Raw genomic sequence first — 55,354 nt, 5'->3', positions numbered from 1 at the left:
AGAACGGCCGGGTGGTGATGCAGGGTACTGGGGAAGCACTGCTGACCGACCCGAAGGTGCGCGACGCGTACCTGGGGGGTTGACCTGGAAAAGGGCCATCTACTGGCCCTTTTTTCTACCTGTCAGAAATGTATTGCCTGTACTGGCCCTATCGCCGGCAAGCCAGCTCCCACAGATACCCCGCAGTTCCTGAAAGTTGTGGGGGCCTGTGGGAGCTGGCTTGCCGGCGATAGGGCCAGCACAGGCAACCATTAACTTGTGATCCAGCGCCAGCCTGAGTAACGTGGCCGGCTTTCATGGCAAAGATTTCCCCGGAGCCCGCCCCATGCGCCTCACCCCCACCCTGCTGCTCACCGCCCTGCTGCCCTTGTTCGCAGGCTGCCAGCTCATGGCTGACACCCCCAGCGACCCGAACATCGGCACTACGCGCATGCAGGGCGAGCTGCGTGCCGGCGGTGGCCAGCTGCTGTTCAAGCCGTGCAGCGAAAACCGTACTTTCGTGATCAACGACGTCGCCGCAACCGGCATCCTGCAGGAAGCCGCCAACCTCGCCAAGGACGCCAACGACAAACTGTTCGCCGACGTCCGTGGCCACCTCACCGGCAGCAGGCAGGCCAACAACGACGGCCAGCTGGAAGTTCGCCGCCTGTACCGCCTGGAACCTTCCACCCGCGCCTGTGAAGACCCTAACTTCAAGCAGCTGACCCTGCGCGCCAACGGCCATGAGCCGGAATGGGACATCAAGGCCAGCGGCAAAGGCATGGTGCTCAACCGCGTCGGCCAGGATCCCCTGCCCCTGCCCTTTCTGGAAGAAGAAGTGCCCGGCGGCGGCCTGACCCTGACCAGCGAAGCCAACGGCCAGCACGTGGAGCTGTGGGTCGCGCCACAACGCTGTGTAGACACCGCCACCGGCGCCATCCGCCACTTGCGTGCCGAACTGCGCATCGACGGCAAGAGCCTGCTGGGCTGCGGTTACTATGGCGGTGCACGCGACAACTGATCGCCGGGTGCTTTTATCCTGCCAGTCGGGGCGGCGAACAGCTTATACTTGGCGGTTTGTGTAAAGCCGCCGGCCGCCCATGGCCGGGATACTGGACCCTGCCATGCTACGAATCACCGAACTGAAGCTGCCCCTGGACCATCCCGACGAAGCCCTGCGTGAAGCGATCGTCCAGCGCCTGGGCATCCGCGACGAGCAACTGCTCAGCTTCAACCTGTTCAAGCGCAGCTACGATGCGCGCAAGAAGAACAGCGAACTGCTGTTCATCTACACCATCGACCTGGAAGCCAGCAACGAAGCCGAGCTGCTCAGCAAGTTCGCCGACGATCGCAATATCGGCCCGGCGCCAGACGTAACCTACAAGTTCGTCGGCAAGGCCCCTGCCGATCTGCAGGAGCGCCCGATCGTGGTCGGCTTCGGCCCGTGCGGCATCTTCGCCGGCCTGTTGCTGGCACAGATGGGCTTCAAGCCGATCATCCTCGAGCGCGGCAAGGAAGTACGTCAGCGCACCAAGGACACCTGGGGCCTGTGGCGCAAGAGCGTGCTCAACCCCGAGTCCAACGTGCAGTTCGGCGAAGGCGGTGCCGGTACCTTCTCCGACGGCAAGCTGTACAGCCAGATCAAGGACCCGCAGCACCACGGCCGCAAGGTGCTGGAGGAGTTCGTCAAGGCCGGTGCGCCGGACGAGATCCTGTACATCAACAAGCCGCACATCGGTACCTTCCGCCTCACCGGCATGGTCGAGCAGATGCGTCAGGACATGATCGCCCTCGGCGCCGAAGTGCGCTTCCAGCAGAAGGTCACCGACCTGCTGATCGAGGATGGGCAACTGACCGGCGTGGTGCTGGAGAGCGGCGAACAGCTGCACTCGCGCCATGTGGTGCTAGCGCTGGGCCACAGTGCCCGCGACACCTTCCGCATGCTGCACGCCAAAGGCGTGTACATGGAAGCCAAACCGTTCTCGGTGGGCTTCCGTATCGAGCACCCGCAAACGCTGATCGACAAGGCGCGCCTGGGCAAGTACGCCGGTCACCCGAAACTCGGTGCCGCCGACTACAAACTGGTGTACCACGCCAAGAATGGCCGCTCGGTGTACAGCTTCTGCATGTGCCCAGGCGGCACCGTGGTCGCAGCAACCAGCGAGCCAGGCCGGGTGGTTACCAACGGCATGAGCCAGTACTCGCGTAACGAGCGCAACGCCAACTCCGGCATCGTCGTCGGCATCGACCCCGAGCGCGATTACCCGGGCGGCCCGCTGGCCGGCATCGAGCTGCAGGAACGCCTGGAAGCCCACGCCTACGTGATGGGCGGCAGCAACTACCAGGCCCCGGCACAGCTGGTGGGTGACTTCGTCGCTGGCCGGCCGTCGACTGCACTGGGCAGTGTCGAGCCGTCCTACAAACCGGGCGTGACCTTGGGCGACCTGGCGCCGAGCCTGCCGGACTTCGCCATCGAAGCCATTCGCGAGGCGCTGCCAGCGTTCGACCGGCAGATCAAGGGCTACAACCTGCATGATGCAGTGCTGACCGGGATCGAGACCCGCACCTCCTCGCCGCTGCGCATTACCCGCGGTGAGGACTTCCAGAGCCTGAACCTCAAGGGGCTGTTCCCGGCGGGTGAAGGGGCCGGGTATGCGGGCGGGATCCTGTCGGCGGGTGTCGATGGGATTCGCATCGCTGAGGCGGTGGCGCGGGATATGCTCGGCCTCTGAGTCTTTTACATGCCAGGGCCTCTTCGCGGGTAAACCCGCGAAAGGGCCACTGCAGACATCAGAAAAATCCACAACAAACATCAGACTTCCCCTCCCCACTCCTTCCCCATCTGCGTCTAGGCTTTCCCGCAGCCCAGCCGGCAATACCATATAACAAAAACGAATATGGTTTTTGTTTGAAAGCATATCGTCACAGGCTAGGGTGTACGCCCGTTCCATTGTCAACTGCTCATGGAGAGCCTATAGCCCGTGCGTAGCCTGTTCACCCGCTTCTTCCAGCTCGAAGCCGCCAGTGGCCTGTTGCTGATCGCTGCGGCCATCCTGGCCCTGGTCATCAATAACTCGCCGCTGTCCTACCTTTACAGCGGCCTGCTCGACGTTCCCGTCGCCGTTCAGGTCGGTGCGCTGCACATCGCCAAACCGCTGTTGCTTTGGATCAACGACGGCCTGATGGCCCTGTTCTTCCTGCTGATCGGCCTGGAGGTCAAGCGCGAGGTGGTCGACGGCCACCTGTCCAAGCCCTCCCAAGTGATCCTGCCAGCCACCGCCGCCGTGGGCGGCATGGTGATACCGGCACTGATCTACTGGTTCATCAACCGTGACAACCCTGCCGCCATAGCCGGCTGGGCTATCCCCACAGCCACCGACATCGCCTTCGCCCTCGGCGTACTGGCCCTGCTGGGCAAGCGCGTGCCGGTGTCGCTGAAACTGTTCCTGATGACCCTGGCGATCATCGACGACCTGGGTGCGATCATCGTCATTGCCCTGTTCTACTCGGGCACCCTGTCGAGCATGTCGCTGCTGCTGGCTGCCGCCTGCCTGGTATTGCTGGTGTCGATGAATCGGCTTGGCGTGGTCAAGCTTGGGCCCTACATGGTCGTTGGCCTGATCCTGTGGGTCTGCGTGCTCAAGAGCGGCGTGCATGCCACCCTGGCCGGCGTCGCCCTGGCCCTGTGCATCCCGCTGCGCACGCGCCATGCCGAACGCTCACCACTGCTCGCCCTGGAACACGCCCTGCATCCTTGGGTTGCCTACGCCATCCTGCCGCTGTTCGCTTTCGCCAACGCCGGTGTATCGCTGGCAGGCATGACCGTAGAAAGCTTCACCCACCCGGTGCCACTGGGCATCGCCGTGGGGCTGCTGCTGGGCAAGACCGTGGGTGTCTTCGGCCTGACATGGGTCGCGGTAAAGCTGCGCCTGGCCGCGCTGCCTGCAGGCGCCAGTTGGGGGCAATTGCTGGGTGTGGCGATACTTTGCGGTATCGGCTTCACCATGAGCCTGTTCGTCGGCTCGCTCGCCTTTGTGCCTGGCAGCAGTGATTACGCCGGGATGGACCGCATGGGTATTCTCACCGGCTCGTTCTTCGCCGCCGTGATCGGCTATGCAGTAACCGCCATGGCCAGCCGCAAGTCGAACGTCGGCTGACCTGGCCGCAGCATGAAAAAACCCCGACTGGCGAGCGCCATGTCGGGGTTTTGTCTTGTTGGGCTACGGTCAGTGCGTGACGCGGCTGGTGCCATCGACGGTCATGATGCGCACGCGGTCGCCAACGCGGAAGATCTCGTTCTGCTGCACGGCCTGCACATAGGCACGCATGCTGCCATCGTCCTCACGCACGGTGATTTCGACACCCTGGGTACGGGTCAGGCCCTCTTCGGCGGCGGAACCCGCCAGGCCACCGGCAACGGCACCGATCACGGCGGCGACGATGCTACCACGGCCACCACCCACGGCGCTCCCGGCCACGCCACCGACGATGGCGCCAGCACCGCCACCGATCGGGGTCTTGGTGCCTTCGATCTTGACCGGACGCAGGGACTCGATAGTGCCCATGCGCACGGTTTGCACGCGGCGGGCCTCATCACGGGAGTAGCTGTCACCGGTCAGGCTCGAGGCACAGCCACCCAGCAACAGCGACATGGTGGTAAAGGTCGCCACCAGCAAAGCGGATTTACGCATGGGTAAGGTCTCCATAAGTCAGGTGCTCATTAGACGCTGCACGTTGACGGCTGTCACGGTACAAACGTAATAAAATTGTTTTCATTCAGCCAAGGGACAGCCTGCACGGCTGTGTCGAGGCCTTTCAAGTGAGACCAAGGATAGCCATGGATTACTTCATCGTCGTGGTCACCACCGTTGCGGGGCTGTATTTCCACTGGTGGCTGTATGTGCGCATGCGCCGCTGGATGGACCGTGACCTGGCGTTGTCGCTGGCTGGGGCGGACCCCGGAAAACGCGCTTATATGGTGCAAAGGCTGGAGCAGGCGCGGGTGGAGAAGGTGGGGCGCAAGCAGTTGGCGGGGTGGCTGGAGCGGGAAGCTGCGGGGTATCCTGGGTAGCCTGATGGAGTGCCGGGGCTGCTGCGCAGCCCTTTCGCGACACAAGGCCGCTCCTACAGGGGGCCGCGTCAGTTGCCGGGATCGCGATCTCCTGTAGGAGCGGCCTCGTGTCGCGAAAGGGCCACAAAGCGGCCCCAACAATCTCAGGGCGCCAACCGCTCCCGCAGCCATTGCCCATCTACCAGCCGGTAGTTCAGTCGGTCATGCAGACGGCTGGCCCGCCCCTGCCAGAACTCGATGCGTTCAGGCAGCAAACGATACCCACCCCAATGTTCCGGGCAATGCGGCTGGGTGTCGGAAAAGCGCGCCTCGGTGGCCTTGACCAGCCCCTCCAGCTCCTCACGACCGGCAATCACCTGGCTCTGTGGCGAAGCCCAAGCCCCCAGGCGGCTACCCAGCGGGCGCACCTGGTAGTAGGCGTCAGACTCCTGGGGGGTGACCTTTTCCACCCGCCCTTCGATGCGCACCTGGCGCTCCAGCGCCGGCCAGAAGAAGGTCATGGCGGCGAAAGGGTTGACCAGCAGTTGCTGGCCCTTGGCACTATCGTAGTTGGTGAAGAAAGTGAAGCCACGCTCATCGAGCCCCTTCAGCAACAAGATACGGCAGTGCGGGCGGCCTTCACCGTCGACAGTGGCCAAGGTCATGGCGTTGGCTTCCACCGGCACCTGCTCGGTTTTCACCGCTTCGGCGAACCACTGGTGGAACAGGGCGAACGGCTCCCCCGGGGCCTGGGATTCGGCCAGGCCATCACGGGTGTAGTCGCGGCGCATATCGGCCAGGGATTGGGTCATTGCTGCGTTCCTTGACGATCAGTTGGTCTTCGCAGGGCTGTTGGCAGCTACTTTCTTTTCAGTGGTAGCTTTCTTGGCAACCGGCTTGGCCGGCGCAGCTTTTTTCTTGGCCGTGGTCTTGGCTGGCGCCTTGGCCTTGGCTTTGGTCACAGGCTTCTTCGCCGCAGCCTTGATGGCCGGCTTGCTGTCGGCAGGCTTGGCAGCAGGCGCCTTGACGTCCTGCACCGCCACCATCGGGGCGCGGGCCGGGGCGGCTTGCTGGTACTTGGCCAGCAGGGCGACCATGGTGTTCTGCGGGGTCAACAGCATTTCCACACGGCGGTTCAGGGCACGGCCCTCGGCGCTGTCGTTGGCGGCGCGCGGCATTTCCGAGCCCATGCCCTTGAGGTTCAGACGGTCACGCTGCAGGCCGCTGAGGCGGAAGATGGCCGACACCGAAGCGGCGCGCTCCAGGCTGAGCTTCTGGTTGGCGGCAGCGACCCCGCTGCTGTCGGCATGGCCGAGCACCAGCACGGCGGTCTTGGCATCGCCTTCGACAGTCTTGGCCACACGAGTAATCGGGCCCAGGGTCATCGGCAGCAGCATGTTCGGACGATCGGGGTTGTACGAACTGTCCACCGGGATGGTTACGGCCAGCACGTTGTCACGACGCTCCAGCTCCAGCTTGCTGCCCTTGATCGCCTCACGCAGCTTTGGCTCGTACTCGTCCAGCCAGGCCTGGGTGGCCTTCTGGTCTACCTTCGGCACCACCGGCCCCTTGGCCTGCTTCTCTTCACCGCCGAACGGCCACCACCAACGGCTGGCGTTGTCGGACTTGGCGTCGGCCTTGGCCACATTTTCCGTGACGGCTTGCTTCACTTCCTGCTCGGCAACCTTGTCCGAACCGAAGGGCCACCAGCTCGAGGCGCTGTCCTTCGAGCCGTCCTGGGGGTGACTGGCGCAGCCGGTAACGGCGGTCAGGCACAGGGCGAGTGCTAAGGTTTTGTGTGAAGACATCAGCGATACACCATGAAATAGAAAGAAATTTTGCTTACGCCCTTCAGGCGTTGGCATTGAGGATAGTCAAAGGGCTGGGGCAATACCCGCATTACCCGATCAAAGGCAACTGGCAAGGACGCGTACCAGTTTCTGGGCTCGCGGGTCCATGAGCACATAAGGGCCAAGGGTATTGACCACGAAACCGAAGGCCACATCGTGTTCCGGGTCAGCGAAACCAACCGAGCCGCCGGCACCTGGGTGGCCGAAGGCGCGGGCCCCGAGGCCGAACGTGGCATTGGCCACGTCTGGCTGGTCGAGCATGCAGCCCAGGCCAAAACGGGTCTGGGTGAGCAGAGTACGATCCTGGCCGAGGCTGTGCTCACGGGTGAGATCGTCGAGCAGCTCTGATTCGAGCAGGCTACCGTCCAGCAGCCCGGCATAGAAGCCCGCCAGGCTGCGAGCATTGCCATGGCCGTTGGCGGCTGGCTGCTGCATGCGCCGCCACTCCGGCTTGTTGGTACTGGTCAGGATCGCCGGCGGGTTGGTGAAGGCGCGGGTCGACAGGGCCTCGGGCTCGCGCATGGTCACCTGCAGCAGGCGCTGAGCTGCAGCGTCCCCGGCGTTGCCCTTGCCACGGGCGATATGCGCTACGCGATGAAACTCATCGTCCGCCAGGCCGATATGAAAATCCAGCCCCAACGGCCGAGCGGTACGGGCCACGATCGAGTCGCCGGGGCCACGGCCGTCGGCACGGCGGATCAGCTCGCCGATCAGCCAGCCGTAGGTAATGGCGGCATAGCCATGCTCGCTGCCGGGTGTCCACCAGGGCGTTTCGGCAGCCAGAGCATCGACCATGGCCTGCCAGTCATACAGTGCCTCGGCCGGCAGCAGCTCACGGATGGCCGGCAAGCCGGCGCGGTGGCTGAGCAGCTGGCGCAGGGTGATCGCCTGTTTGCCTGCCTGGGCGAACTCGGGCCAGTAGTTGGCCACCGGCGCATCAAGGGCCAGCTTGCCCTCGCCGACCAGTTGCAGGGCGGTGACAGCGGTGAAGGTCTTGGTGCAGGAGAACAGGTTGGCGATGGTATCGCTGTGCCAGGCCTGCTGGCCGTCCTTGTCGGCACTGCCGGCCCACAGGTCGACCACGGTTTCGCCACCAACCTGGATGCACAGCGCGGCGCCACGCTCCTGGGGATCATCGAACAGCGCGGCGAAGGCTTCGCGCACTGCTTCGAACTTCAGCTCATAGTGACCCTGGATCTGCACCCGCTGTTCTCCGTACGACCAATTCCGAAAATGGTGTGCATTGTTTCAGTAGTTGCGTGTTTTGCAAACTGGCTTGGGCCAAGTGGTCGCGACGAATGGCAGCCAGAACTAACGGTGCCCCTGTAGGAGCGGCCTTGTGTCGCGATGGGCTGCGCAGTAGTCCCGGCAATTTGTGCATTGCGACTGAGATCCTGGGGCTGCTGCGCAGCCCATCGCGACACAAGGCCGCTCCTACACCAGACCGCGTCGTCCTGGGCTAGGGCGCCGGTTGTTCCAGTTGGACGCGCAGCTGGCTCATTGCCTGGAAGTTGCTCTTGCGCACGGCATCGACAAACCCCGGGTATGGCATATCGGTGATCGCCACCAACCCTAGGTGACCGTTCTCGCCATCGAGCAGGCGGCCGCTGGCCGGCTGGTCGAGGTACTGGAACCAGTGCGCGCCAACGATCATCGGCTGCGCCAGGGCCGCCTTGAGGAAGTTGCCGTAGGCCGGGCCACGGTCTTCTTCCCGCGCCACTTCCAGCGGCCCCGGCCAGAACGGCCCGCGATCGCGCGAGCCGAACTGGAACTCGGACACCAACACCGGCTTGTCCAGCTCGGCCAGGCGGGTGAAGTCGTAGCCGTCCTGCGGCTTGAGGGTATAGAAGTTGAAGCTGAGCACATCGCAGAACTCGGCGCAGGCCTTGACCGCCTCCGGCGTGCTGACGGCATAGCGGCCACCCAGCAGCAAGTGATTGGGCGCATGCCACTTCAACGAGTCGGCAATGGTCCTGAAGTAGGTTTCGGCGAACACCTGCTGGAAGTGCTGGTAGTCACGCTCGATTTCCGGGTGCTCCGGGTTCGGCAACGGTGCCTCGAAGCCCGGGTCCTCCATCAGTTCCCAGGCGCTCAGCTCGATGCCCCAGGCCTTGGACAACCCTTCCTGATTGCGGTACTTGTCACGCAACTGCTTGAGGAAGGCGCGCTTGGCCGGTACATCGGTAGTCAGGCGCAAGGTTCCGTAGGCCAGGCCGTAACGCGCCTTCGGGTCGCTACCGGGGGCGGCCCAGGACAGTTCGTTGTCAGCGAAATAGCCGATCAGCCAGGGGTCGTCACGGTGATCGCGGGCGGCAATGGCAACGGCGCGCTCGGTGGCCATGGCAAAACGCGGGTCGAACGGGTCGGGCATGCGGCCCCACCAGTCCATGCCGGTGCTGATGCTGGCGTAATCCCCCACGATCGATAGCGGCAAGGTGTACGGTATGCGCCTGGCTTGGCCCAGTGCCGGTTCGCTCCAGTTGCCGACCGTGTTGAAACCCCAGGCCTGCAGGCGGTCGAGCGCATGCGCCTGCCAGCGGGCGGTATCCAGCGCCAATGGTGGGCAGCTTGCCGGCTGCCCCTCTACCGCGGGCGGGCAGGGTTTGCCATAGGTGCGCTGCAGGTTGGCGGCATAGAAATCGAACCAGCGCCCCTGCTTGAAGTTGCGACCTTGCGACGAGGGGTTGCCATCGTCGTTGTTGCCATCACCATAGAATGCGGCCAGTGCATCCCCCTCAACCGGCAACCCCTTGAACATCCCCTCACGCCCGGCGACGTAGGTACGCCCGCCATCCGCGGCGACGGCATTCACCCCCAGGGAATAGAACGGATGCCCCTCGGGCGTTACCAGGTACCAGCGGCCGTCACGCTTTTCGGTGCGGAAGAAGCCTTTGGCCTCGAACGCCGGCCCGGCCAGCAGGCCTCCGTAAGCGTCCAGCTGCTGCTTGCCACGCTCTGCCAGCCAGCCTTTGAGCTGTTGCTGCTCGCGTACATCGGCCGCCTTGAGCTGCTCGTCATTGGTAACCTTTTCTGGCCAATGGCCGCGGGTGGACTGGCCATAGGCATCGATCAGCTCCTGGTAGGCCGCCTTGTATGCCTGGTCGTCATCCTGAATGCCCACCCGCTCGATCAGCAGGTTCTGCGCCACCTTGGGGTTGGGGATACTCAGGCTGACCGACGTCACCTGCTTGAGGTCGACCGCACCGGCGCTGCTGGTCAGCAGCAGGCGCTGGCCGCCATGGTTCCAGGGCATGGGCGGGCCGGCGCGCATGCCTTGGCTCAACGGCGAACTGGCCGTCAGCGGTACCATCACGGTTTGTGCAGGACCGGCCGGAAGGTCGATGCGGCTGGTCAACGTGCGCCCATCACTGCCCTGCACCACCACATCCACGGTCAGCGCCCAATCCATCGCGCTTTGCAGGCGCAAGGTCAGGAACTGACCGCCGGACCAGTCCCACACACCGCTTTGCGGGCTCAGGCGCAGGGTCGGCCGCTCGGCCGGGTTGAACACCACGCGCCGCAACACTTCGCCTTCGGCCGTCTGCTCCGCGTTGTACTGCGGCATGCCGGCATCCTCGGTCGCCACATTGACCACCGAGGCCGGGCGCACGAAGCTGAAAAGCGTCTGCTGCCCAGCCAGCAACGGCGAGCTGAACAACAGGGCAAAAACGGCGGGCAGGGTACGGCGGACCATAAGGCTGGGGCTCTCCTTCAGGGCCCTCATGGCCCACGACTGAGTAATGGACAACGCACCGGAGCAAGTGTGCTCCGGCGGTCAGGAAATCTCCCGCCGGAACGGCGGCAGCGCATTGAGAATAGCCTTGCCGTAGCGCTGGGTGACCAGACGCCGGTCAAGCAAGGTGATAACACCGCGGTCCTGTTCGGTTCGTAGCAGGCGGCCGCAGGCCTGGATCAGCCGCAGCGAGGCATCGGGCACGGCAATTTCCATGAACGGGTTGCCACCGCGAGCCTCAATCCACTCGGCCAACGCCGCTTCGACCGGATCATCAGGCACGGCAAAAGGAATCTTGGCGATCACCACGTGCTCGCAGTAGGCACCCGGCAGGTCGACACCCTCGGCAAAGCTGGCCAGGCCGAACAGCACGCTGTGCTGGCCATCGTCGACCCGTGCCTTGTGCTTGTTCAGGGTTTCCTGCTTGGACAGGTTGCCTTGGATCAGCACTAGCTTGCGCCAGTCACGGTCCAGGCCATCGAACACGTCCTGCATCTGCTTGCGCGAGGAGAACAGCACCAGCGCGCCACGGGCATCTTCGACGATGTTCGGCAGTTCGCGGATGATCGCTGCGGTATGCGCCGCCGCATCCCGCGGGTCGGCCTTTAGGTCGGGGACCCGCAGCAGGCCGGCATCGCCATGCACGAACGGGCTGGGCACCACGCAAGTAACCGCGTCACGGGGCAACCCCGAGCGCATGCGGAAGCGGTCGAACTTGCCCAGCGCAGTCAGCGTCGCCGAGGTCACCAGTGCGCCATGTGCCACGCTCCACAGGCTGCGGCGAAGCATTTCGGCGGCCAGGATGGGGCTGGCATTGACTTCGATGTCGAACAGCGCACCGCTCTCGGCCAGGGTCAGCCAACGGGCCATGGGTGGGCTGTCTTCCGGGTCTTCGGCGGTAAAGGCCGTCCACAGTTCCCAGTTGCCCTGGGCACGGGTGACCAGGCTACCGAACAGCGGGTACCACTCCTCGGCCTGGTGGCTGGCGATGCCGATGTTGACCTCACCGTCCATGCCTTCCTTGAGCAGGTCGGCCAAGCGGGTGAACAGGTCGTTGAGGCGGGCAAAGCCTTTTTTCAGCTCGATGCCCACTTCGCGAATCTGCTCCGGCACCACGCCGCCTTCGAAGCGGTAGCGCGGGCGCTCACGGCCTTCGTTGTCCTCGCTGGGGCGGAAGTCGGCAACCTGCTCGCACAGGGTGAACATGAACTGCTGCTGGGTGCGCACTTCCCGCGCAAGCTCCGGCACCTGCTCGATGTACTTGCCCAGGTCACCGGGCAGCGGGTGCTGGGCCAGCAGCTTGGTCAGGTTCTTGGCGGTCTGCTCCAGCCAGTCGGCAGTAGAGCGCAGGCGCGAATAGTGGGCGAAATGGCCGATAGCCTTGTCCGGCAGGTGGTGGCCTTCGTCGAACACGTACATGGTGTCGCGCGGGTCGGGCAATACCGCGCCGCCGCCCAGGGCCAGGTCGGCCAGCACCATGTCGTGGTTGGTGACGATCACGTCGACCTTGCCCATGCCTTCGCGGGCCTTGTAGAACACGCACTGCTGGAAGTTCGGGCAATGACGGCCGGTACACTGGCTGTGGTCGGTGGTCAGGCGCGCCCAGTCCTGGTCTTCCAGGGCTTCTGGCCAGCTGTCGCGGTCACCGTCCCAGCGGTTGCCGGCAAGCTTCTCGATCATGCTGTTGAACAGCTTCTGGCTGCGCTCGTCGACTTCGATGTGGAAGCCTTCTTCCTCGAACAGCTGGGCGGTGGCCGACTGGGCGTGGCCCTCCTGCAGCAGGATGTCGAGCTTGGACAGGCACAGGTAGCGGCCACGGCCCTTGGCCAGGGCGAAGCTGAAGTTCAGCCCGCTGCTGCGCATCAGGTCGGGCAGGTCCTTGAAGACGATCTGCTCCTGCAGCGCCACGGTGGCGGTGGCGATCACCAAACGCTTGCCGGCGGCCTTGGCGGCCGGAATGGCAGCCAGGCTGTAGGCCACCGTCTTGCCGGTACCGGTGCCTGCCTCCACTGCCACCACGGCAGGCTCGCCGGCACGGCGGCCTTCTTCGTCGCAGGCGATGTCGCCGAGCACCTTGGCCACTTCGGCGATCATCAGGCGCTGGCCATAGCGCGGCTTGAGGCTCTTGGCTTCGAGAAAACGCGTATAGGCGCCCTGGATGGTGGCTTTGAGTTCGTTGCTGATCATGGTCTGCAGGCGCCCGGAGGGCTGGATATATTTTCAGTGTTTCGCATGGGGCGGCTATCATACCCCGCTATTGCCCTTTATGCCGCATGGAGATCCGGATGCTTGCCTTTGCCCTGCCCTACACACTGCATGTCCTGGCCGCCCTGGTGTGGGTCGGCGGCATGTTCTTCGCCTGGCTGGTGCTGCGCCCGGCAACGGTTGCAGCCCTTGAAGGGCCTGCCCGGCTGCGCTTGTGGGTGGAAGTTTTCCGACGCTTCTTCGGTTGGGTCTGGCTGGCCGTGGCGATTTTGGCGATAAGTGGTATCGGCATGTTGCACATGCGCTTCAGCGGCTTCGAGACCGCACCGAAGTATGTGCAGGTGATGATCGGTGGGGGCATCGCCATGTTTGCCCTGTTCATGCGCATCCAGGCGTTGCTGCTGCCGGAGCTGAGGGCGGCGGTGCAGGCCGAGGACTGGCCGGCAGGTGCGGTCGTGCTGGGGCGGATTCGGCGGATGGTGGGGATCAACCTGCTGCTGGGCCTGGCGGTGGTAGCCGTGGCCAGTTCGCGGCTGATGCTCTGACAGGATCTGCTCGGCCCCTGTAGGAGCGGCAAGGCTTCAGAGGCGCTGCAGAATCAGCTCACCTGCAGCGCCGGCCAACCCAGGCTGGCCCGGCTGCCCCGGCCGGCCATTGGCGCCGGCGTCTGTGCGGTACACCAGGCAACCCTTGCTAGCCCCGCCCTTGCCGGCCTTGCCTGCAGCCCCGGCCTTGCCCGGTGCGCCGCCGTCCAGGCGGACCACGATGCGTTCCTGCGGGAAGCCCTGCGGCACGCTCAGGCGGATGCGCCCACCCGGCGCGCCATCGTGCCCGTTGCCGCCGTCATCGCCGTTGGCACCGCGGCTGGCCTGGCCCCAGGTGCAGCCACCGGCCTGGCCGTTGGCGCCATCCAGCCCCACGTACCCCGGCGCACCGGCACCGCCACGGGCATCGATGGCCAGGCGCTCGGCATCCACTTCAGCCAGTTTCAGGTCCAGGCTGCGGCCTGACCGGGCTCCCCGCTGGTAAGTACCCGCCGCTCCCGGCGCACTGAATTCGCTACCCTCACCCAGCCGCGCACTGCGCGCCTCGATCAGCAACGGGCTATCGGACGGCGCAATGGCGATACGCGCATCGCGCCCCAGCTCCAGCTGGTCGACCTTCAATTCCGCGAGCGTGGCAGGCAGCAGCAGGGTTGCGGCATCGGCGACACGCAACTGTGCCAGGTGCACGCTGGCCGACTTGTCGGGCAGGCGCAGCATGGAATTGGCAGCAACCTCCAGGCTTTCGGCCTGGGCCAGGGGAGCGGCCAACATGGCCAGCAACATCAGATTACGCATTTCGCGGCGCCTCCTGCACACGGGGGATGGACATGACATGGAAGATACCCGTCAACAGGATCTGCAGACGATCGAACCAGCGGTGGCTGCGCCCGCGCAGGCTGCCATTGAAGAACAGCACTTCGAGCAGGTGCAGGCCCAGCAAGGTGATGCCGGCGGCGTTGATCAGCAGGTTGAAGGGCAAGGGTTGTGGCATCAACTGATTGAACAACGCCACACCCCAGAAAGCGACTGTCAGGACCTTGCCCAAGCCCAGGATGAACCTCATATCCCGCCCCCATGGATTGTTGTTATGTCGAGACGGCCCGTTCGAGCGGGCCGTGCGACCAACATTAACTGCAATGCCAGGACAGGCGCCAGCACCACTCAGTTGAGGTGCAGCTCCACCCGTCGGTTGCGGGCGCGGCCCTCCTCGCTTTCGTTGTCGGTGAGCGGTTCACTCTCGCCGCGCCCCTGGCTGGTGACCTTGCCCGCCTCCAGCCCCTGGCTGATCAGGTAAACGGACACGCTGCTGGCGCGGCGTTCGGAAAGTGCCTGGTTGTAGCTGTCGGAGCCGACGTTATCGGTATGCCCGATCACGCTTACTTTCGCCACCGTCGGTGAATCGAGTTTTGCCACCAGGCCTTGCAGGCGCTGCTGGGCCGCAGGGGTCAGCTCGGCGGAATCGAAGGCGAACATCACCGCGCCGTTGTCATCCAGGATGATCACCTCCGGCGAGGGTTCAGGTTCAGTGGCAGGCGGCGATGCGGGGTACACCTTCAACGGGCAACCCATGTGGTCGACCGCAGTGTTGGCGGGGGTATCGGGGCAACGATCGCGGCGGTCGAAAATGCCGTCGCCATCTTCGTCGCCATCCTGGGCGTAACAGATCAGGCCCCCGGCGATGGCGCCAAGGGCACCGCCGCCAGCCGCCCAACTCGAACTTTCGATGGCGCCAAGGCCACCACCGACCAGGCCGCCGAGCAGGCTGCAGATGGGCCAGGTCCTCTGGTTGAGCGGCGCGCTGCCATCGCTGTGGGTGGCGCAGCCCGCTAGCAGGCTGGCAGCCACCAACAGCGGCAGCGCCGCCTTCGACGTCACACTCATGCTGAATGCTCCTGTGTCATTGGCCACGGACGGCTGACCGCCGTGAAGACGCGCCCGTACCACTGCTCAAGGCACGGGCGCACGCCGATCTACCGCTGGATCTTGATCTCGGTACGGCGGTTCATGGCACGCCCCTCGGCCGTGGCGTTGTCTGCCACCGGCTGGGTTTCACCAGCACCGACCACCGACACGAAGCTGCTGCGCGGCACACCGCTCTCGACCAGGTAATCGGTCACCGAGTGGGCACGGCGCTCGGACAGTTTCTGGTTGTAGCTGTCGGAGCCGACGCTGTCGGTATGGCCGCTGACGCTCAGGCGGGCGGACGGCGCCTCCTGTTTCAGGCGCGTGGCGATGGTGTTGAGGCGCTCCTTGTCGCTGGCGGTCAGGCGCGCAGAGTCGAACTCGAAGTGCACATCGCGGATGACGATGACTTCTTCCTTCTGCACCACCACTTCCTCGACCACCGCGGCCGGCTCCGGCGGGCAGCCGTTGGCATCGACCTGCACACCGCGCGGGGTGCCTGGGCACTTGTCACGGCTGTCCGGCACGCCGTCGCCATCCTCGTCGCCATCGCCATGGGCCCAGCAATAGCCCGCCGCCAGGCCACCGCCCAGCAACGCGCCCCAACCAGCCCAGCTGGAGCTCTCGATGGCGCCCAGGGCAGCGCCGCTTACACCCCCGACGGCGGCACATTTCGGCCAGTCGGTCTTTTGCAAACCTGCACAACCAGTCAACACACTGGTGAGCAGAACCAGGGGTATCGCTGTGCGTACTATGCTCATTTCATTGCTTCTCCTAGGGGGAATCGGCATAAGGCCGATTTCAGGGAGTAAAGACCGAGCATCTGATCCCTGCCACCAATAAGCCACGACACAGTCACATGCCTCTTTGCCCGCACGCTGCGGCCCGCTAGTCTTGGACGACTTCAACGAGGATTGGCAATGACCGACGGTTTTTCCCAGCGCACCCCGCAGCAGGCCCTGGCGGCCCTGCTCGAGCGCTTCACCCCGCAACGCCTGCTGCTGGTGGGCACGCGCTTCCCGGCGCTGGACGCCTTCGCCCAGGCGCACCCACAGGTAACCATCGCCACGGCCGCCCCAGGCCCGCTGCCGGCCGAACTGGCAGCCCAGCGCTTTGACCTGGCGGTACTGGTGGACTGCCTGGAGCACCTGCCCAAGCGTACCGGCCTGGAATTGCTCGGTGGCATTCGCAACCTCAATGCCAGCCGGGTCGCGGTGCTGGCCGACCTGGCCGCCTGTGGCTGGCAGGACACCGATTTCTTTGCCCTTGCCCTGTCGGCCAGCGAGAAATTCCGCCGTGACCAGCAGGTATTGAGCCTGTTCACCTATGATCTACATGACTACAAGCAGGTACCGGACTGGCTGAATGCCAAGTTCTGGGCCAACCCTGAAAACTTCGGCAAGTACTGGTGGTAATGATGAGTCTCTCGGTCTGCCCTTGTGGCAGTGGCAACCTGCTCGACGCCTGCTGCGGGCACTACCATGCCGGCACCCCGGCACCGGATGCCCAGGCGCTGATGCGCTCACGCTACAGCGCCTACGTGCTTGGCCTGGTCGACTACCTGGTGGCCACCACCCTGCCCGCCCAGCAAGCCGGCCTGGACCGTGCCGCCATGGCCGCCTGGAGCGCCCAGAGCACCTGGCTGGGCCTGGAGGTGGAAAGCGCAGAGGTGCTGGGCGGCCAGCCAGAGCACGGTTTTGTCACCTTCACTGCTCGCTGGCACGACCAGGAGGGCGACCATCAGCACCGCGAGCGCTCGGCATTCGTCCAGCACGCCGGGCGCTGGTACTTCATCGACCCCACGGTCGGGCTCAAGGCCGGGCGCAACGACCCCTGCCCCTGCGCCAGCGGCCAGAAGTTCAAGAAATGCTGCGCCAGTTACGTGGGTAGCTGACCATGATCGCCCGCACCCGCCCGCTGCTGCTCGCCACCCTGATGGCATGGCTTGCACTGCTGGCGGGCTGCGCCAGCTGGGGCGGTGACGACTGGCGCGAACCCGAGGTGCACCTGGTCGAGGTGGAGACAGTCAAGGCAAGGTTGCTGGAGCAGGAGTTCGTGCTGCATCTGCGAATCGACAACCCCAATGACAGCCGCCTGTTCATCCGCAACCTGTCGTATGCCATACGCCTCAATGACCTGTTGCTGGTGCAGGATGAAACCAGCGTGTGGCGCAGTGTCGGCGGGCATGCCCGGCGTACTTTCAAGATCACCGCACGGACCAACCTGTGGCAGCACCTGAAACCGCTGGCCAAGCTGCTGAAAAGCGAACAGCCACTGCATTACAGCCTGCAGGGCGAGCTGGCGACCGGGTTGCTCATCCATCGGGACCTGCACTTGTCGCGCAGTGGTGAGATAATCCCCGGCGATTACAAACCGGAGTGACCCTGCAATGTCCCAGCAACCCCACGTTCATGGCCCTGACTGCAACCACGATCATGATCACCACCACGATCATGGCCATGTACACGGCCCGCACTGCAACCACGGCCACCAGGAGCCGGTACGCAACGCCCTGAAGGACGTTGGCCGTAACGACCCGTGCCCGTGTGGTAGCCAGAAAAAGTTCAAGAAGTGCCACGGCGCCTGACCTGAACAGCACTCGCGCGTCCCTGCTGCGGGCCGCGCGGAGGGTAGCCGGGGTCTAACTGGCCCTGGCAGGCCCTGAAACCTTGCGCTGCAGCAACCCTGCGGTGGCCATGAGCAGCACGATGCAGAGGGCCATGCAAATGGCATTGGTGCCATCCCAGCCGACCGTACCCAGCAACAGCGATGGGCTGAATGCACCAACGGTCGCGAACACCGCAATGGCCAGATCGTTCTTCCCCTGCATCTGCATCGCTGCCGGGCTGTTTTGCAGCGTCTGCGCCAACAGCGCCCCACCGCCCACGTAGGTCAGGTTCCAACCCAGGCCCAGGGCTACCAGTGACAAGGTCATCATCGCGTAGCTGTGCGACCACATGTTCATGGCCGTGCAACCGATCAGCAGGCACAGGCCGAGACAGATGGTGGCCCTGATGCCGAGCTTGTGGATGATGGCGCCGGTGAAGAACGACGGCGCAAACATGGCAATCACATGCCATTGAATCGCCAGGCGAACGTCGGAAAAGTCCTCATGCATGTGTTTCATGTGCATGGACGCCTGGATCATCAGCAAATTCATGATCCCATAGCCCAGCGCGGCCACGGCCATGGCCACGGCAACCACCGGGCTCAGCGGCTCGGCGGTAGTGCCAGCCGGTTTCGCTGCACGGTCGTTACTGGCGGTGCCGGTATCGCCGGGCAGGCAGGCCGCTGTCAGCAACGACATCACCGCCAGGCCGACAAAAGCGGCGTAGCACAGCGAAAACAGCGGATACCCACCAACGTCCCTCAGCCACTCGGTGAGCGCCGGCCCGACCACGGCGGCGATCACCCCACCGGCCACCACCAGGGAAAGCGCCTTGGGCTTCAGGTTCTGGGCCAGATTGTCGGTGGCCGCGAAGCGATTGAAGTTGGCAAACGCAATGTAGATGCCCAATGCCGAATGGCTGATCACCAGCATCGGGAACTGCTGGTACTGCACCGCCAGGTAACCACTGATGCCAGACACCGCCAAAGGGATCGAGCCCAGCATGAAGGCGCGCTTGCGGCCAATACGGCTCATCAGCCTGGAGACCGGATAGGTGGCCAGCATCAGGCAGAGGAACTGGAAACCATAGGGCACGGTGGACCACGTGGCGGCAGGCGCCAGCGCCGCCCCGACAATGGCCGCCATGGTCACGGACATGACCGCAGTCGTCAGGTTGATCGATTGCGCGGTGAAATACAGGTACGTGCGCCGCGGAAGTGTGCTCGACATAGCGTGTGCTCACGGTTGGTGGACGGGTCGATTCGGCATTGGGAAAGATGCCGACAGGCGCATGGTCGCATCTGCCACGCCCTGAAATTCGAACAGTCGACGCGCTTTCCGGTTAACTGTTAGGCTGTTTTTTCTAACAGCAGCTGGACCCGCCATGCGCCCGCACAGCCTTCATGACCAGTTGAAACAGCGCCTCGAAGCCGGCGAATGGCTGCCCGGCCAGCGCATGCCGTCCATCCGCAAGCTGACGGCGGCGGCTGGCTGCAGCTACCACGATGTCGTCTCCAGCTATGCCCGGCTGGTCAGCGAAGGTGTGTTGACCGCCATTCCTGGCCGCGGCTACTTCGTCGCCAGCCACACACGGCAAACCAGCGCGGTGGATGCGCCCGCAGGCATGGCCGGCGACCCGCTGTTCAAGCTGCTGCAGGGGGGCCAGCACTACATCAAACTGGGCAGCGGCTGGCTGCCACCCGCCTGGCGTGACACCGAACTGCTGGCCAAGGCGATTCGGCGCACGGCGCGGCTGGAGCAGAGTTCGCTGGCGGAATATGGCGACATCCAGGGCTACCTGCCCATGCGCAAACAGCTGTGCGTGCACCTGAAACGCCTGACCCGTGTCGATGCCCGGCCAAGCCAGTTGCTGACTACGCTGGGCGCCACACAAGCGCTGGACCTGGTGGCGCGGTTGTTGATCAAGCCAGGCGATCACGTGTTCGTCGACGAGCCCGGCAACGGCAACCTGATCAAACTGATCCAGTTGGCCGGCGGCCACGTGGTCGGGGTGCGCCGAACCCAGGACGGACCAAGCGTGGAGGACATGAAGGAGCACCTGGCCAGGCACAAGGTGAAGGCGTTCTTCTGCAACAGCACCTTCCACAACCCGACCGGCGGCAACATCAGTCCGCACAATGCCTTCAGCGTCCTGCGCCTGGCGGTGGAACACGACTTCTTCGTGGTCGAGGACGATGTCTACGGCGACTTCAGCCCGGGTGTGCGCCAGACCTTTGCCGAACTGGACAACCTTGAGCGGGTCATCTACATCGGCAGCTTCTCGAAATGCCTGTCCGCTTCATTGCGCGTGGGCTACATCGCCTGCTCGGCAGAGCTGATAGAGCCGCTGACGCGCCTGAAGCTGCTGACCTGCGTGGCGGTGCCGGCGTTTTGCGAACGCTTCGTCAACACCATCTTGTCCGACGGCACCTATGCCCGGCACATGCAAGACCTGCAGCAGCGCCTGATCCGGCAGCAGGCGCAGACCCAGCAGTTGTTGCGGGCGCGTGGCTGGCAGTTCGACATAACGCCCCAAGGTGGCATGTTCCTGTGGGTCTACCACCCCGAACTGGCCGACCTGAAGCCCTTCATGCGTCGCCTGGAACAGCACAAGGTGCTATTGATGCCAGGCTCTGCCTTCGCCGTCAGCCGTGACTATCAACGCCTTGCTCGCATCAATTGCACGCACTTTTCCGACGCCGTGGCCGAACATTTCAAGGTTTGATTGCATGTCTTGATTTTTGAGGTGGCGCGCAAATCGAGCGCCGCCCGCGCGGCGCTTCGCAGCACAAGGCTGCTCCTACATCTGTTTCGGGCCAGTAATGCCTATGCCAGTGCACGCGACCGCCTTGTTCGTACAACGCGATATCGAGCCATGCGCCAAAGCGTTCGCGCACAAACCTCACAGGAATAATTGGCCTGAAACAAATGTAGGAGCAGCCTTGTGCTGCGAAGCGCCGCGCGGGCGGCGCTCGATCTGACAGGCACCATACACCCCACGCCAAGCACAAAAAATAAACCGCCCAGGGACCTTGCACGGCGCCTGCGCGCTCACTACCTTAGCGCCTTTCGAAACCCGCCACGCCTTGCAGGAGCCCTTGTCATGGCCGCCCCCGCCTTTCCTCCATTCCGCCCGCGGTTCGCAACCGCTGCCACGCTGCTCGGCATGCTCGTGCTGGCCGGCTGCCAGACGGGCGGCTACCAGGACAGCGTGCCGCCGACCAGCGGTGTGCAGCCACTCAAGGGCCTGGCGCAGAACGTCTCGGTACGGCGCAACGCAATGGGCGCACCACTGATCGAAAGCAGCAGCTTCCATGACGCCCTGTTCAGCCTGGGCTATGTGCATGCCGGCGACCGCATCGAGCAGATGGTCGCCATGCGCCTGCTGGCCCAGGGCCGCCTGGCAGAACTGGCCGGCAGCGACGCGCTGGACATCGACCGTTTGATGCGCGCGGCCAACCTCAAGCAGAGCGCCACCCAGCAGTACGCCGACGCCTCGCCACGGCTCAAGCGCTTCTTCGAAGTGTATGCACGCGGGGTCAACGCCTACCTGTTCCGCTACCGCGACAAGCTGCCCGCCGGCCTGGCCAACAGTGGCTACCGCCCCGAATACTGGAAGCCCGAAGACTCGGCGCTGATCTTCAGCCTGTATGCCTTCAGCCAGTCAGTGAACCTGCAGGAAGAACTGAGCGCCCTGACCCTGGCGCAGAAAGCCGGCAGCGACAAGCTGGCCTGGCTGCTGCCCGGAGCCCCGGACGAGCCGTTGGCCGAAGCCGAAGTGGACAAGCTCAAGGGCCTGAACCTGGCCAGCCAGTTGCCGGGGCTACCGGCCTTGGCAGCTGCCAGCCAGAAGCTGGCCGACCTCGACCTTTTGGGTAGCCCGGGTTCGGCCAACCTGGCCCTGGCGCCGCAGCGCAGCCGCAGTGGCAAGAGCCTGCTGGCCAGCGACAGCCGAGCCGCCTGGGCCCTGAGCCCGGTGCAGATCCACACCGGCAAGTATCAAGTCGCCGGCCTGTCGTTGCCCGGCCTGCCGATCGTGCTGGCCGGCTACAACGGCAAGCTGGCCTGGAGCACCAGCGCGGTCATGGCGGACAATCAGGATTTGTATCTGGAGCAACTGCGCCACCAGGGCAGCCAACTGAGCTACCTCGCCGACGGCAAATGGCTGCCGGCCCACGCCCGTAGCGAAACCTTCTTCGTCCGCGGCCAGCGCCCGCTGCGCGAGGTGTTGTACGACACCCGCCACGGCACCCTGCTGGCCCAGCCAGGCAATGCCAGCCTGGGCCTGGCGCTGAACCTGCCACAGTTCAAGGGCGACCGCAGCCTGGATGCGCTGTTCGACCTGACCCGTGCCAAGAGCGTGGAGCGTGCCTTCGACAGCACCCGTGAAGTGACCGCCGCCGCCCTCAACTTCGTCTTCGCCGAACCTGAGCACATCGGCTGGCAAGTCAGTGGCCGCTACCCCAACCGTCGCGAAGGCCAGGGCCTGCTGCCGTCGCCGGGCTGGGACGGGCGCTACGACTGGGACGGGTATGCCGACCCGATGCTGCACCCTTACGACCAGGACCCGCCCGCCGGCTGGATCGGCCACGCCAACCAGCGCAGCCTGCCGCGTGGCTATGGCATGCAGCTGTCCAGCACCTGGTACTACCCCGAGCGCGCCGAGCGCCTGGCCCAGCTGGCCGGCAATGGCCGCCACGACAGCCGCAGCCTGATGGCCCTGCAGAACGACCAGACCACCCTGCTGGCCGACAAGCTCAAGCAGATGTTCGACGCCCCGGGCATGGCCCAGCCGCTCAAGCAGGCGATCGACGCCCTGCCCGCCACACAGCGCGACAATGCCCGCGACGCGCTGGCCCGGCTCAAGGCCTTCGATGGCCGCCTGAGCCCGGTGTCGGCCGATGCCGCACTGTACGAACTGTTCCTCCAGGAAGTCGCCCGGCAAACCTTCCTCGACGACCTGGGCCCGGAATCCGGCCCGGCCTGGCAGGCCTTCGTCAGCAATGCGCGGTTGTCGTTCTCGGCGCAGGCTGACCACCTGCTGGGCCGCGACGACAGCCCGTTCTGGGATGACCGCAGCACCCCGCAGAAAGAAGACAAGCCGGCCATTCTCGCCCGCAGCCTGGCGGGCGCGGTGGATGCCGGCATCGCGCAACTGGGCGCCGACCGCCGCGCCTGGCAGTGGGGCAAGCTGCACCAGTACCGCTGGCCTGCACCGGCCTACCATGGTCTGGGCGATGCCCTCGGTCGCCCGCCGCTGGCTGCCGGTGGCGACTTCACCACCCTGGCCCTGACGCCATATGCCTGGGGCAGCGAATTCGACACCCGCCTGCCGGCCTCGGCACGGATGATCGTCGACTTCGGCCAGGCCGAGCCGTTGCAGGTGCTGACCAGCAGCGGGCAGTCCGGCAACCCGGCCAGCACGCATTACAGCGATGGGCTGGATGCCTGGTTCCAAGGGCGCTTCATGAGCCTGCCACTGCAGCAGCAGAACTTCGGGCGGGCGTATGGCAACCAGCGTTTGACGTTGGTACCTGGGAAATAAACAATGGCGCCTTTGTTGGGGCCACTTTGAGCCCCAACCATCTCCAGTCGAACTTCCCGCACCTACCATGGTTCCTAACTGGTAACCCAAGCCAGCGCCCATGCCATGGACCTCGTCATCGCCCGCCCCGAAGGCCTGTACTGTCCGCCAGGTGATTTCTACATCGACCCCTGGCGGCCGGTGGAGCGTGCCGTCATCACCCACGGCCACGGCGACCATGCCCGCGTCGGCAACCGCCATTACCTCACCGCCGCCCCAGGCGCCGGCATCCTGCGCAGCCGCCTGGGCCAGGACATCGACCTGCAAACCCTGCCGTACGGCGAACGCCTGCTGCACCATGGCGTAACCCTGAGCCTGCACCCGGCCGGGCATGTACTGGGCTCGGCGCAAGTGCGCCTGGAGTACCAGGGCGAGGTCTGGGTCGCCTCCGGCGACTACAAAGTGGAGCCCGACGGCACCTGCACGCCGTTCGAACCGGTGCGCTGCCACACGTTCATCACCGAATCGACCTTCGGCCTGCCCATCTACCGTTGGCCCAGCCAGGGCGAGATCTTCACCGGAATCAATACCTGGTGGCGCGCCAATAGCGAACAGCGCAAAGCCAGCGTGCTGTTCTGCTATGCCTTCGGCAAGGCCCAGCGAATCCTCCATGGGCTGGACGCCAACATTGGTCCTGTCCTCGTGCATGGCGCTGTCGAACCACTCAACCGGGTGTACCGGGACGCTGGCGTCTACCTTCCGCAAACCCGCTATGTCGGCGATATCCCACGCAACGACCCGCTGCTGCGCCAGGCACTGGTCCTGGCACCGCCTTCGGCGGGTGGCAGCAGCTGGATGCGCCGTTTCGGCGACTACAGCGATGCCTTTGCCAGTGGCTGGATGCTGTTGCGCGGCACCCGCCGCCGGCGCGGGGTAGACCGAGGCTTCGTGCTCTCGGACCATGCCGATTGGCCGGGGTTGCTCTGGGCCATCGGCCAGACTGGCGCAGAACGCGTGATGGTCACCCATGGCTCGGTCAATGTGCTGGTGCGCTACCTCATCGAACAAGGCCTCGATGCCCGCGCTTTCGTGACCGAGTACGGCGAGGAAGATGACGTGGTAGCCGCGGAGCCAGACGCATGAAAGCATTCGCCGAGCTGTACCTGAGGCTGGATGCGACTACCTCCAGCACTGCAAAGCTCACGGCGCTACGCGAATATTTCAGCACCGCCCCGGCTGGGGATGCCGCCTGGGCGGTGTACTTCCTGGCAGGTGGCCGCCCTCGCCAACTGGTGCCTACACGCGTGCTGCGGGAGCTGGCCGGCAGGTTGGCGGGGCTGCCTGACTGGCTTTTCGAGGAGTGCTACCAGGCCGTTGGCGACCTGGCCGAAACCATTTCCCTGCTGGTACCGGAAAGCCACCACCCTGGCGACGACGGCCTCGCCCGCTGGGTCGAAGCCCATCTGCTGCCATTGCGCGGCCTGCCAGTCGAGGAGATCCAGCAACGCCTGCCGCCTCTTTGGGCCCAGCTGGACCGCCCCAGCCTGATGCTTTGCCTGAAACTCATCACTGGCAGCTTTCGCGTGGGCGTATCGAAGCTGTTGGTCACTCGCGCCCTCGCGCAACTGGCCGGGCTGGATGCCAAATGCGTGGCCCAGCGCCTGGTTGGCTACACCGACATCAGCCACCGCCCGACGGCAGCCAGCTATCAACGGCTGATAGCCCCGGAATCAGACGATGAACATAGCTTGCGTGGCGGCCAGCCCTACCCGTTTTTCCTGGCCCACCCCCTGCAGGTATCAACCGAACAGCTAGATACACTGCTCGGGCCGCCGAGCGAATGGCAAATCGAGTGGAAATGGGACGGCATTCGTGCCCAGGTGGTCAAGCGCGAAGGCCAGCTGTGGGTCTGGTCGCGCGGTGAGGAACTGGTCACCGAACGCTTCCCCGAATTGCACAGCCTGGCGCAGACGTTACCCGACGGTGTCGTGCTCGATGGCGAGATCCTGGTTTGGAAACCTGGTGGCTCAGCGGCTGAGCTGGCCGTGCAGCCATTTGCCCTGTTGCAGCAGCGCCTGGGACGCAAGACCTTGGGCAAGAAGCTGCTGAGCGACGCACCGGTCGTGCTGCAGGCCTACGACCTGCTGGAATGGCGAGGCGAGGACTGGCGCAGCCGGCCGCAGCATGCACGCCGCCAGCAGCTGGAACACGTGCTTGAGGAGCACCCATTGGCCCCGGTGTTGCTCTCGCCTCTACTCGAAGGCCGGGACTGGGCCGACCTTGCCTGCCAGCGCGAACAGTCCCGCAGTCTGGGGGTGGAAGGGCTGATGCTGAAACAGCGCGAGGCCTTGTATGGCGTGGGGCGCACCAAGGACATGGGCACCTGGTGGAAGTGGAAGATCGACCCGTTCAGCGTCGATGCCGTGCTGATCTATGCCCAGCGCGGCCACGGCCGGCGGGCCAGCTTGTACAGCGACTACACCTTCGCCGTGTGGGACGCGCCAGCCGGTACGCCGGGTCGGGCACTGGTCCCCTTTGCCAAGGCCTATTCAGGGCTCAGTGACGAAGAAATGCGCAAGGTCGACGCCATCATCCGCAAGACCACGGTTGAAACCTTCGGGCCGGTGCGCAGCGTGACGCCGACGCTGGTGTTCGAGTTGGGCTTCGAGGGCATCGCCCTGTCCAGGAGGCACAAGAGCGGCATCGCCGTGCGCTTTCCGCGGATGCTGCGCTGGCGGCTGGACAAGCCAGTGGAAGAAGCGGATGACCTGGCTACATTGCAGGCGCTGCTGGCCTGAAACCATTTCGATACCGCGTTGGCTTTTTCGCGGGCTCGCCCGCTCCCACAGGTTCATCACAGGCCGGGAGGATTGTGAAGTTCCTTGTGGGAGCGGGCACGCCCGCGAAGAAGCCGACGGTAATCGGGGCGCAATCGAAGGAGGCGCAAGCCCGAAAACTGTGCTTCCATCTTTGTGCCGACTGTGTCGCAGACCGTTTTCGCCACGCACCCAGGACCACCATGCACCATTCAACTCACGACCTGCTCTCGCCCGTTCCGGGCATCACCCGCCAGTTGCACAGCTTCCACTTCGGACCTCGCGGTGGCGGCAAAGTCTATATCCAGGCCTCGCTGCATGCCGACGAGCTGCCCGGCATGCTGGTGGCCTGGCACCTCAAGCGCCGCCTGGGTGAACTGGAACAGCAAGGCCGCCTGCAGCGCGAGATCATCCTGGTGCCGGTGGCCAACCCGGTCGGCCTGGAACAGGTGCTGCTGGACGCGCCGCTGGGGCGTTTCGAACTGCAAAGCGGCGAGAACTTCAACCGTAACTTCGTCGATCTTTCCGACAGCATCGGCGACCAGATCGAAGAACACCTGACCGAAGACCCGGCACACAACCTCGCGCTGATCCGCGAATACCTGCGGCGGGGGCTGGACGCACACCCGGCGCGCACACCGCTGCAGGCCCAACGCCTGATATTGCAGCGCCTTGCCTGCGATGCCGACATGGTGCTGGACCTGCACTGCGACTTCGAGGCGGTCGAGCACCTGTACACCACGCCAGACGCCTGGCCGCAGATCGAACCTCTGGCCCGCTACCTGGGTGCCCAAGCCAGCCTGCTTGCCACCGACTCTGGCGGGCAGTCGTTCGATGAATGCTTCAGCCTGGTCTGGTGGCAGTTGCAGCAACGCTTCGGCAAACGGTTCCCGATTCCGCTGGGCTGCTGCTCGGTCACCGTCGAGCTGCGCGGCCAGGCCGATGTCAGCCACGACCTGGCCAGCAAGGACTGCCAGGCGATCCTCGACTTCCTTACCCATGCGGGGGTCATCGAAGGCGCAAGCCCGGCCCTGCCCTCCTTGCGCTGCCCGGCCACGCCGCTGGCCGCAGTAGAACCGGTGATAACGCCACTGGGCGGGTTGCTGGTGTACCACGCCCGGCCAGGCCAGCACCTGGAGGCGGGCCAGTTGATCGCTGAAGTCATCGACCCGCTCAGCGACCGGGTGACGGCCATCCACAACAGCCAGCCCGGCCTGCTGTATGCACGTAACGTACGGCGCATGGCTACCGCAGGCATGGTCATCGCCCACATCGCAGGCGAGCAGGTGTGCCGCAGCGGCTATCTGCTGGCAAACTGATCCGGTAAAACCATTGCGCCTGACTGGTTGTCTGTAGAAACACAGCCACCGAAGGACCCTATGCCCCATGCCCGCCGCCACCGACCTCGCCAAGGCCTGGTTCGCCAAGCGTGGCTGGAAGCCTTTCGCTTTCCAGCGCCGTGTCTGGGCCGCCGTGGAACGGGGCGAATCCGGCTTGCTGCATGCCAGTACCGGTGCCGGCAAGACCTACGCGGTATGGCTCGCCGCACTGAGGGCCTTCAAGGCCGAAGCCCAAGGGCGTCATGCAGCACCCTTGCAGGTGGTGTGGGTTACCCCCATGCGAGCCTTGGCCGCCGACACCGCCCGCGCACTGCAAATGCCGCTGGACGACCTGGGCCTGCCCTGGAGCGTGGGCATTCGCAGCGGCGACACCGGCAGTGCCGAACGTGCCCGGCAAGCACGGCGCCTGCCCAGCGTACTGGTCACTACCCCTGAAAGCCTTACGCTGCTGTTGACCCGGGCACAAGCTCGCGAAGACTTCGCCACACTGCGCCTGGTAGTGGTGGACGAATGGCACGAACTACTGGGCAACAAGCGTGGGGTACAACTGCAACTGGCTTTGGCCCGCCTGCGCCACTGGCACCCGAGCCTGCCGACGTGGGGCCTGTCCGCGACCCTCGGCAATCTCCAACATGCGCTGGACGTATTGCTGCCACAAGGCGGCCTGCTGGTACAAGGCCGACAGGACAAGCAGTTGCAGGTCGATACCCTGCTGCCAACGGCCATCGAGCGCTTCCCCTGGGCCGGGCACATGGGTTTGAAGATGCTCGATCAGGTCAGCCGGGAGATAGATGCCAGCACTAGTTGCCTTGTCTTCACCAACACTCGGGCGCAGGCCGAACTCTGGTACCAGGCCCTGCTCGAGGTACGCCCCGAGTGGGCCGGACTGATTGCCTTGCACCATGCCTCACTGGCCCGCGATACCCGTGACTGGGTCGAGCGCAGCCTCAAGCAAGGCAACCTGAAGGCAGTGATCTGCACCTCCAGCCTGGACCTGGGGGTGGACTTCCTGCCCGTGGAGCGAGTACTGCAGATCGGTTCCGCCAAGGGCATTGCCCGCCTCGTGCAACGGGCCGGGCGCTCCGGCCATGCGCCGGGGCGGCGCTCCCGGGTTACTCTGGTGCCCACCCACAGCCTGGAACTGGTGGAAGCAGCCGCCGCCAGGCACGCCCTGGCAGCCGGGCACATCGAAGCCCGGCATTCGCCGCGCTTGTGCATGGACGTGCTGGTGCAACACCTGGTCAGCATGGCCCTGGGCAGTGGCTTTCACCCGGAGCAGTTACTGGCCGAAGTGCGCAGCACCTGGGCCTTTCGCGAGTTGCGCGACAGCCAGTGGCTATGGGCGCTGGACTTCGTCTGCCATGGCGGCAGTTCACTCAGCGCCTACCCGGACTACCAGCGCGTCGAGCGCCAGGCCGACGGTGCTTACCGGGTTGCCAGCGAACGCCTGGCACGTCGCCACCGCATGAGTATCGGTACTATCGTCAGCGACGCCAGCCTGCAGCTCAAGTACTGGAGCAAGGGCGGCGGAGGCAAGGCGCTGGGCAGCGTCGAAGAGGCGTTCATTGCCCGTTTGCGCCCTGGCGATACCTTGGTGTTCGCCGGGCGAGTGCTGGAACTGGTGCGCGTGGAAAACATGACCGCCTACGTACGCCGCAGCACCGCGCGCAAGGCAGCGGTCGCTCGCTGGAATGGTGGCCGCATGCCGCTTTCCAGCGAACTGGCCGACGCACTGGTCGAGCAGCTTGGCGCAGCATCCCAAGGGTGCTACCAAGGCCCGGAGATGCGTGCAGTGCGCCCTCTGCTGACCTTGCAGGCGCTATGGTCGGCGCTGCCCACCCCCGGCACGCTGCTGGCCGAGACTTTCAAGTCGCGCCAAGGTTGGCACCTGTTCCTGTACCCGTTCGCCGGACGCATGGCCAACCTTGGCCTGGCCAACCTGATTGCCTGGCGAGTGAGCCGCGTGCAGCCGCTTTCGGTTTCGATTGCCGTCAATGACTACGGGTTCGAACTGCTCAGCCCGGGCAACGTGGACTGGGCAACGCATCTGCCACAGGCACTGGTTACCGACCACCTGCTGGAAGATGTGCTGGCCAGCCTCAATGCTGGAGAAATGGCATTGCGCCGTTTTCGCGAGATCGCGCAGATTGCCGGGCTGGTGTTTGGCGGGTATCCGGCGGCGCAGAAAAGCCTGAGGCAGATCCAGGCCTCCAGCGGTTTGTTCTATGAGGTATTTCGCAAGCACGACGCCGGCAACTTGCTGCTGGCTCAGGCACGGGACGAAGTGCTGAATGAGGAACTGGAGATCGAGCGGCTGCACCGTCAATTGCTGAAAATGGGGCAGTTACGGCTGGAGCTGCGCCAGCTTGAGCGGCCCGGGCCGTTGGCATTTGCCTTGCTGGTGGAAGGCATGCGCGAAACGTTGAGCACCGAGAAACTGGCGGACCGGATTGCCAGGATGGTCGCGGAACTGAACAGTGCGGCGGACGCTACGGAATGACCAACTTCCTATCCATCGAACACCATGGCCAGGTGCTCTGGCTGCTTTCGGACAAGGCCATCTACTGGCCAGCCCGTCGTGCCCTGCTGGTGGCCGACGTGCACATCGGCAAGGCAGCAAGCTATCGCGCCCTGCACCAACCGGTACCACGCGGCACCACCGAAGCGACACTCGAGCGCCTGGATGCATTGCTGGCCGCGCATGATTGCGAGCAACTGATCGTTCTTGGCGATTTCCTGCATGCCCGAACAGCGCGGGCGCCGGCAACGCTCACCAGGCTGCAGACATGGAGGGAACGGCACAAGGCCCTCAAAATCGTGCTGATACGCGGCAATCATGATCGCAACGCCGGTGATCCACCCGTGACGCTCGAAATAGAAGTGATGAACGAACCCTGGCTGCTTGAACCCTTCGCGCTCCAGCACGAACCCGAACCGCACCCCAGCCACCCGGTACTGGCAGGCCATGTACATCCGGTATTTGTACTGCGTGGCAAGGCTCGGCAACGCCTGCGACTGCCCTGCTTCCTGATCGATGGCCAGGTCAGCCTGTTGCCGGCGTTCGGTGAATTCACCGGGGGTTGGGAAATCGCGCCCACGAGCGCCAGCCGGGTGTACCTGGCAGGGGCAGACCGTGTCTGGGCGCTCTAGCGGAGTTAACTCAGGCTACAGGCGCCGGAGGAGGCTCATCAGGCAAGGTTGGCTCGCCCGGTTCCATGGGTGGTGTTTCACCGGGCTCCGGCGGTTGCGGGGTATCCGGGTCAGGCTGGTGGGGCACGCCGCCCGCCTGCATGGGCAGCGGGTGTGCCAGCAGTGACCATGGCAGCAACCCGACGTGATTGGGCTGCAGAACTGCCAGCTTGGCACTGATTGCGGGGTGGAGTTTCATTGGCTGCTCCTGACAAGGCCGCTGCGCATCATGCGCACCGGCGTTATCCAGTTGGAGTGCCAAAGGCGCGGGGAATTCCCCGCGCTCGTCGGCTCAGGTACGCGGCAGGGTGACGCCGCGTTGGCCCTGGTACTTGCCGCCACGGTCCTTGTACGACACTTCGCATTCTTCGTCGGACTGCAGGAACAGCATCTGGGCCACACCTTCGTTGGCGTAGATCTTCGCCGGCAGCGTGGTGGTGTTGGAGAACTCCAGTGTCACATGGCCTTCCCACTCGGGCTCGAGCGGGGTGACGTTGACGATGATGCCGCAACGGGCGTAGGTGCTCTTGCCCAGGCAGATGGTCAGCACATCACGCGGAATGCGGAAATACTCGACGGTGCGCGCCAGGGCGAAGGAGTTCGGCGGGATGATGCATACGTCGCTCTTGATGTCGACGAAACTGCCTGCATCGAAGTTCTTCGGGTCGACGGTGGCCGAGTTGATGTTGGTAAACACCTTGAATTCGTCGGCGCAGCGCACGTCGTAGCCGTAGCTGGAAACGCCGAAGGAGATCACCCGGCTGTCCTGTTCGCCGCGCACCTGGCGCTCGACGAACGGCTCGATCATGCCGTGTTCCTGCGCCATGCGGCGAATCCACTTGTCCGATTTGATGCTCATGGCGGGGTGTCCTGAAGAGTTGCGAGGTGAAAATTCGAGACGCGCATCTTACCGGTCCCGGCGCCCAGGTTAAAGTTCCATGCCTCATCCCGCGCCGGGCGGGGGCTTCAGCCGCCGTCGATCCGAATTTGCGTAAAGCGCCTTCTGACCATTGGCAGGTTGCGGAAAGTGGGGTAAGGTGGCGCCACTGTGCTGCACGTGACACCGAGAATCTCTAGTTTGATGCACGATCCTGATCGGCCCATCGCTGAATTTTCTGCTCTCTTTGCGCTCAGTCCCGGCCAGGGTTTTTCCTGACCGTTATCAAATTGTCCAAGGAGACAGAAAAATGTCCAACCGTCAATCCGGTGTTGTTAAGTGGTTCAACGATGAGAAAGGCTACGGCTTCATCACCCCTCAGTCGGGCGACGACCTGTTCGTGCACTTCAAAGCCATCCAAGCTGACGGCTTCAAAACCCTGAAAGAAGGCCAGGCTGTTACTTTCGTCGCTACCCGCGGCCAGAAAGGCATGCAGGCTGAAGAAGTTCAGATCGCCTAAGTCGATCGAAGCTTCCTAGCTTTCAAAAAACCCGCCTTCCGGCGGGTTTTTTTATGTCTGGCCGAAAGACCATGTCGCCTGCTTCGCGGGCTTGCCCGCTCCCACAGGTACAACACAAGCTTCAAATGCTGTGCAGTCCCTGTGGGAGCGGGCAAGCCCGCGAAGAGAGCGACGCGATCTGACAGGTCAATCTTCGCTGATGGTAATGCTTGGCATCGCCGGCGCAGCAGCTTCCTGCAGCACGATCCGCGCGCCCACCTGGCGGGCCAGCTCCTGATAGACCATCGCAATCTGGCTTTCCGGCTCGGCGATCGCCGTCGGCTTGCCACTATCGGCCTGCTCGCGAATCAGCATCGACAGCGGCAACGACGCCAACAGGTCGACGCCATACTGGCTCGCCAGCTTCTCGCCACCGCCTTCGCCGAACAGGTGCTCGGCATGGCCGCAGTTCGAGCAGATGTGCACGGCCATGTTCTCCACCACGCCCAGCACCGGGATGTTGACCTTGCGGAACATCTCCACGCCCTTCTTGGCATCCAGCAGGGCCAGGTCCTGCGGGGTGGTGACGATCACCGAACCGGCAACCGGTACCTTCTGCGCCAGGGTCAGCTGGATGTCTCCGGTGCCCGGCGGCATGTCGATCACCAGGTAATCCAGGTCGTCCCAGGCAGTCTGGGTCACCAGCTGCAGCAGCGCGCCGGAAACCATAGGGCCACGCCATACCATCGGCGTGTTGTCGTCGGTAAGGAACGCCATGGACATGACTTCCACGCCATGGGCCTTGATCGGCACGAACCACTTCTGCTCGCGAATTTGCGGGCGGGTGCCTTCGGCGATGCCGAACATCACGCCCTGGCTGGGGCCATAGATATCGGCATCGAGAATACCCACCCGCGCGCCCTCGCGAGCCAGCGCCAGGGCCAGGTTGGCCGCGGTGGTCGACTTGCCCACACCGCCCTTGCCCGAGGCCACGGCGATGATGTTCTTGACGTTGGCCATTGCCGGCACCTGAGCCTGGGCCTTGTGCGCAGCCACCGCGCAGTCGATCGACACCTGGGCACTGCTGACGCCCTCCAGGTTGCCGATGGCGGTCTGCAGCACCTGGGCCCAGCCGTTCTTGAACAGCCCTGCGGCATAACCCAGTTGCAATTGCACGCTGACCTGGCCGCCCTGGATATCGATTGCGCGCACACAGCCGGCGCTGATCGGGTCCTGGTTCAGGTAGGGGTCGGTGTACTGGCGAAGCACGCCTTCGACGGCGGCACGGGTGACGGCACTCATGGAGACTCCCAATGGCAAACTGAATGTAAAACAGACGCCTATCCTAACCCGTCAATCGTCAGCAGATGTGCATGCGGGGTGAAATATCTTCGCCAGCCCTTTATAGTGGCCGATCAACCTCATTTTTACCCCGTCGCCAGATAAGTAGCCGAGCCACCATGTCCGAGCCACGTCAGATTCTCGTCACCAGCGCCTTGCCCTATGCCAACGGATCGATCCACCTTGGCCATATGCTCGAGTACATTCAGACAGACATGTGGGTCCGCTTCCAGAAGCTGCGCGGCAACCAGTGCATCTACGTTTGCGCCGACGACGCCCACGGTTCGGCCATCATGCTGCGCGCCGAGAAAGAAGGCATCACCCCGGAACAGCTGATCGCCAACGTCCAGGCCGAACACAGCAGCGACTTCGCCGACTTCCTGGTGGACTTCGACAACTTCCACTCCACCCACAGCGAAGAAAACCGCGAGCTGTCGGGCCTGATCTACGCGCGCCTGCGAGACGCCGGGCACATCGCCACCCGTTCGGTAACCCAGTATTTCGACCCGGAAAAGGGCATGTTCCTCGCCGACCGCTTCATCAAGGGCACCTGCCCCAAGTGCGCGGCCGAAGACCAGTACGGCGACAACTGCGAGAAATGCGGCGCCACCTACGCGCCCACCGAGCTGAAGAACCCCAAGTCGGCCATCTCTGGTGCCACCCCGGTATTGCGTGATTCCCAGCACTTCTTCTTCAAGCTGCCGGACTTCCAGGCCATGCTGCAGCAGTGGACCCGTAGCGGCACGCTGCAGGACGCGGTAGCCAACAAGCTGGCCGAATGGCTGGACTCGGGCCTGCAGGAGTGGGACATCTCGCGCGACGCGCCGTACTTCGGCTTCGAGATCCCAGGCGAGCCAGGCAAGTACTTCTACGTGTGGCTGGATGCACCGATCGGCTACATGGCCAGCTTCAAGAACCTTTGTGCACGCCGCCCGGAGCTGGACTTCGACGCGTTCTGGAACGAAGGCTCCAAGGCCGAGCTGTACCACTTCATCGGCAAGGACATCGTCAACTTCCACGCCCTGTTCTGGCCAGCCATGCTCGAAGGCGCGGGCTTCCGCAAGCCGAGCGCGGTCAACGTGCACGGCTACCTGACCGTGAACGGCGCCAAGATGTCCAAGTCGCGCGGTACCTTCATCAAGGCCCGCACCTACCTCGACCACCTGCAGCCGGAATACCTGCGCTACTACTACGCCGCCAAGCTGGGCCGTGGCGTCGATGACCTGGACCTGAACCTGGAAGACTTCGTACAGAAGGTCAACTCCGACCTGGTTGGCAAGGTGGTTAACATCGCCAGCCGCTGCGCCGGTTTCATCCACAAGGGCAATGAAGGCGTGATGGTGGCTGGCGATGCTGCACCGGAGCTGACCGAAGCCTTCCTGGCGGCCGCCCCGTCGATCGCCGACGCCTATGAAGGCCGCGACTTCGGCCGTGCCATGCGCGAAATCATGGCGCTGGCCGACCGCGCCAACGCCTGGATCGCCGACAAGGCCCCATGGTCGCTGGCCAAACAGGAAGGCAAGCAGGATGAAGTTCAGGCCATCTGCGCCCAAGGCATCAACCTGTTCCGTCAGCTGGTGATCTTCCTCAAGCCGGTGCTGCCGGTACTGGCTGCCGACGCCGAGGCCTTCCTCAACGTGGCACCACTGACCTGGAACGACCACCTGTCGCGCCTGGAAAACCACCAATTGAACCCGTTCAAGGCGCTGATGAGCCGCATCGAACCGGCCAAGGTCGAAGCCATGGTCGCCGCCAGCAAGGAAGACCTGCTGGCCGCCGAAGCCAAGGCCCCGGCCGGCAATGGCGAGCTGGCCAAGGACCCGCTGTCGGCGGAAATCGAGTTCGACACCTTCGCTGCCGTCGATCTGCGCGTGGCACTGATCGTCAAGGCCGAGGCCGTACCGGGCGCGGACAAGCTGCTGCAACTGACCCTGGACATCGGTGACGAGCGCCGCAACGTGTTTTCCGGCATCAAGTCGGCGTACCCCGACCCGTCCCTGCTGGAAGGCCGGCTGACCATGATGGTGGCCAACCTCAAACCACGGAAGATGCGCTTTGGGGTGTCCGAAGGGATGGTCATGGCGGCCGGGCCTGGCGGTGAAGAGATCTACCTGCTGAGCCCGGACAGCGGTGCCAAGCCAGGCCAGCGCATCAAGTAACAAAACCTGCTGGACCTTGTGGGAGCGGGCGTGCCCGCGAAACTGACTACGCGGTGCATGGCACTGGCGTTGCCGGTGCTCGCGGGCACGCCCGCTCTCACAATGACTCCGGCACCTTGATGCCAAACCCGGACAATCGCCCCGATTCCCGGCTATCGTCATCTCATGAGCGACTACATCCTGGTACTGATCAGCGCTGCGCTGGTCAATCACCTGTGCCTGCAACAACAGCCATTCCCAAGGCTGCACCTCCACGTGCACGGCCTCGCCTGCGCACTGTGCATTGCCTTGGGCGTGATCGGCGCACAACTACTGGTGCGCGGGGTGCTTGCCCCACTGCAAGCCCAGGACCTTGCCCTGTTCCTGTTGTTGCCCTGGCTGGCCGTGCTTGCCTGGGGCGTACCATGGCTACTGACAAGATGGCGCCCGAGCTGGCCGGTGACGCAACTGCCCGCGCTGCTGTTGAGCAACGCGGTAGTACTGGGCTTGACCCTGCAACAGGCAAGCGACGAAAGCACATGGCTCGCTACCTTGCTGCAAGGCCTGCTGGCCGGCGGCGGCTTCTGGCTGGCGTTGGTGCTGTTCGCCGACCTGCGCCAGCGCAGCGCTCATGCCGACGTCCCCGGGGCAATGCGCGGCCTGCCCATCGAACTGCTTGGGGCCGGAGTAATGGCCATGGCGTTTTCCGGCTTCAACGGGCTGTTCGCCCAATGACCGCCAAGCCCGACCCGCGGCTACGCACCAGCATGGGCCTGGTGTTGCTGGCCTGCGTACCTGGCCTGCTGGCGCTGTTCTGGCTGCATGGCTGGAGTTTGCTACTGAACCTGTTGCTGTGCGCCAGCACCGCGCTGCTGTGCGAGGCGCTGTTGCTTACCTTGCGAGCACAACCGCTGCGCACGGCGCTGAACGACGGCAGCGCGCTGGTGACCGCCGTGCTGCTGGCCGCCGCCCTGCCCACCTTGGCACCCTGGTGGTTGCCGGTGGTCGCTACCAGCGTTGCCATCGGCATCGGCAAGCAGGCCTTTGGCGGGGTTGGGCGCAACCTGTTCAACCCGGCCATGGTCGGCTACGCCTTCGTGCTGCTGAGCTTCCCGTTGCAGATGAACCATTGGCCGGGGCCGGCACCAGGCCTGCTCGACAGCCTGCAGCTGGTGTTCGCCGGCGGCGAGCAGATCGATGCCTGGGCCAGGCCGACGCTGCTCGACGGCCTTCGCCACAACCACAGCCTGACCATCGATGAACTGTTCGCCGGTCACCCGGGCTTCGGCAGCATCGGTGGACGGGGCAGCGAATGGGTCAACCTGGCGTTCCTGCTGGGCGGCCTGTTCCTGCTGCAACGCAAGGTTATCAGTTGGCATGCGCCGGCCGGTCTGCTGGCTGGGTTGTTCCTGTTCAGCCTGCTGGGCTGGAATGGCTCGGGCTCGGACTCCAACGGCTCCCCCCTGGTGCACCTGTTCTCCGGCTCGACCATGATGGCGGCGTTCTTCATTGCCACCGAACCGGTGTCCGGGCCCCGGCAGGAGTGGGCGAAGCTGGGTTTCGGCCTGGGGGCGGGCCTGCTGATCTATCTGATCCGCACCTGGGGTAGCTACCCGGACGGTACAGCGTTCGCCGTCCTGCTCATGAACCTCATGGCGCCGAGCCTCGAACGCCTGGCTCTGCAGCGCCAGCAGGTTGCCCGATGAAGCGCCTGGTACGTGATGTGGGTTTGTTGCTCCTGACCGGAGCACTGGCGCTGTCGACCACTTTGGCCTGGCGGCACTGGACCAGCGCAGCCATCGCCGACGCCGAGAAGCAACTGAATAGCCGCCAGCGGCTGGCGGTGTTGCCAGAAGGCAGTTACGACAACCAACCTTTGGACAGCCCGTTGCCTAGGCCCGCCGCACAGCGGCCAAACAGCCGCATCCTGGCAGCTTACCGGGCAACGCTGGCGGGTAAACCGGCCGCCGTCATACTGGTCACAAAGGCCCAGGGCTATGCCGGGCCTATCGTGCTGAGCGTGGCCATCGCAGCGGACGGCCGACTGATCGGCAGCCAGGTGGTCGAGCAACAGGAAAGCCCTGGGCTGGGTGCACGCCTGGGTGATGCGCAGCTGAACTGGCTGGGGCAATTTGCCAACCGTCAGCTGGGCGACCACTGGGCAGTGAAGCGCGACCAGGGCGACTTTGACCAGTTGGCCGGCGCAACCGTGACCTCACGTGCAGTGATCGTCGCGCTACAGGAAGCGCTGAGCTACTTCGATGAGCAGCGCAGCGTATTGCTGGAGGGCGCCACGCATGAATAGGCTCTACCTGCTCGGCGCAAGCCTGGTGCCTCTGCTGGGCGCCACCCGAACACTGAGCGAAGGCGCCACCATAGGCGTGTGCGCAGTGCTGCTGAGCAGCCTTCACCAGCTATCAATGGCACCCCTGCGCCGACGGTCCGCCACCTGGACCTATGTACTGGCCAGCCTGCTGGTTCTGGCGGCCCTGGCCAGTTGCTTGCAACTGGCACTGCGTGCCTGGCTGCTGCCACTGGCACTCTCCCTCGGCCACTATCCCGCACTGCTGTGCCTGCAATGCCTGGCCATTGACTACCTGCTACCCGATCAAGGGCGCTGGCGCCTGCTCGCCGGCCACCTTTGCGCGCTGCTTGCCACATGCCTGCTGCTTGGTGCCAGCCGCCAATGGCTGGCCGACGGTATCGGCCTGCACCTGGCCAGCCTGGCCCCGGGCGCCTTGCTACTGCTCGGACTGCTGTTGGCCTTGTACAATCGCCTGCGTCCGGGCCCTGCCCAATCACGTCATCAAGGAAAGCTCTGATTTCATGAATGCCGCCAAACGCCTGGAGATCTTTCGCAGGCTGCACGAAGACAACCCCGACCCGAAGACCGAACTGGCGTACACCACCCCGTTCGAGTTGCTGGTCGCCGTGACACTGTCTGCGCAATCCACCGATGTCGGCGTCAACAAGGCCACCGCACGCCTGTTCCCGGTCGCCAACACCCCCGAGGCCATCTATGCGCTGGGCGTCGAAGGCCTGAGTGAGTACATCAAGACCATTGGCTTGTACAACAGCAAGGCGAAGAACGTTATCGAAGCCTGCCGGCTGCTGATCGAACGCCATGACAGCCAGGTCCCGCAGACTCGCGAAGCCCTGGAGGCGCTACCCGGCGTTGGCCGCAAGACCGCCAACGTAGTGCTCAACACAGCGTTCCGCCAGCCGACCATGGCGGTGGATACCCATATCTTCCGGGTCAGCAACCGTACGGGCATTGCGCCAGGCAAGACGGTGCTGGAAGTGGAGAAAAAGCTGATCAAGTTCGTGCCAAAGGATTACCTGCTCGACGCCCACCACTGGCTGATCCTGCACGGGCGCTATGTGTGCCAGGCACGCAAGCCACGCTGCGGCAGTTGCCGGATTGAAGACTTGTGCGAGTACAAGCACAAGACCTCCGACGATTGAGTCGATAGCTCGAAACCACACACTGCGATTGAAAAAATCTTTTTTACCAGCGTCTGCTTTCTGGTTATAAGGACGGCCAATGGCCCCTTGGCTTGGAGCGACTCATGAGTAGCGATAAAGACGACCTGTCGATCGAAGATGATTTTGTTGCCGCAGATGACGAAGCGGAACCCCAGGTGGAAACCGCAAAGACCAACCTGAGCAAGCGCCGCACCATCGACAATATGCTGGAGGAAAGGCGCCTGCAGAAGCAGTTGGCCGACTTCGACTACGATCTGTAACCTTGGCAAAGCCTCCTGGCTGGAGGCTTTACGGCCTTGGCGATCAGCTCAACCCTTGCCGTTGCGCCAGCTCGATCAAGTCGACCAGCGACCGTGCATTGAGCTTGAGCAACAGGCGCGACTTGTAGGTACTGACCGTCTTGTTGCTGAGGAACATGCTGTCGGCAATTTCCTTGTTGGAACGCCCTCGCGCCAGCTGCTGCAACACGGTCATCTCCCGTGCCGAGAGGCGGTTGACCATGTCCGTCTCGCTCCCCCCCCTTCCACGTGATACATGCAGGGCCTGGTTGGGGAAGTAGCTGTAGCCCGACAGTACGGCCTTGATGGCGCTCAGCAGTTCGGTGAGTTCCTGCTGCTTGCACACATACCCCGCCGCCCCCGCCTGCATGCAGCGCATCGAGAAGTTGCCGGGGGCCTGCGATGTCAGCACCAGCACCTTGCTGCCCGGACTGAAGGCCGTCATGCGGGTGATTACTTCCAGGCCATCCAGCTTGGGGATGCCGATATCGAGCACCACGATATCCGGCAGGTGTTGCCGTGTCAGTTGCAGCGCAGCCACTCCGTTGTCGGTTTCCGCCACGACGTCATACCCATGCCGCTCCATCAGCATGCGTACGGCCAGGCGTATGACCGGATGATCATCCACGATAAGCACTTTATTCATGCGATATCCATTCATTGCTTTTGCTTTGGCCCGCCAAGATAACCTACAGAGCGCCTGCTGGCGCGGTGATTTACCGGCGAAATATATGAACAGATGGAACCTACAACACTTACAGAAATTTCCTACACTCAACTGATGTACTTGTAACAATCAAATTCCCTGTTACCGAATGAACGGTATCACCGGCCTGTAAAAGTGCACCAGTTGAAAACCGGCCGATACCTCGGGAAATATTCAATTCAAATGCCTGAACAGGCAACGCCACCAGGATTTCGAGCGATTATTCTCACCCGGGAAACAATCCAGTCTTTAGTTGAGCAGCGCCGTAAGGCAAAGATGTGCAAAATCGCTGGAGACGACCCATATGCACCAAGTACAACCTGTCGCCCCGCTGACGATCATTGCCATCTTCGCAGGGATTATCGAAGCCTCCGCCCTTGCCACATTGCCGTTTCTCAGCGAGTCCAGTCAAAAGCTCTATACTTGGTTCCTGGTGGGCTTCCCATTCTTCCTGACGGCACTGTTCTTCCTCACGCTAAACTTCAATTACAAGTCGTTCTACGACCCGTCGCCAAACAGGACGCCAAACGACAACACATCGACACCGAGTGATGTGGCAAAGCATGCAATTCCCGGTAGTACCGGCGAAGCGCTGCAGGGCGAGCCTGTCACGTTCATGTTTTCCGGCCCCGATGCCTATCGCATGATGGAGCAGCAATTGCTGTCCGCCCTCGCCCAACCGCCTCAGCAATCTCGCACCTGGCGCTTTTGCAACCTGGACAGACGCCAGTGCGCGCAACTATCGATCAGCGCGCTTGATGAACAGGTGGCAAACGACGGCCACTGATTCCACAGAAAAAAAAACCCCGGCCTGAGCCGGGGTTCTTGCTGCACATGACGGCAATCAGAGCAGCGAGCGGCCCTTGTTGGCAGCAATGCGCATACGCAGGGCGTTGAGCTTGATGAAGCCAGCTGCATCCGCCTGGTTGTAGGCGCCGCCATCTTCCTCGAAGGTAGCGATGTTGGCGTCGAACAGCGAGTCGTCCGACTTGCGGCCGACAACGGTGACGTTGCCCTTGTACAGCTTCAGGCGTACCACGCCGTTCACGTTGACCTGCGAAGCGTCGATCATCTGTTGCAGCATCAGACGCTCCGGGCTCCACCAGTAGCCGGTGTAGATCAGGCTGGCGTACTTCGGCATCAGCTCATCCTTCAGGTGAGCGACTTCGCGGTCCAGGGTGATCGACTCGATGGCACGGTGGGCCTTGAGCATGATGGTGCCACCAGGGGTCTCGTAGCAACCGCGCGACTTCATGCCGACGTAACGGTTCTCGACGATATCCAGACGGCCGATGCCATTGGCACCACCGATACGGTTCAGGTCGGCCAGGACGGTGGCCGGAGTCTTCTCGACACCGTCGATGGCAACGATGTCACCGTTGCGGTAGGTCAGCTCGATGTAGGTAGCCTGATCCGGGGCGTTCTCAGGCGAGACACTCCAGCGCCACATGTCTTCTTCGTGCTCGGTCCAGGTATCTTCCAGGACACCGCCTTCGTAGGAGATGTGCAGCAGGTTGGCGTCCATCGAGTACGGCGACTTCTTCTTGCCGTGGCGCTCGATCGGGATGCCGTGCTTCTCGGCGTAGTCCATCAGCTTCTCGCGGGACAGCAGGTCCCACTCACGCCATGGGGCGATTACCTTGACGCCTGGCTTCAGCGCGTAGGCACCCAATTCGAAACGCACCTGGTCGTTGCCTTTGCCGGTGGCGCCGTGGGAAATGGCGTCGGCGCCGGTTTCGTTGGCAATTTCGATCAGGCGCTTGGCGATCAGCGGACGGGCGATGGAAGTACCCAGCAGGTACTCGCCCTCGTAGACGGTGTTGGCGCGGAACATCGGGAACACGAAATCACGCACGAATTCTTCGCGCAGGTCGTCGATGTAGATCTCTTTAACGCCCATTGCCTGGGCCTTGGCACGAGCCGGCTCGACCTCTTCGCCCTGCCCCAGGTCAGCGGTGAAGGTCACCACTTCGCAGTTGTAGGTATCCTGCAGCCACTTGAGAATCACCGAAGTATCAAGGCCGCCGGAATACGCCAGTACGACCTTTTTTACGTCCGCCATGCCATCACTCCACGGGGTTGTACGGAAAGGGATCGATTCTAACGACGTTACGGATAAATTTACAGTGGGGCGACAGCTTCTGACGACAAAGCGACAAGAAGTTTCGGAAGGGCGACTTACCGTCGGAAATTATGAAATGCCGTGTGGGAGCAGCCTTCAGGACTTGGCAGGTGTTGCCTCAGGGGCCTTTTCGACAGGCTTCTCAACCGGCTTCTCGATTACCGCAACCCTATCCAGTTCGATATTCACCCGACGATTACGCGCCCGGTTGGCAGCACTGTTGTTCTTGGCCAATGGGTAACGCTCGCCATGGAAACGCACGGTAATCTGCTCTTCCGGAACGCCATGGGCCTTGAGGTAGTCGGCTACCGCCAGTGCCCGGCGGCGCGACATGTCGCGATTGGTCAGGCGATTGCCACTGTTGTCGGAGTGGCCGTTGAGCTCTACATGGTTAACGGTCGGGTCAGCCTTGATGTAGTCGAGGATCACGTCCAGCCGTGCCTTGGCCGCGCCATCCAGCTCGAAGCCTCCCCCGGGGAAGCCCACCTGGGTCTGACGCACCTGATCGTAGTTCATCGGCAGCAGCTTGCCGGCACAGGCCTGATAGTCGTTGTAGGCCTTGGCGAAGCTGACCGGCAGCACACGCACTTCCATCGGCCTGCCCGCCTCGCCGGCATAATTGCGTACCACCGTGCTGCGCCCATCGAGCAGGCCGTTGATCAGGCGACTGGCCTGGCCCTGGGACGAACTGAACAACACCCCGGTACGGGCCATGCGCACGCTGCCCAGATTGATGTCGCTGCGCCCAGGCTGCCACGGCGCAGCAGCTGCCAGCAATGTGGCCGTGCCCGCCCCCAGTACGTTGCTGTCCGAGCGCAACTGGAACACCGGCTGCTCGCCCGCGCGGCGCACGAACTCGCCACTGCCGAAACCGTCGATCGGCTGGATCAGCCGGCATTCGAACTGGTCACCCTCGACCTTCCAGGCAATGTTTTCCATGCGCGTCTGGAAGGTCAGCGCACCGGCCGGCAGGCTGGCGAACAGGGTCAACAGGGCTAGGTAACGCTGGCGCACGGGCGGCTCCACAAATTCTGACGGCTTACCTGCAGGCTATCGGACGCCTGGCGGAAAACTTGATAGCCGTGCTCCACCCAGGGTTTTCCGGTAGCATTGGGGCTTGAGTTCGACCCGCCTGGAATCCCCAATGTCCGATCGCCTGACCCTCCTGCGTCCCGACGACTGGCACATCCATCTGCGCGATGGTGCCGTCCTGCCCCACACCGTTGGCGATGTGGCGCGTACTTTCGCCCGTGCCATCATCATGCCCAACCTGGTTCCGCCGGTACGCAATGCCGTAGAGGCCGGCGCCTACCGTGAGCGCATCCTGGCCGCCCGCCCGGCTGGCAGCCGCTTCGAGCCGCTGATGGTGTTGTACCTCACCGACCGCACCAGCCCCGAGGACATCCGCGCGGCCAAGGCCAGCGGTTTCGTGTATGCCGCCAAGCTGTACCCTGCTGGCGCCACCACCAATTCAGACTCGGGCGTGACCAGCATCGACAACATCTTCCCGGCCATCGAGGCGCTGGCGGAAGTTGGCATGCCGCTACTGGTGCATGGCGAAGTGACCCGTAGCGAGATCGACGTGTTCGACCGCGAGAAGCGCTTCATCGACGAGCATATGCGCCGCGTGGTCGAGCGCTTCCCGACACTGAAGGTGGTGTTCGAGCACATCACCACCAGCGATGCCGCGCAGTTCGTCACCGAGGCCCCGGCCAACGTCGGCGCGACCATCACCGCGCAGCACCTGCTGTACAACCGCAACCACATGCTGGTTGGCGGCATTCGCCCGCACTTCTACTGCCTGCCGATCCTCAAGCGCAACACCCATCAGGTGGCGTTGCTGGATGCGGCCACCAGCGGCAACCCGAAGTTCTTCCTGGGTACCGACTCGGCCCCACACGCCCGACACGCCAAGGAAGCCGCCTGCGGTTGCGCCGGTTGCTACACCGCCTACGCAGCCATCGAGATGTACGCCGAAGCGTTCGAGCAGCGTAACGCGCTGGACAAGCTGGAAGGCTTTGCCAGCCTGCACGGCCCGGCGTTCTACGGCCTGCCGGCAAACACCGACACCATTACCCTGGTCCGCGAAGAATGGACCGCCCCGGATAGCCTGCCGTTTGGCGAGCAGACCGTAGTCCCGCTGCGCGCCGGCGAAAAACTGCGCTGGCGCCTGCTGGAGGAAAACGCGTGAGCGAAGACCTCTACGAAGACGACCTCGACACCCAAGGCAGCAGCGGCTCGCGCCATCCGATGGCCGAGCGTTTCCGCGGCTATCTGCCGGTAGTGGTAGACGTTGAAACCGGCGGCTTCAACAGCGCTACCGATGCCCTGCTGGAAATTGCCGCAGTCACCATCGGCATGGACGAAAAGGGCTTCCTGTTCCCCGAGCACACCTACTTCCACCGCGTGGAGCCATTCGAGGGCGCCAACATCGAGGCGGCCGCGCTGGAATTCACCGGGATCAAGCTGGACCACCCGCTGCGTATGGCAGTCAGCGAAGAAAGTGCGCTGACCGACATCTTCCGTGGCGTACGCAAGGCGCTCAAGGCCAATGGTTGCAAGCGGGCGATCCTGGTCGGCCACAACAGCAGCTTTGACCTGGGCTTCCTCAATGCGGCGGTGACGCGCAATGACCTGAAGCGCAACCCGTTCCACCCGTTCTCCAGCTTCGACACCGCTACCCTGGCGGGCCTGGCTTATGGCCAGACCGTACTGGCGCGGGCCTGCCAGAGCGCCGACATCGACTTCGACGGACGTGAGGCGCACTCGGCGCGCTATGACACCGAGAAGACGGCCGAGCTGTTCTGCGGCATCGTCAACCGCTGGAAAGAGATGGGCGGCTGGCGCGATTTCAACGATTGAGTTGAAAAAGCATTCGCGGGCATGCCCGCTCCCACAGGGATCGCACAATGGCTGAGGCCCGTGGGGTACCTGTGGGAGCGGGTTTACCCGCGAAGAGGCCGGCACAGGACGGCACAAAAAAACCGGCCACAAGGGCCGGTTTTTTCATGCGCTTGGCAATTACAGCTTGCCAGCGTTCTCGCTCAGGTAGGCAGCAACGCCTTCCGGCGAAGCGTTCATGCCTTTGTCGCCTTTTTTCCAGTTGGCAGGGCAGACTTCGCCGTGCTCTTCGTGGAATTGCAGGGCATCGACCAGACGCAGCAGCTCGTCCATGTTGCGGCCCAGTGGCAGGTCGTTGACGATCTGCGAACGGACAACACCGTTGGTGTCGATCAGGAAGGCACCACGGAAGGCCACGCCGCCTTCGGACTCGACGTCGTAGGCCTTGCAGATTTCGTGGGTCATGTCGGCAGCCAGGGTGTATTTGACCTGGCCGATACCGCCGTTGTTGACCGGGGTGTTACGCCAGGCGTTGTGGGTGAAGTGCGAGTCGATCGACACGCCGATCACTTCCACGTTGCGCGCCTGGAAGTCAGGGATGCGGTTGTCCAGGGCGATCAGCTCGGACGGGCAGACGAAGGTGAAGTCCAGCGGGTAGAAGAACACCAGGCCGTACTTGCCCTTGATGGCCGAAGCCAGGTTGAAGCTGTCGACGATCTCGCCGTTGCCCAGCACGGCCGGAACGGTGAAATCGGGGGCTTTCTTACCAACGAGTACGCTCATTGTAATCTCCTGATGAGGGTGAATAACCGTTTGCCGGGCCAGACGGGCTTGCCCGACATCCAACAAAGGCCGTCCATCATACACGGCTTCTGGTGACAGGCCGACTCCAACGACGAAGCAACCGCCGGTCGCTCAAGCACGGCCCTTTCAGAAACTCCTTTGACAAGCATTCTCATTAACATTAAGCTCCACTCCATCGAGCCCACCAACGATGGTCAGCCTTTATGTATGTGTGTCTTTGTGTCGGCGTTACCGACGGACAGATCCGCGATGCGATCTATGAAGGATGCTGCAGCTACAAGGAAGTGCGAGCCGCCACCAACGTCGCCAGCCAGTGCGGCAAATGTGCCTGCGTTGCCAAGCAGGTGGTCCGCGAGACCCTGACCGAGCTCCAGGTCAGCCAGGCAGCCCTGCCCTACCCCGTGGAATTTACCGCAGCCTGAAAACAAAGAATTCGAAGAACCGGACCTTGCGTCCGGTTTTTTTATGCCCGCAATTCAATAAGTTAGCGCTCCAACGCGGTTCACAAACATTCTTATTTCCATTAATTTTCACTTATTATTCAAGAACTTAGGTTTGACACACCTAAGTATCGGGCTCAAACTTCACTGTATTGGCACACTTCTACAGGGCAGGAACCCGACATGAAAGGCGACGTAAGCGTCATCCAGCATCTCAACAAGATCCTCGGAAACGAGCTGGTCGCGATCAACCAGTACTTCCTGCACGCACGCATGTACGAAGATTGGGGCCTGAACAAACTCGGCAAGCACGAGTACAAGGAATCCATCGACGAGATGAAGCACGCTGACAAACTGATCAAGCGTATTCTCTTCCTCGAAGGCATCCCCAACGTCCAGGACCTGGGCAAGCTGCTGATTGGCGAGCACACCAAAGAGATGCTCGAATGCGACCTGAAGATCGAACAGAAAGGCCTGGTCGACCTGAAAGCGGCCATCGCCCATTGCGAAACCGCTGGCGACTTTGGCTCGCGTGACATGCTCGAAGATATCCTCGAGTCCGAGGAAGAACACATCGACTGGCTGGAAACCCAGCTGGGGCTGATCGACAAGATTGGTATCGAGAACTACCTGCAGTCGCAGATGGGCGAAGAATAAATATTCGCTCCATAAAAAAACCCGCGATCAGCGGGTTTTTTCATGCTTGCCGGAAAATCAGGCCTCGGAAGCCTTGGCCTTGGCAGCCGCTTCCTTGATCAGGGTCTGCAGCTCACCCTTCTCGAACATTTCCAGCATGATGTCGCTGCCGCCGACCAGTTCACCGGCTACCCACAGCTGCGGGAAGGTCGGCCAGTTGGCGTATTTTGGCAGGTTCGCACGGATTTCCGGGTTCTGCAGGATGTCGACGTAGGCGAACTTCTCGCCACAACCCATCACGGCCTGCGATGCACGCGCAGAGAAGCCACACTGCGGGGCATTCGGCGAGCCTTTCATGTAAAGCAGAATGGTGTTGTTGGCAATCTGCTCTTTGATCGTTTCGATGATATCCATGTAGCACCTCGGCTGAACTTTCCGACGCGGTCGTCGGCACGGTGACGCATTGTAACGGAAAGCCGAGCAGCATGCTCGGCCTTACCATTCCTTACGCGGCCTCTACCTGCACGGGTACGCCATTGAGGGCGGCGTTGCCGGAAACCTGATCACGCAGGCGCTCATCGGTGAGGTCGTTGGCACTCACCCCAGGTTGCGCCTTGGCGATCTGCATGTGCACGCCTTGACGAGAGTGACCGAAGCCATGGGGCAGGCTGACTACACCGGGCATCATGTCCTCGCAGGCCTGAACCTCGACTTCAAGATCCCCGGTACGCGAGCGGATACGAACTCGCTGGCCGTCCTGCAACTGACGATGCTGCAGGTCCTGCGGATGCATCAACAACTGATGGCGCGGTTTGCCTTTCACCAGTCGATGAAAGTTGTGCATCCATGAATTGTTGCTGCGAACATGGCGACGGCCGATCAGCAGCAGTTCGCCCGGCACCGGAGGGGCCTGTTGCGCCAGTCGCCCCAAGTCATCCAGCAGCACTTGGGGCGCCGCTTCGACGGCCTTGCTGGCAGTCGTCAGGCGCGCAGCGAGGTTGGCGCGCAATGGCCCCAGGTCGAGGCCATGCGGGTGCTCGTCCAGCGCTGCCAGCGACAGCTGCCAGGGTGTCGTTTCACCATAACGCCCCTTGCGCAGGGCCAGGTCGATCATCTGCGCCGGTGCCAAGGTCGGCTTCAATTCCAGCTCGGCGCGTTTGGCGAACGCTTGTGCCAGCCCGACAAAAATCTCCCAGTCATGCAATGCCCCTTCGGGCTTGGCCAGGATCGCCCGGTTGAAGCGGGTCACGTTGCGCACGGCCAGCAAGTTGAATGTGCTGTCGTAATGGTCGTTTTCCAGCGCCGAGGTGGAGGGCAGGATCAGGTCGGCATGGCGGGTGGTTTCGTTGATGTACAGGTCAATGCTGAGCATGAACTCCAACCCCTCCAGCGCCACATCCAGCTGGCGGCCATTGGGCGTTGAGAGCACGGGGTTGCCAGCCACCGTCACCAGCGCGCGCACCTGCCCTTCGCCTGGCGTCAGCATTTCCTCGGCCAAGGCCGCCACGGGCAGTTCGCCGCCGTATTCGGGCAAGCCCGATACCCGGCTCTGCCAAGCGTTGAAATGGCCACCGGAGGTGGTCGCCACCAAGTCGACGGCAGGCTCGGTGCACAGCGCGCCGCCTTCACGGTCAAGGTTACCGGTCACCAGGTTGATCAGTTGCACCAGCCAGTGGCAAAGGGTGCCGAAGGCCTGGGTCGAAACCCCCATCCGGCCATAGCACACCGCCTTTTCGGCCGCGGCGAAGTCCCGTGCCAGCTGGCGGATGTCTGTAGCGGCAATGCCACAGTGCGCGCTCATGGCCTCCGCGCTGAACGGCGCGATCGCTTCGCGCACCTGCTGCAGGCCGACGACCGGCAAGTGCGAGCCGCGCGCCAGGCCTTCAGCGAACAGGGTATTGAGCAAGCCACACAACAAGGCGGCATCCCCTCCGGGGCGTATGAACAGGTGACTGTCGGCCATCGCCGCCGTTTCGCTGCGCCGCGGGTCCACCACCACCAGGCGCCCACCCCGGGCCTGCAGGGCTTTCAGGCGCTTTTCCACATCCGGCACGGTCATGATACTGCCGTTGGAGGCCAGCGGGTTGCCGCCAAGGATCAGCATGAAACCGGTCTGGTCGATGTCCGGGATCGGCAGCAGCAGGCCATGGCCGTACATCAGGTGGCTGACCAGGTGCTGCGGCAACTGGTCCACCGAGGTGGCAGAGAAGCGGTTGCGGGTTTTCAGCAGGCCCAGGAAGTAGTTGCTGTGGGTCATCAGGCCGTAGTTGTGCACGCTCGGGTTGCCTTGGTACACCGCCACGGCATTGCGCCCATGTGCCTGCTGGATCGCCCATAGCCTGTCGGCGGCCAGGGCAAAGGCCTCGTCCCAGCCGATGGCCTGCCAGTGCTCGCCCACCCGCTTGTGCGGTTGGCGCAGGCGGTCGGGGTCGTTCTGGATGTCCTGCAGGGCCACGGCCTTTGGGCAGACATGGCCGCGGCTGAACGGGTCCTGGGGGTCGCCCTTGATCGAACTGATCAGCGCCCGCCCATCGTCGTCATGGCTGACTTCAATGTTCAGCCCACAGATCGCTTCGCACAGGTGACAGGCACGGTGATGCAGGGTCTTGGTCATGGCCGCCTCTGCCTTGTTGTTGTGGAGGATGTGTAGAAGGTTGTCGAACATCGACTATGCGCCCAGCCCCCGCCACCGGCCAGCGCACTTCGCGGTGTGAATCCACCGACATCAGGCACACGATTTGCGACAGCCATTTGCCAAATTGCTGGCAAGCCGTGTACAAACCTCTGTAGCAAATAAAAAACAGCACTGCCCGTCGGGTAAAGACACCCTTTGCAACACCCTTTGGTACTGGGCAGCTGTTTCCCCTCTTGGCTTCAGGCGACATTTACTTATAGTATTGCGCCTTTCCCTATTTCGTCCGCCCCCGTGCGGCTTACGCCGCAGGTCACTCCCGTTGTCAAAAAAAACCATACGGTCGACCTGCATACCGTTGCAGATAAGGTAGTCAATCATGAGCGCTAGGCACTTTCTCTCCCTGCTGGACTTCACCACCGACGAATTGCTCGGTGTGATCCGCCGCGGCATCGAGCTGAAGGACCTGCGCAAGCGAGGCGTGCTGTTCGAGCCCCTGAAGAACCGCGTGCTGGGCATGATCTTCGAAAAGTCCTCGACCCGTACCCGCGTGTCATTCGAGGCAGGCATGATCCAGCTCGGCGGCCAGGCCATCTTCCTGTCCCCGCGCGACACCCAGCTGGGCCGTGGCGAGCCGATCAGCGATAGCGCCATCGTGCTGTCGAGCATGCTCGACGTGGTGATGATCCGTACCCACGCCCACAGCACCCTGACCGAATTCGCCGCCAACTCGCGTGTGCCGGTGATCAACGCGCTGTCCGACGAGTCGCACCCGTGCCAGCTGCTGGCCGACATGCAGACCTTCCTCGAACATCGCGGCTCGATCCAGGGCAAGACCGTCGCCTGGATCGGCGATGGCTTCAACATGTGCAACTCGTACATCGAGGCAGCCAGGCAGTTCGACTTCCAGCTACGCATTGCCTGCCCGGAAGGCTACGAGCCGGACCCACGCTTCATGGCCATTGGTGGTGACCACGTGCAGATCGTGCGTGACCCGAAGGAAGCCGTGCGCGGCGCCCATCTGGTAACCACGGATGTCTGGACTTCCATGGGCCAGGAGGAGGAAACTGCACGGCGCCTGGCGCATTTCGCGCCTTACCAGGTCACCCGCGAACTGCTCGACCTGGCGGCACCCGACGCCCTGTTCATGCACTGCCTGCCAGCCCACCGTGGTGAGGAAATCAGCCATGACCTGCTCGACGACCCACGTTCGGTCGCCTGGGACCAGGCTGAAAACCGCCTGCATGCACAGAAGGCCCTTCTCGAATTCCTTGTAGAACCGGCTTACCACCACGCATGAGTCAACCCCTACTGCTCAACCTGCGCAACCTCGCCTGCGGCTATGGCGACCAGCGCATCGTTCAGAACCTCAATCTGCACCTGAACGCAGGCGACATCGGTTGCCTGCTGGGTTCATCCGGTTGCGGCAAGACCACTACCCTGCGCGCCATCGCCGGTTTCGAACCGATACACGATGGCGAGATCCAGTTGGCTGGCGAAGTCATTTCCCGGGCCGGTTTCACACTGGCCCCGGAAAAACGCCGCATCGGCATGGTGTTCCAGGATTACGCGCTGTTCCCGCACCTGACCGTGGCGCAGAACGTTGCCTTCGGCATCGCAAAGCACCCCCGCCAGGCCGAGGTCATCGAAGAGATGCTCGAGCTGGTCAAGCTGGGCGGTCTGGGCGGGCGCTACCCGCATGAACTGTCCGGCGGCCAGCAGCAACGGGTCGCCCTGGCCCGTGCACTGGCACCGGAGCCGCAACTGCTGCTGCTCGACGAGCCATTTTCCAACCTCGACGTAGAGCTGCGCCGGCGCCTGAGCCATGAGGTTCGCGACATTCTCAAGAGCCGCGGCACCAGCGCCATCCTGGTGACCCATGACCAGGAAGAAGCCTTTGCCGTCAGCGACCAGGTTGGCGTGTTCAAGGAAGGCCGCCTGGAGCAGTGGGACACGCCCTACAACCTTTACCACGAGCCGCAGACGCCGTTCGTGGCCAGCTTCATTGGCCAGGGGTATTTCATCCGTGGGCAGATGATCAGCCACGAGGCGGTCAATACCGAGCTGGGTGAATTACGCGGCAACCGTGCCTACATCATGGCGCCGGGCAGCTCGGTGGATGTGCTGCTGCGCCCTGACGATATCGTCCACGCACCGGGCAGTGCGCTGCAGGCGAACATCGTCGGCAAGAGCTTCCTTGGGGCATCGACCCTGTACCGCCTGCAATTGCCGACCGGCAGCCAGCTCGAGGCGATCTTCCCTAGCCATGACGACCGTCAGGTCGGTGAGGATGTGGGGATTGCGGTCAAGGCCGATCACCTGGTGCTGTTCCCGGTGCCGGGCAGCGTGGCGGCGCAGTTGCCGCGGCAGGACAACGGCGTTCGCCGGTACAGCTCGGCGACCTGATTCGAAATTTTGGGGCCGCTCTGCGGCCCATCGCGACACAAGGCCGCTCCTACAAGGGTACATATTCCCCCTGTAGGAGCGGCCTTGTGCCGCGATGGGCTGCAAAGCAGCCCCAGAAATCTCAGCCCCGACCAATCCCGGCAAACTTGCCCTGGGTGTACTCAGCCAGCACCACCGCCGCCAACTCCACCTCCAGCCCACGCCGCCCGGCGCTGACATGGATGGTTGCAAAGTTCTGCGCCGAGTCATCGATGAAAGTGCGCAGGCGCTTCTTCTGCCCCAGCGGGCTGATCCCGCCCACCAGGTACCCCGTGGCTCGCTGCGCCGACGCCGGGTCGGCCATCTCGCACTTTTTCACCCCGGCAGCCTGGGCCAGGGCCTTGAGGTCGAGCGTACCCACCACAGGTACCACCGCCACCAGCAATTCACCCTTCTCACTGCTCGCCAGCAAGGTCTTGAACACCTGCTGCGGGTCGAGACCGAGCTTTTCCGCCGCCTCCAGGCCATATGACGCCGACTTGGGGTCATGTTCGTAACTGTGCACACGATGCTCGGCACGGTATTTCTTCAACAGGTCTAGGGCGGGGGTCATGCGGGGGCTCCGGTCGGGACAGCTCGGCGGCTACTTTAGGACAATTCCCACACCGCAGCCAGCGCACCGCAATTGCGCGGCTCTAGTACGCGGATCCGCACCTGAAATCAGCATCCAGATCGTGACCGACCGTTCACTTTCGACCTTTGACATCAGCGTTTCTTGTCTATATTTTTTCGTTTCTGAATAAATGGTGCACTTTTAAGGTGCATTTCCAACATCTGCCCGGGTCAACGGGGATAGACTCCGGGCTTTGCTGTCGAGCGCCACGCGCCTCACAACAAAAAAAACGAGGTCATACATGACGACTGCTCTACGCCAACCCACGCTTTCCAGCCAATGCCTGGCCGAGTTCCTGGGCACTGCACTGCTCATCTTTTTCGGTACCGGCTGCGTCGCCGCGCTCAAGGTCGCGGGCGCAAGCTTCGGCCTTTGGGAAATCAGTATCATCTGGGGCGTGGGCGTCAGCATGGCGATCTACCTCACCGCCGGTATTTCCGGCGCGCACCTGAACCCCGCGGTGAGCATCGCCCTCACCCTGTTCGCCGGCTTCGACAAGCGCAAGCTGCCCTTCTACATGCTGGCCCAGGTATGCGGCGCGTTCTGTGGCGCAGCGTTGGTCTACACCCTGTACAGCAACCTGTTCTTCGATTTCGAACAGGCCCACGCCATGTTGCGCGGTAGCGAAGCCAGCCTGGAACTGGCCTCGGTCTTCTCCACCTATCCGCACCCATCGCTGTCCACCGGCCAGGCGTTTCTGGTCGAGGTGATCATCACCGCCATCCTGATGGCCGTGATCATGGCCCTGACCGACGACAACAACGGCCTGCCGCGCGGCGCCATGGCCCCGCTGCTGATCGGCCTGCTGATCGCAGTGATCGGCAGCGCCATGGGCCCGTTGACCGGCTTTGCCATGAACCCGGCCCGCGATTTCGGGCCAAAACTCATGACCTTCCTGGCCGGTTGGGGCGAAATCGCCTTCACTGGCGGTCGGGACATGCCTTATTTCCTGGTTCCGGTGTTCGCACCGATCCTTGGCGCCTGCCTGGGTGCCGCGACCTATCGCGGCCTGATCGCACGCAACCTGCCAATGGCAGCCGCCGTGAACCCTGAGACAAATGACAATCGCCAGGGCGATACTCAAGTCAACTGACGCCGGCATCACGCCCAGCCCTGACCCCCTATTTTCGCAAGGCCTACGACCATGACAGACACCCAGGATAAGAACTACATCATCGCCCTGGACCAGGGCACCACCAGTTCGCGGGCCATTATTTTCGACCGCGACGCCAATGTGGTGGGGACCTCCCAGCGCGAGTTCGCCCAGCACTACCCGCAGGCGGGCTGGGTCGAGCACGACCCGATGGAAATCTTTGCCACGCAGAGCGCGACCATGGTCGAGGCCTTGGCTCAGGCGGGCATCAGCCACGCCCAGGTCGCCGCACTGGGTATCACCAACCAACGTGAAACCACCGTGGTGTGGGACAAGGAAACCGGCCGCCCGGTGTACAACGCCATCGTCTGGCAGTGCCGCCGCAGCACCGAGATCTGCGCCCAGCTCAAGCGCGACGGCCATGAAGACTACATTCGCGAAACCACTGGCCTGGTCACCGACCCATACTTCTCCGGCACCAAGCTGAAGTGGATCCTCGACAATGTCGAGGGTGCCCGCGAACGCGCCGAGCGCGGCGAGCTGCTGTTCGGCACCATCGATACCTGGCTGATCTGGAAGTTCTCCGGCGGCAAGGTGCATGTCACTGATTACACCAACGCCTCGCGCACGCTGATGTTCAACATCCACAGCCTGCAGTGGGACGACAAGCTCCTGGAAATCCTCGGCATCCCACGGCAGATGCTGCCCGAGGTACGCCCTTCCTCCGAGGTCTACGGCCATACCAAGAGCGGTATCGCCATTGCCGGTATCGCCGGTGATCAGCAATCGGCACTGTTCGGCCAGATGTGCGTGGAACCGGGCCAGGCCAAGAACACCTATGGCACCGGCTGCTTCCTGCTGATGAACACCGGTGACCAGGCGGTGAAGTCGTCCCATGGCCTGCTAACCACCATCGCCTGCGGCCCGCACGGCGAAGTGGCCTACGCGCTGGAGGGCGCGGTGTTCAATGGTGGTTCCACCGTGCAGTGGCTGCGTGACGAACTGAAGATCGTCAACGACGCACTGGATACCGAATACTTCGCCAGCAAGGTCAAGGACAGCAACGGCGTATACTTGGTACCTGCCTTCACCGGCCTGGGTGCCCCGTACTGGGACCCGTATGCCCGTGGTGCACTGTTCGGCCTGACTCGTGGCGTGAAGGTAGACCACATCATCCGCGCCGCTCTGGAATCGATAGCCTACCAGACCCGCGACGTGCTCGACGCCATGCAGCAGGACTGCGGCCAGCGCCTGTCCGAATTGCGCGTGGACGGCGGTGCGGTGGCCAACAACTTCCTCATGCAGTTCCAGGCCGACATCCTCGGCACCTGCGTGGAGCGGCCGAAGATGCGCGAAACCACCGCGCTGGGTGCGGCCTACCTGGCAGGCCTGGCCTGTGGCTTCTGGAGCGGCCTGGACGAACTGCGCGACAAGGCGATCATCGAGCGCGAGTTCAGCCCGCAGCTGGATGAAACGCAGAAAGAGAAGCTGTACGCAGGCTGGAAGAAGGCAGTCGACCGTACCCGTGACTGGGAAGATCACGAGGCCTGATCCTACCTGACAGGCGCTACACCACGTGTAGGAGCGGGGGGGGGGGGGGGGGGGGGGGGGGGGGGGGGGGGGGGGGGGGGGGGGGGGGGGGGAGGGGTGGGGGGGGGGGGA

55 protein-coding genes (1 of these 55 cut by a window edge) are annotated in these 55,354 nt (G+C 63.4%); 34 read left to right on the top strand and 21 right to left on the bottom strand.

The window, feature by feature from the left end; translation table 11 throughout:
* The 4 genes from ACLCGK_RS25630 to nhaA all read left to right on the top strand — a co-directional run.
* On the top strand, positions 1-83 hold the final stretch of the coding sequence (locus ACLCGK_RS25630) for an ABC transporter ATP-binding protein (protein ID WP_013973921.1). The gene continues 619 nt to the left of window position 1, outside the view; 83 of the gene's 702 nt are visible here — the last part of the coding sequence; the start codon falls outside the window, past its left edge; it ends in the stop codon at positions 81-83.
* Positions 84-325: 242 nt separating this feature from the next.
* The gene (locus ACLCGK_RS25625; RefSeq protein WP_410953236.1) at positions 326-1,000 is read left to right on the top strand and encodes a COG3650 family protein; all 675 of its coding nucleotides are present in this window, start codon (positions 326-328) and stop codon (positions 998-1,000) included.
* Positions 1,001-1,103: 103 nt separating this feature from the next.
* Positions 1,104-2,711, top strand: a complete 1,608-nt coding sequence (locus ACLCGK_RS25620; protein ID WP_015271531.1) for an NAD(P)/FAD-dependent oxidoreductase — start codon at positions 1,104-1,106, stop codon at positions 2,709-2,711.
* Between the two features lie 249 nt (positions 2,712-2,960).
* Positions 2,961-4,136, top strand: coding sequence for a Na+/H+ antiporter NhaA (gene nhaA / locus ACLCGK_RS25615; RefSeq protein ID WP_013973924.1), 1,176 nt, complete (start codon positions 2,961-2,963; stop codon positions 4,134-4,136).
* A 69-nt stretch (positions 4,137-4,205) separates the two neighbouring features.
* Here nhaA and ACLCGK_RS25610 read toward each other — a convergent pair whose 3' ends face one another.
* Positions 4,206-4,670 carry a glycine zipper 2TM domain-containing protein gene (locus ACLCGK_RS25610; RefSeq protein ID WP_013973925.1) on the bottom strand — a complete coding sequence of 155 codons (465 nt, stop codon included), beginning with the start codon at positions 4,668-4,670 and terminating at the stop codon, positions 4,206-4,208.
* Positions 4,671-4,816: 146 nt separating this feature from the next.
* Here ACLCGK_RS25610 and ACLCGK_RS25605 point away from each other — a divergent pair, with 146 nt between their 5' ends.
* Complete coding sequence (locus ACLCGK_RS25605; protein ID WP_410953235.1) at positions 4,817-5,050, top strand: hypothetical protein; 234 nt, start codon at positions 4,817-4,819, stop codon at positions 5,048-5,050.
* A 143-nt stretch (positions 5,051-5,193) separates the two neighbouring features.
* Here the strand turns inward: ACLCGK_RS25605 and pdxH are convergent, their stop codons facing one another.
* From pdxH to dinG, 5 genes are all read right to left on the bottom strand, one after another.
* Complete coding sequence (pdxH, locus tag ACLCGK_RS25600) at positions 5,194-5,841, bottom strand: pyridoxamine 5'-phosphate oxidase (RefSeq protein WP_015271534.1); 648 nt, start codon at positions 5,839-5,841, stop codon at positions 5,194-5,196.
* A gap of 18 nt (positions 5,842-5,859) precedes the next feature.
* The gene (locus ACLCGK_RS25595; protein WP_015271535.1) at positions 5,860-6,837 is read right to left on the bottom strand and encodes an OmpA family protein; all 978 of its coding nucleotides are present in this window, start codon (positions 6,835-6,837) and stop codon (positions 5,860-5,862) included.
* Between the two features lie 99 nt (positions 6,838-6,936).
* The gene (locus ACLCGK_RS25590; RefSeq protein WP_410953234.1) at positions 6,937-8,082 is read right to left on the bottom strand and encodes a serine hydrolase domain-containing protein; all 1,146 of its coding nucleotides are present in this window, start codon (positions 8,080-8,082) and stop codon (positions 6,937-6,939) included.
* A gap of 256 nt (positions 8,083-8,338) precedes the next feature.
* Positions 8,339-10,573: a beta-galactosidase gene (locus ACLCGK_RS25585; protein WP_410953233.1), complete on the bottom strand. Its 2,235-nt coding sequence runs from the start codon at positions 10,571-10,573 to the stop codon at positions 8,339-8,341.
* An 81-nt stretch (positions 10,574-10,654) separates the two neighbouring features.
* The gene (gene dinG / locus ACLCGK_RS25580; RefSeq protein ID WP_013973931.1) at positions 10,655-12,799 is read right to left on the bottom strand and encodes an ATP-dependent DNA helicase DinG; all 2,145 of its coding nucleotides are present in this window, start codon (positions 12,797-12,799) and stop codon (positions 10,655-10,657) included.
* Between the two features lie 98 nt (positions 12,800-12,897).
* Between dinG and ACLCGK_RS25575 the strand changes: the two genes are divergently transcribed.
* Positions 12,898-13,362: a CopD family protein gene (locus ACLCGK_RS25575; protein WP_410953232.1), complete on the top strand. Its 465-nt coding sequence runs from the start codon at positions 12,898-12,900 to the stop codon at positions 13,360-13,362.
* Positions 13,363-13,398: 36 nt separating this feature from the next.
* Here the strand turns inward: ACLCGK_RS25575 and ACLCGK_RS25570 are convergent, their stop codons facing one another.
* The 4 genes from ACLCGK_RS25570 to ACLCGK_RS25555 form a co-directional block, all read right to left on the bottom strand.
* Positions 13,399-14,157: a hypothetical protein gene (locus ACLCGK_RS25570; RefSeq protein ID WP_024087646.1), complete on the bottom strand. Its 759-nt coding sequence runs from the start codon at positions 14,155-14,157 to the stop codon at positions 13,399-13,401.
* Positions 14,150-14,425 carry a DUF1145 domain-containing protein gene (locus tag ACLCGK_RS25565; protein WP_410953231.1) on the bottom strand — a complete coding sequence of 92 codons (276 nt, stop codon included), beginning with the start codon at positions 14,423-14,425 and terminating at the stop codon, positions 14,150-14,152. Before ACLCGK_RS25565 ends, ACLCGK_RS25570 begins: the two co-directional genes overlap by 8 nt.
* A gap of 98 nt (positions 14,426-14,523) precedes the next feature.
* On the bottom strand, positions 14,524-15,243 hold the full coding sequence (locus ACLCGK_RS25560; RefSeq protein ID WP_410953230.1) for an OmpA family protein: 720 nt from the start codon (positions 15,241-15,243) through the stop codon (positions 14,524-14,526).
* An 89-nt stretch (positions 15,244-15,332) separates the two neighbouring features.
* Entirely contained in the window at positions 15,333-16,025 is a 693-nt protein-coding gene (locus tag ACLCGK_RS25555) for an OmpA family protein (protein WP_003258902.1), read from the bottom strand.
* Between the two features lie 159 nt (positions 16,026-16,184).
* Here ACLCGK_RS25555 and ACLCGK_RS25550 point away from each other — a divergent pair, with 159 nt between their 5' ends.
* From ACLCGK_RS25550 to ACLCGK_RS25535, 4 genes are read left to right on the top strand one after another with little or no spacing between them, the layout of a single operon-like run.
* The gene (locus tag ACLCGK_RS25550; protein WP_025340372.1) at positions 16,185-16,679 is read left to right on the top strand and encodes a DUF6231 family protein; all 495 of its coding nucleotides are present in this window, start codon (positions 16,185-16,187) and stop codon (positions 16,677-16,679) included.
* A gap of 2 nt (positions 16,680-16,681) precedes the next feature.
* Positions 16,682-17,158 (top strand): YchJ family protein, encoded by a 477-nt coding sequence (locus ACLCGK_RS25545; RefSeq protein ID WP_410953229.1) that lies wholly within the window; start codon positions 16,682-16,684, stop codon positions 17,156-17,158.
* Between the two features lie 2 nt (positions 17,159-17,160).
* Entirely contained in the window at positions 17,161-17,646 is a 486-nt protein-coding gene (locus ACLCGK_RS25540; RefSeq protein WP_015271543.1) for an LEA type 2 family protein, read from the top strand.
* A 7-nt stretch (positions 17,647-17,653) separates the two neighbouring features.
* Entirely contained in the window at positions 17,654-17,851 is a 198-nt protein-coding gene (locus ACLCGK_RS25535; RefSeq protein ID WP_003258907.1) for an SEC-C metal-binding domain-containing protein, read from the top strand.
* A 54-nt stretch (positions 17,852-17,905) separates the two neighbouring features.
* On the opposite strand, the gene ACLCGK_RS25530 is transcribed toward ACLCGK_RS25535, so the two are convergent.
* A complete protein-coding gene (locus ACLCGK_RS25530; protein WP_410953228.1) occupies positions 17,906-19,102 on the bottom strand; it encodes an MFS transporter in 1,197 nt (398 codons plus the stop codon).
* Between the two features lie 154 nt (positions 19,103-19,256).
* Here ACLCGK_RS25530 and ACLCGK_RS25525 point away from each other — a divergent pair, with 154 nt between their 5' ends.
* From ACLCGK_RS25525 to pdeM, 7 genes are all read left to right on the top strand, one after another.
* Positions 19,257-20,597, top strand: a complete 1,341-nt coding sequence (locus tag ACLCGK_RS25525) for a PLP-dependent aminotransferase family protein (protein WP_410953227.1) — start codon at positions 19,257-19,259, stop codon at positions 20,595-20,597.
* A gap of 378 nt (positions 20,598-20,975) precedes the next feature.
* Positions 20,976-23,417, top strand: coding sequence for a penicillin acylase family protein (locus tag ACLCGK_RS25520; RefSeq protein ID WP_410953226.1), 2,442 nt, complete (start codon positions 20,976-20,978; stop codon positions 23,415-23,417).
* 105 nt (positions 23,418-23,522) lie between these two features.
* Positions 23,523-24,539 (top strand): ligase-associated DNA damage response exonuclease, encoded by a 1,017-nt coding sequence (locus ACLCGK_RS25515; RefSeq protein WP_410953225.1) that lies wholly within the window; start codon positions 23,523-23,525, stop codon positions 24,537-24,539.
* Entirely contained in the window at positions 24,536-26,194 is a 1,659-nt protein-coding gene (locus ACLCGK_RS25510) for an ATP-dependent DNA ligase (RefSeq protein ID WP_410953224.1), read from the top strand. The genes ACLCGK_RS25515 and ACLCGK_RS25510 overlap by 4 nt, the downstream gene beginning before the upstream one ends.
* A 221-nt stretch (positions 26,195-26,415) precedes the next feature.
* Positions 26,416-27,531: a succinylglutamate desuccinylase/aspartoacylase family protein gene (locus tag ACLCGK_RS25505; RefSeq protein WP_410953223.1), complete on the top strand. Its 1,116-nt coding sequence runs from the start codon at positions 26,416-26,418 to the stop codon at positions 27,529-27,531.
* Between the two features lie 67 nt (positions 27,532-27,598).
* Positions 27,599-30,052: a ligase-associated DNA damage response DEXH box helicase gene (locus ACLCGK_RS25500; RefSeq protein ID WP_410953222.1), complete on the top strand. Its 2,454-nt coding sequence runs from the start codon at positions 27,599-27,601 to the stop codon at positions 30,050-30,052.
* The gene (pdeM, locus tag ACLCGK_RS25495; protein WP_085614200.1) at positions 30,049-30,702 is read left to right on the top strand and encodes a ligase-associated DNA damage response endonuclease PdeM; all 654 of its coding nucleotides are present in this window, start codon (positions 30,049-30,051) and stop codon (positions 30,700-30,702) included. Before ACLCGK_RS25500 ends, pdeM begins: the two co-directional genes overlap by 4 nt.
* Before the next feature lie 10 nt (positions 30,703-30,712).
* Here the strand turns inward: pdeM and ACLCGK_RS25490 are convergent, their stop codons facing one another.
* Entirely contained in the window at positions 30,713-30,940 is a 228-nt protein-coding gene (locus tag ACLCGK_RS25490; protein ID WP_046614742.1) for a hypothetical protein, read from the bottom strand.
* 93 nt (positions 30,941-31,033) lie between these two features.
* Positions 31,034-31,600 (bottom strand): dCTP deaminase, encoded by a 567-nt coding sequence (gene dcd, locus ACLCGK_RS25485; protein WP_003258001.1) that lies wholly within the window; start codon positions 31,598-31,600, stop codon positions 31,034-31,036.
* Between the two features lie 328 nt (positions 31,601-31,928).
* Between dcd and ACLCGK_RS25480 the strand changes: the two genes are divergently transcribed.
* Positions 31,929-32,138 carry a cold-shock protein gene (locus tag ACLCGK_RS25480; RefSeq protein WP_003254922.1) on the top strand — a complete coding sequence of 70 codons (210 nt, stop codon included), beginning with the start codon at positions 31,929-31,931 and terminating at the stop codon, positions 32,136-32,138.
* 186 nt (positions 32,139-32,324) lie between these two features.
* Here ACLCGK_RS25480 and apbC read toward each other — a convergent pair whose 3' ends face one another.
* The gene (gene apbC / locus ACLCGK_RS25475) at positions 32,325-33,419 is read right to left on the bottom strand and encodes an iron-sulfur cluster carrier protein ApbC (RefSeq protein WP_410953221.1); all 1,095 of its coding nucleotides are present in this window, start codon (positions 33,417-33,419) and stop codon (positions 32,325-32,327) included.
* 158 nt (positions 33,420-33,577) lie between these two features.
* Between apbC and metG the strand changes: the two genes are divergently transcribed.
* The 7 genes from metG (at position 33,578) to ACLCGK_RS25440 (ending at position 39,342) form a co-directional block, all read left to right on the top strand.
* Positions 33,578-35,617 (top strand): methionine--tRNA ligase, encoded by a 2,040-nt coding sequence (metG, locus tag ACLCGK_RS25470; RefSeq protein WP_410953220.1) that lies wholly within the window; start codon positions 33,578-33,580, stop codon positions 35,615-35,617.
* A 165-nt stretch (positions 35,618-35,782) separates the two neighbouring features.
* Positions 35,783-36,331 carry an Rnf-Nqr domain containing protein gene (locus ACLCGK_RS25465; RefSeq protein WP_015271556.1) on the top strand — a complete coding sequence of 183 codons (549 nt, stop codon included), beginning with the start codon at positions 35,783-35,785 and terminating at the stop codon, positions 36,329-36,331.
* Complete coding sequence (locus ACLCGK_RS25460; protein ID WP_013973950.1) at positions 36,328-37,302, top strand: RnfABCDGE type electron transport complex subunit D; 975 nt, start codon at positions 36,328-36,330, stop codon at positions 37,300-37,302. Before ACLCGK_RS25465 ends, ACLCGK_RS25460 begins: the two co-directional genes overlap by 4 nt.
* Positions 37,299-37,901, top strand: coding sequence for an RnfABCDGE type electron transport complex subunit G (locus tag ACLCGK_RS25455; protein WP_309669687.1), 603 nt, complete (start codon positions 37,299-37,301; stop codon positions 37,899-37,901). Before ACLCGK_RS25460 ends, ACLCGK_RS25455 begins: the two co-directional genes overlap by 4 nt.
* Complete coding sequence (locus tag ACLCGK_RS25450; protein WP_410953219.1) at positions 37,894-38,418, top strand: NADH:quinone oxidoreductase; 525 nt, start codon at positions 37,894-37,896, stop codon at positions 38,416-38,418. Before ACLCGK_RS25455 ends, ACLCGK_RS25450 begins: the two co-directional genes overlap by 8 nt.
* Before the next feature lie 4 nt (positions 38,419-38,422).
* Positions 38,423-39,061, top strand: coding sequence for an endonuclease III (nth, locus tag ACLCGK_RS25445; RefSeq protein ID WP_013973953.1), 639 nt, complete (start codon positions 38,423-38,425; stop codon positions 39,059-39,061).
* A gap of 104 nt (positions 39,062-39,165) precedes the next feature.
* Positions 39,166-39,342, top strand: a complete 177-nt coding sequence (locus ACLCGK_RS25440) for a PA3496 family putative envelope integrity protein (protein ID WP_003258006.1) — start codon at positions 39,166-39,168, stop codon at positions 39,340-39,342.
* A gap of 43 nt (positions 39,343-39,385) precedes the next feature.
* On the opposite strand, the gene ACLCGK_RS25435 is transcribed toward ACLCGK_RS25440, so the two are convergent.
* Positions 39,386-40,006, bottom strand: coding sequence for a response regulator transcription factor (locus ACLCGK_RS25435; RefSeq protein WP_015271559.1), 621 nt, complete (start codon positions 40,004-40,006; stop codon positions 39,386-39,388).
* A gap of 364 nt (positions 40,007-40,370) precedes the next feature.
* On the opposite strand from ACLCGK_RS25435, the gene ACLCGK_RS25430 reads away from it, so the two are divergent.
* Entirely contained in the window at positions 40,371-40,853 is a 483-nt protein-coding gene (locus ACLCGK_RS25430) for a hypothetical protein (protein ID WP_013973955.1), read from the top strand.
* Positions 40,854-40,910: 57 nt separating this feature from the next.
* On the opposite strand, the gene ACLCGK_RS25425 is transcribed toward ACLCGK_RS25430, so the two are convergent.
* A complete protein-coding gene (locus ACLCGK_RS25425) occupies positions 40,911-42,128 on the bottom strand; it encodes an argininosuccinate synthase (RefSeq protein ID WP_013973956.1) in 1,218 nt (405 codons plus the stop codon).
* A gap of 156 nt (positions 42,129-42,284) precedes the next feature.
* A complete protein-coding gene (locus ACLCGK_RS25420) occupies positions 42,285-43,202 on the bottom strand; it encodes a flagellar protein MotY (RefSeq protein WP_410953218.1) in 918 nt (305 codons plus the stop codon).
* A 130-nt stretch (positions 43,203-43,332) separates the two neighbouring features.
* On the opposite strand from ACLCGK_RS25420, the gene pyrC reads away from it, so the two are divergent.
* A complete protein-coding gene (gene pyrC, locus ACLCGK_RS25415) occupies positions 43,333-44,379 on the top strand; it encodes a dihydroorotase (RefSeq protein WP_015271562.1) in 1,047 nt (348 codons plus the stop codon).
* 59 nt (positions 44,380-44,438) lie between these two features.
* Complete coding sequence (gene rnt / locus ACLCGK_RS25410; RefSeq protein ID WP_230388460.1) at positions 44,439-45,050, top strand: ribonuclease T; 612 nt, start codon at positions 44,439-44,441, stop codon at positions 45,048-45,050.
* Positions 45,051-45,209: 159 nt separating this feature from the next.
* On the opposite strand, the gene ACLCGK_RS25405 is transcribed toward rnt, so the two are convergent.
* Complete coding sequence (locus ACLCGK_RS25405; RefSeq protein ID WP_003254945.1) at positions 45,210-45,812, bottom strand: peroxiredoxin; 603 nt, start codon at positions 45,810-45,812, stop codon at positions 45,210-45,212.
* A 224-nt stretch (positions 45,813-46,036) separates the two neighbouring features.
* Between ACLCGK_RS25405 and ACLCGK_RS25400 the strand changes: the two genes are divergently transcribed.
* Both ACLCGK_RS25400 and bfr read left to right on the top strand, forming a co-directional pair.
* Positions 46,037-46,255, top strand: a complete 219-nt coding sequence (locus ACLCGK_RS25400; RefSeq protein ID WP_003254947.1) for a bacterioferritin-associated ferredoxin — start codon at positions 46,037-46,039, stop codon at positions 46,253-46,255.
* A 201-nt stretch (positions 46,256-46,456) separates the two neighbouring features.
* Positions 46,457-46,930: a bacterioferritin gene (bfr, locus tag ACLCGK_RS25395; RefSeq protein ID WP_003258014.1), complete on the top strand. Its 474-nt coding sequence runs from the start codon at positions 46,457-46,459 to the stop codon at positions 46,928-46,930.
* Between the two features lie 57 nt (positions 46,931-46,987).
* On the opposite strand, the gene grxD is transcribed toward bfr, so the two are convergent.
* Both grxD and ACLCGK_RS25385 read right to left on the bottom strand, forming a co-directional pair.
* Positions 46,988-47,323 carry a Grx4 family monothiol glutaredoxin gene (gene grxD / locus ACLCGK_RS25390; RefSeq protein WP_003254949.1) on the bottom strand — a complete coding sequence of 112 codons (336 nt, stop codon included), beginning with the start codon at positions 47,321-47,323 and terminating at the stop codon, positions 46,988-46,990.
* A gap of 91 nt (positions 47,324-47,414) precedes the next feature.
* Positions 47,415-49,523, bottom strand: a complete 2,109-nt coding sequence (locus ACLCGK_RS25385; protein WP_410953217.1) for a molybdopterin oxidoreductase family protein — start codon at positions 49,521-49,523, stop codon at positions 47,415-47,417.
* A 397-nt stretch (positions 49,524-49,920) separates the two neighbouring features.
* On the opposite strand from ACLCGK_RS25385, the gene argF reads away from it, so the two are divergent.
* The gene (gene argF, locus ACLCGK_RS25380) at positions 49,921-50,841 is read left to right on the top strand and encodes an ornithine carbamoyltransferase (RefSeq protein WP_015271565.1); all 921 of its coding nucleotides are present in this window, start codon (positions 49,921-49,923) and stop codon (positions 50,839-50,841) included.
* Positions 50,838-51,947 (top strand): ABC transporter ATP-binding protein, encoded by a 1,110-nt coding sequence (locus ACLCGK_RS25375; protein ID WP_015271566.1) that lies wholly within the window; start codon positions 50,838-50,840, stop codon positions 51,945-51,947. Before argF ends, ACLCGK_RS25375 begins: the two co-directional genes overlap by 4 nt.
* 121 nt (positions 51,948-52,068) lie before the next feature.
* Here ACLCGK_RS25375 and ybaK read toward each other — a convergent pair whose 3' ends face one another.
* Positions 52,069-52,539: a Cys-tRNA(Pro) deacylase gene (ybaK, locus tag ACLCGK_RS25370; RefSeq protein ID WP_410953216.1), complete on the bottom strand. Its 471-nt coding sequence runs from the start codon at positions 52,537-52,539 to the stop codon at positions 52,069-52,071.
* Positions 52,540-52,840: 301 nt separating this feature from the next.
* Between ybaK and ACLCGK_RS25365 the strand changes: the two genes are divergently transcribed.
* On the top strand, positions 52,841-53,692 hold the full coding sequence (locus tag ACLCGK_RS25365; RefSeq protein WP_015271568.1) for an MIP/aquaporin family protein: 852 nt from the start codon (positions 52,841-52,843) through the stop codon (positions 53,690-53,692).
* 51 nt (positions 53,693-53,743) lie between these two features.
* The gene (gene glpK, locus ACLCGK_RS25360; RefSeq protein ID WP_247846489.1) at positions 53,744-55,243 is read left to right on the top strand and encodes a glycerol kinase GlpK; all 1,500 of its coding nucleotides are present in this window, start codon (positions 53,744-53,746) and stop codon (positions 55,241-55,243) included.
* Positions 55,244-55,354: the final 111 nt, after the last annotated feature.

It is taken from the genome of Pseudomonas sp. S1(2024), from assembly GCF_046557535.1.
The sequence above is the reverse complement of the archived record's forward strand: the minus strand, read 5'-3'. Positions and strand labels throughout refer to the sequence as shown.

Bases quoted from the DNA above. Each gene is read 5' to 3' on its own strand.
- nth (WP_013973953.1), top strand. From the start codon at position 38,423: ATGAATGCCGCCAAACGCCTGGAGATCTTTCGCAGGCTGCACGAAGAC.
- ACLCGK_RS25605 (WP_410953235.1), top strand. From the start codon at position 4,817: ATGGATTACTTCATCGTCGTGGTCACCACCGTTGCGGGGCTGTATTTC.
- ACLCGK_RS25430 (WP_013973955.1), top strand. From the start codon at position 40,371: ATGCACCAAGTACAACCTGTCGCCCCGCTGACGATCATTGCCATCTTC.
- ACLCGK_RS25385 (WP_410953217.1), bottom strand. From the start codon at position 49,523: ATGACCAAGACCCTGCATCACCGTGCCTGTCACCTGTGCGAAGCGATC.
- pyrC (WP_015271562.1), top strand. From the start codon at position 43,333: ATGTCCGATCGCCTGACCCTCCTGCGTCCCGACGACTGGCACATCCAT.
- rnt (WP_230388460.1), top strand. From the start codon at position 44,439: ATGGCCGAGCGTTTCCGCGGCTATCTGCCGGTAGTGGTAGACGTTGAA.
- ACLCGK_RS25545 (WP_410953229.1), top strand. From the start codon at position 16,682: ATGAGTCTCTCGGTCTGCCCTTGTGGCAGTGGCAACCTGCTCGACGCC.
- dcd (WP_003258001.1), bottom strand. From the start codon at position 31,600: ATGAGCATCAAATCGGACAAGTGGATTCGCCGCATGGCGCAGGAACAC.
- ACLCGK_RS25500 (WP_410953222.1), top strand. From the start codon at position 27,599: ATGCCCGCCGCCACCGACCTCGCCAAGGCCTGGTTCGCCAAGCGTGGC.
- ACLCGK_RS25535 (WP_003258907.1), top strand. From the start codon at position 17,654: ATGTCCCAGCAACCCCACGTTCATGGCCCTGACTGCAACCACGATCAT.
- ACLCGK_RS25560 (WP_410953230.1), bottom strand. From the start codon at position 15,243: ATGAGTGTGACGTCGAAGGCGGCGCTGCCGCTGTTGGTGGCTGCCAGC.
- ACLCGK_RS25465 (WP_015271556.1), top strand. From the start codon at position 35,783: ATGAGCGACTACATCCTGGTACTGATCAGCGCTGCGCTGGTCAATCAC.
- ACLCGK_RS25425 (WP_013973956.1), bottom strand. From the start codon at position 42,128: ATGGCGGACGTAAAAAAGGTCGTACTGGCGTATTCCGGCGGCCTTGAT.
- ACLCGK_RS25490 (WP_046614742.1), bottom strand. From the start codon at position 30,940: ATGAAACTCCACCCCGCAATCAGTGCCAAGCTGGCAGTTCTGCAGCCC.
- ACLCGK_RS25610 (WP_013973925.1), bottom strand. From the start codon at position 4,670: ATGCGTAAATCCGCTTTGCTGGTGGCGACCTTTACCACCATGTCGCTG.
- ACLCGK_RS25435 (WP_015271559.1), bottom strand. From the start codon at position 40,006: ATGAATAAAGTGCTTATCGTGGATGATCATCCGGTCATACGCCTGGCC.
- ACLCGK_RS25585 (WP_410953233.1), bottom strand. From the start codon at position 10,573: ATGGTCCGCCGTACCCTGCCCGCCGTTTTTGCCCTGTTGTTCAGCTCG.
- ACLCGK_RS25570 (WP_024087646.1), bottom strand. From the start codon at position 14,157: ATGCGTAATCTGATGTTGCTGGCCATGTTGGCCGCTCCCCTGGCCCAG.
- ACLCGK_RS25555 (WP_003258902.1), bottom strand. From the start codon at position 16,025: ATGAGCATAGTACGCACAGCGATACCCCTGGTTCTGCTCACCAGTGTG.
- ACLCGK_RS25450 (WP_410953219.1), top strand. From the start codon at position 37,894: ATGAATAGGCTCTACCTGCTCGGCGCAAGCCTGGTGCCTCTGCTGGGC.
- ACLCGK_RS25625 (WP_410953236.1), top strand. From the start codon at position 326: ATGCGCCTCACCCCCACCCTGCTGCTCACCGCCCTGCTGCCCTTGTTC.
- ybaK (WP_410953216.1), bottom strand. From the start codon at position 52,539: ATGACCCCCGCCCTAGACCTGTTGAAGAAATACCGTGCCGAGCATCGT.
- ACLCGK_RS25460 (WP_013973950.1), top strand. From the start codon at position 36,328: ATGACCGCCAAGCCCGACCCGCGGCTACGCACCAGCATGGGCCTGGTG.
- ACLCGK_RS25455 (WP_309669687.1), top strand. From the start codon at position 37,299: ATGAAGCGCCTGGTACGTGATGTGGGTTTGTTGCTCCTGACCGGAGCA.
- ACLCGK_RS25530 (WP_410953228.1), bottom strand. From the start codon at position 19,102: ATGTCGAGCACACTTCCGCGGCGCACGTACCTGTATTTCACCGCGCAA.
- grxD (WP_003254949.1), bottom strand. From the start codon at position 47,323: ATGGATATCATCGAAACGATCAAAGAGCAGATTGCCAACAACACCATT.
- apbC (WP_410953221.1), bottom strand. From the start codon at position 33,419: ATGAGTGCCGTCACCCGTGCCGCCGTCGAAGGCGTGCTTCGCCAGTAC.
- ACLCGK_RS25550 (WP_025340372.1), top strand. From the start codon at position 16,185: ATGACCGACGGTTTTTCCCAGCGCACCCCGCAGCAGGCCCTGGCGGCC.
- glpK (WP_247846489.1), top strand. From the start codon at position 53,744: ATGACAGACACCCAGGATAAGAACTACATCATCGCCCTGGACCAGGGC.
- ACLCGK_RS25510 (WP_410953224.1), top strand. From the start codon at position 24,536: ATGAAAGCATTCGCCGAGCTGTACCTGAGGCTGGATGCGACTACCTCC.
- bfr (WP_003258014.1), top strand. From the start codon at position 46,457: ATGAAAGGCGACGTAAGCGTCATCCAGCATCTCAACAAGATCCTCGGA.
- ACLCGK_RS25480 (WP_003254922.1), top strand. From the start codon at position 31,929: ATGTCCAACCGTCAATCCGGTGTTGTTAAGTGGTTCAACGATGAGAAA.
- ACLCGK_RS25365 (WP_015271568.1), top strand. From the start codon at position 52,841: ATGACGACTGCTCTACGCCAACCCACGCTTTCCAGCCAATGCCTGGCC.
- ACLCGK_RS25515 (WP_410953225.1), top strand. From the start codon at position 23,523: ATGGACCTCGTCATCGCCCGCCCCGAAGGCCTGTACTGTCCGCCAGGT.
- argF (WP_015271565.1), top strand. From the start codon at position 49,921: ATGAGCGCTAGGCACTTTCTCTCCCTGCTGGACTTCACCACCGACGAA.
- ACLCGK_RS25440 (WP_003258006.1), top strand. From the start codon at position 39,166: ATGAGTAGCGATAAAGACGACCTGTCGATCGAAGATGATTTTGTTGCC.
- pdxH (WP_015271534.1), bottom strand. From the start codon at position 5,841: ATGACCCAATCCCTGGCCGATATGCGCCGCGACTACACCCGTGATGGC.
- ACLCGK_RS25400 (WP_003254947.1), top strand. From the start codon at position 46,037: ATGTATGTGTGTCTTTGTGTCGGCGTTACCGACGGACAGATCCGCGAT.
- ACLCGK_RS25575 (WP_410953232.1), top strand. From the start codon at position 12,898: ATGCTTGCCTTTGCCCTGCCCTACACACTGCATGTCCTGGCCGCCCTG.
- ACLCGK_RS25375 (WP_015271566.1), top strand. From the start codon at position 50,838: ATGAGTCAACCCCTACTGCTCAACCTGCGCAACCTCGCCTGCGGCTAT.
- ACLCGK_RS25565 (WP_410953231.1), bottom strand. From the start codon at position 14,425: ATGAGGTTCATCCTGGGCTTGGGCAAGGTCCTGACAGTCGCTTTCTGG.
- metG (WP_410953220.1), top strand. From the start codon at position 33,578: ATGTCCGAGCCACGTCAGATTCTCGTCACCAGCGCCTTGCCCTATGCC.
- ACLCGK_RS25520 (WP_410953226.1), top strand. From the start codon at position 20,976: ATGGCCGCCCCCGCCTTTCCTCCATTCCGCCCGCGGTTCGCAACCGCT.
- ACLCGK_RS25505 (WP_410953223.1), top strand. From the start codon at position 26,416: ATGCACCATTCAACTCACGACCTGCTCTCGCCCGTTCCGGGCATCACC.
- ACLCGK_RS25405 (WP_003254945.1), bottom strand. From the start codon at position 45,812: ATGAGCGTACTCGTTGGTAAGAAAGCCCCCGATTTCACCGTTCCGGCC.
- ACLCGK_RS25595 (WP_015271535.1), bottom strand. From the start codon at position 6,837: ATGTCTTCACACAAAACCTTAGCACTCGCCCTGTGCCTGACCGCCGTT.
- ACLCGK_RS25525 (WP_410953227.1), top strand. From the start codon at position 19,257: ATGCGCCCGCACAGCCTTCATGACCAGTTGAAACAGCGCCTCGAAGCC.
- ACLCGK_RS25620 (WP_015271531.1), top strand. From the start codon at position 1,104: ATGCTACGAATCACCGAACTGAAGCTGCCCCTGGACCATCCCGACGAA.
- ACLCGK_RS25540 (WP_015271543.1), top strand. From the start codon at position 17,161: ATGATCGCCCGCACCCGCCCGCTGCTGCTCGCCACCCTGATGGCATGG.
- dinG (WP_013973931.1), bottom strand. From the start codon at position 12,799: ATGATCAGCAACGAACTCAAAGCCACCATCCAGGGCGCCTATACGCGT.
- pdeM (WP_085614200.1), top strand. From the start codon at position 30,049: ATGACCAACTTCCTATCCATCGAACACCATGGCCAGGTGCTCTGGCTG.